This window comes from Acinetobacter modestus, assembly GCF_014636095.1.
In the GTDB taxonomy this organism is placed as follows: Bacteria; Pseudomonadota; Gammaproteobacteria; order Pseudomonadales; family Moraxellaceae; genus Acinetobacter; species Acinetobacter modestus.
In genome coordinates this window covers 57,672-115,342 of sequence record NZ_BMDV01000005.1, presented here as the reverse complement: position 1 = coordinate 115,342, position 57,671 = coordinate 57,672, and the positions used below count along the sequence as shown (strand labels likewise).

General features: G+C 40.5%; 45 protein-coding genes and 1 pseudogene (1 of these 46 only partly in view). 27 read left to right on the top strand and 19 right to left on the bottom strand.

Annotated elements, in window-relative coordinates; all coding sequences use genetic code 11:
* Positions 1–839, top strand: partial view of an electron transfer flavoprotein-ubiquinone oxidoreductase gene (locus IEV17_RS12215; RefSeq protein WP_004659191.1) — the 3' end only. It extends 874 nt beyond the left edge of the window; 839 of the gene's 1,713 nt are visible here — the last part of the coding sequence; its start codon lies off the left edge, out of view; its stop codon occupies positions 837–839.
* Between the two features lie 288 nt (positions 840–1,127).
* Here IEV17_RS12215 and IEV17_RS12210 read toward each other — a convergent pair whose 3' ends face one another.
* From IEV17_RS12210 to tusA, 3 genes are all read right to left on the bottom strand, one after another.
* Positions 1,128–1,625, bottom strand: coding sequence for a hypothetical protein (locus IEV17_RS12210; RefSeq protein WP_227505847.1), 498 nt, complete (start codon positions 1,623–1,625; stop codon positions 1,128–1,130).
* A gap of 324 nt (positions 1,626–1,949) precedes the next feature.
* Entirely contained in the window at positions 1,950–2,546 is a 597-nt protein-coding gene (locus IEV17_RS12205; protein ID WP_004659198.1) for a LysE/ArgO family amino acid transporter, read from the bottom strand.
* Positions 2,547–2,549: 3 nt separating this feature from the next.
* A complete protein-coding gene (gene tusA / locus IEV17_RS12200) occupies positions 2,550–2,807 on the bottom strand; it encodes a sulfurtransferase TusA (protein WP_004659200.1) in 258 nt (85 codons plus the stop codon).
* 175 nt (positions 2,808–2,982) lie between these two features.
* Between tusA and IEV17_RS12195 the strand changes: the two genes are divergently transcribed.
* Both IEV17_RS12195 and lnt read left to right on the top strand, forming a co-directional pair.
* Complete coding sequence (locus tag IEV17_RS12195) at positions 2,983–3,822, top strand: CorC family transporter (RefSeq protein ID WP_004659203.1); 840 nt, start codon at positions 2,983–2,985, stop codon at positions 3,820–3,822.
* On the top strand, positions 3,819–5,378 hold the full coding sequence (gene lnt, locus IEV17_RS12190; protein ID WP_004659204.1) for an apolipoprotein N-acyltransferase: 1,560 nt from the start codon (positions 3,819–3,821) through the stop codon (positions 5,376–5,378). The genes IEV17_RS12195 and lnt overlap by 4 nt, the downstream gene beginning before the upstream one ends.
* A 1-nt stretch (position 5,379) precedes the next feature.
* Here lnt and IEV17_RS17225 read toward each other — a convergent pair.
* Positions 5,380–5,679 (bottom strand): annotated as a pseudogene (locus IEV17_RS17225) (tRNA-binding protein).
* Between the two features lie 250 nt (positions 5,680–5,929).
* On the opposite strand from IEV17_RS17225, the gene IEV17_RS12185 reads away from it, so the two are divergent.
* Positions 5,930–6,193, top strand: coding sequence for a DUF2798 domain-containing protein (locus IEV17_RS12185; protein ID WP_004659206.1), 264 nt, complete (start codon positions 5,930–5,932; stop codon positions 6,191–6,193).
* Positions 6,194–6,245: 52 nt separating this feature from the next.
* Here the strand turns inward: IEV17_RS12185 and IEV17_RS12180 are convergent, their stop codons facing one another.
* The 3 genes from IEV17_RS12180 to gspF form a co-directional block, all read right to left on the bottom strand.
* The gene (locus IEV17_RS12180) at positions 6,246–6,590 is read right to left on the bottom strand and encodes a hypothetical protein (protein ID WP_004659207.1); all 345 of its coding nucleotides are present in this window, start codon (positions 6,588–6,590) and stop codon (positions 6,246–6,248) included.
* 262 nt (positions 6,591–6,852) lie between these two features.
* Positions 6,853–7,365 carry a type II secretion system major pseudopilin GspG gene (gspG, locus tag IEV17_RS12175; protein ID WP_004659208.1) on the bottom strand — a complete coding sequence of 171 codons (513 nt, stop codon included), beginning with the start codon at positions 7,363–7,365 and terminating at the stop codon, positions 6,853–6,855.
* A 23-nt stretch (positions 7,366–7,388) separates the two neighbouring features.
* Positions 7,389–8,594 (bottom strand): type II secretion system inner membrane protein GspF, encoded by a 1,206-nt coding sequence (gspF, locus tag IEV17_RS12170; protein WP_004659210.1) that lies wholly within the window; start codon positions 8,592–8,594, stop codon positions 7,389–7,391.
* A gap of 161 nt (positions 8,595–8,755) precedes the next feature.
* On the opposite strand from gspF, the gene IEV17_RS12165 reads away from it, so the two are divergent.
* The 6 genes from IEV17_RS12165 to IEV17_RS12140 all read left to right on the top strand — a co-directional run bounded on the left by IEV17_RS12165 (position 8,756) and on the right by IEV17_RS12140 (position 16,063).
* Complete coding sequence (locus IEV17_RS12165; RefSeq protein WP_486599088.1) at positions 8,756–10,981, top strand: primosomal protein N'; 2,226 nt, start codon at positions 8,756–8,758, stop codon at positions 10,979–10,981.
* Between the two features lie 121 nt (positions 10,982–11,102).
* On the top strand, positions 11,103–12,920 hold the full coding sequence (locus IEV17_RS12160; protein ID WP_004659213.1) for a cation:proton antiporter domain-containing protein: 1,818 nt from the start codon (positions 11,103–11,105) through the stop codon (positions 12,918–12,920).
* 119 nt (positions 12,921–13,039) lie between these two features.
* Positions 13,040–13,915 (top strand): Hsp33 family molecular chaperone HslO, encoded by an 876-nt coding sequence (hslO, locus tag IEV17_RS12155; RefSeq protein ID WP_004659214.1) that lies wholly within the window; start codon positions 13,040–13,042, stop codon positions 13,913–13,915.
* A gap of 112 nt (positions 13,916–14,027) precedes the next feature.
* Complete coding sequence (locus IEV17_RS12150) at positions 14,028–14,639, top strand: LysE family translocator (RefSeq protein ID WP_004659216.1); 612 nt, start codon at positions 14,028–14,030, stop codon at positions 14,637–14,639.
* Positions 14,640–14,780: 141 nt separating this feature from the next.
* The gene (locus IEV17_RS12145) at positions 14,781–15,725 is read left to right on the top strand and encodes a DnaJ C-terminal domain-containing protein (protein ID WP_004659217.1); all 945 of its coding nucleotides are present in this window, start codon (positions 14,781–14,783) and stop codon (positions 15,723–15,725) included.
* 11 nt (positions 15,726–15,736) lie between these two features.
* A complete protein-coding gene (locus tag IEV17_RS12140; RefSeq protein ID WP_004659218.1) occupies positions 15,737–16,063 on the top strand; it encodes a chaperone modulator CbpM in 327 nt (108 codons plus the stop codon).
* 29 nt (positions 16,064–16,092) lie between these two features.
* On the opposite strand, the gene IEV17_RS12135 is transcribed toward IEV17_RS12140, so the two are convergent.
* From IEV17_RS12135 to rpsO, 4 genes are all read right to left on the bottom strand, one after another.
* Complete coding sequence (locus tag IEV17_RS12135) at positions 16,093–17,316, bottom strand: magnesium transporter CorA family protein (RefSeq protein WP_004659220.1); 1,224 nt, start codon at positions 17,314–17,316, stop codon at positions 16,093–16,095.
* Between the two features lie 140 nt (positions 17,317–17,456).
* Positions 17,457–18,779: a dicarboxylate/amino acid:cation symporter gene (locus IEV17_RS12130; protein ID WP_004659222.1), complete on the bottom strand. Its 1,323-nt coding sequence runs from the start codon at positions 18,777–18,779 to the stop codon at positions 17,457–17,459.
* 256 nt (positions 18,780–19,035) lie between these two features.
* A complete protein-coding gene (gene pnp / locus IEV17_RS12125) occupies positions 19,036–21,126 on the bottom strand; it encodes a polyribonucleotide nucleotidyltransferase (RefSeq protein ID WP_171062387.1) in 2,091 nt (696 codons plus the stop codon).
* A gap of 258 nt (positions 21,127–21,384) precedes the next feature.
* Positions 21,385–21,654 (bottom strand): 30S ribosomal protein S15, encoded by a 270-nt coding sequence (gene rpsO, locus IEV17_RS12120; protein ID WP_004637724.1) that lies wholly within the window; start codon positions 21,652–21,654, stop codon positions 21,385–21,387.
* Between the two features lie 239 nt (positions 21,655–21,893).
* Between rpsO and IEV17_RS12115 the strand changes: the two genes are divergently transcribed.
* Positions 21,894–23,192, top strand: a complete 1,299-nt coding sequence (locus tag IEV17_RS12115; RefSeq protein ID WP_004659226.1) for a serine hydrolase domain-containing protein — start codon at positions 21,894–21,896, stop codon at positions 23,190–23,192.
* A gap of 703 nt (positions 23,193–23,895) precedes the next feature.
* Here IEV17_RS12115 and recD read toward each other — a convergent pair.
* From recD to IEV17_RS12100, 3 genes are all read right to left on the bottom strand, one after another.
* Complete coding sequence (gene recD / locus IEV17_RS12110; protein ID WP_188363585.1) at positions 23,896–25,647, bottom strand: exodeoxyribonuclease V subunit alpha; 1,752 nt, start codon at positions 25,645–25,647, stop codon at positions 23,896–23,898.
* A 99-nt stretch (positions 25,648–25,746) separates the two neighbouring features.
* Positions 25,747–29,460, bottom strand: a complete 3,714-nt coding sequence (locus tag IEV17_RS12105; RefSeq protein ID WP_004659230.1) for a UvrD-helicase domain-containing protein — start codon at positions 29,458–29,460, stop codon at positions 25,747–25,749.
* Positions 29,461–29,463: 3 nt separating this feature from the next.
* Positions 29,464–33,102, bottom strand: coding sequence for an exodeoxyribonuclease V subunit gamma (locus IEV17_RS12100; RefSeq protein ID WP_004659233.1), 3,639 nt, complete (start codon positions 33,100–33,102; stop codon positions 29,464–29,466).
* A 182-nt stretch (positions 33,103–33,284) separates the two neighbouring features.
* On the opposite strand from IEV17_RS12100, the gene IEV17_RS12095 reads away from it, so the two are divergent.
* Entirely contained in the window at positions 33,285–33,791 is a 507-nt protein-coding gene (locus IEV17_RS12095) for a hypothetical protein (protein ID WP_004659235.1), read from the top strand.
* Between the two features lie 25 nt (positions 33,792–33,816).
* On the opposite strand, the gene pap is transcribed toward IEV17_RS12095, so the two are convergent.
* On the bottom strand, positions 33,817–35,235 hold the full coding sequence (gene pap / locus IEV17_RS12090) for a polyphosphate:AMP phosphotransferase (protein WP_004659237.1): 1,419 nt from the start codon (positions 35,233–35,235) through the stop codon (positions 33,817–33,819).
* A gap of 204 nt (positions 35,236–35,439) precedes the next feature.
* Here pap and IEV17_RS12085 point away from each other — a divergent pair, with 204 nt between their 5' ends.
* The 15 genes from IEV17_RS12085 to IEV17_RS12015 all read left to right on the top strand — a co-directional run bounded on the left by IEV17_RS12085 (position 35,440) and on the right by IEV17_RS12015 (position 52,329).
* Positions 35,440–36,147: a DUF8198 family protein gene (locus IEV17_RS12085; RefSeq protein ID WP_188363584.1), complete on the top strand. Its 708-nt coding sequence runs from the start codon at positions 35,440–35,442 to the stop codon at positions 36,145–36,147.
* Between the two features lie 195 nt (positions 36,148–36,342).
* Positions 36,343–37,284, top strand: a complete 942-nt coding sequence (gene ubiE / locus IEV17_RS12080; RefSeq protein ID WP_004659241.1) for a bifunctional demethylmenaquinone methyltransferase/2-methoxy-6-polyprenyl-1,4-benzoquinol methylase UbiE — start codon at positions 36,343–36,345, stop codon at positions 37,282–37,284.
* A 10-nt stretch (positions 37,285–37,294) separates the two neighbouring features.
* The gene (locus IEV17_RS12075) at positions 37,295–37,975 is read left to right on the top strand and encodes a ubiquinone biosynthesis accessory factor UbiJ (protein WP_004659243.1); all 681 of its coding nucleotides are present in this window, start codon (positions 37,295–37,297) and stop codon (positions 37,973–37,975) included.
* Positions 37,976–37,987: 12 nt separating this feature from the next.
* Positions 37,988–39,607, top strand: a complete 1,620-nt coding sequence (locus IEV17_RS12070; protein ID WP_004659245.1) for an ABC1 kinase family protein — start codon at positions 37,988–37,990, stop codon at positions 39,605–39,607.
* Between the two features lie 122 nt (positions 39,608–39,729).
* Positions 39,730–41,046: an FAD-dependent oxidoreductase gene (locus tag IEV17_RS12065; RefSeq protein ID WP_004659246.1), complete on the top strand. Its 1,317-nt coding sequence runs from the start codon at positions 39,730–39,732 to the stop codon at positions 41,044–41,046.
* 26 nt (positions 41,047–41,072) lie between these two features.
* On the top strand, positions 41,073–41,456 hold the full coding sequence (locus IEV17_RS12060; protein WP_004659247.1) for a VOC family protein: 384 nt from the start codon (positions 41,073–41,075) through the stop codon (positions 41,454–41,456).
* 540 nt (positions 41,457–41,996) lie between these two features.
* Positions 41,997–42,764, top strand: a complete 768-nt coding sequence (gene hisIE, locus IEV17_RS12055) for a bifunctional phosphoribosyl-AMP cyclohydrolase/phosphoribosyl-ATP diphosphatase HisIE (RefSeq protein ID WP_004659252.1) — start codon at positions 41,997–41,999, stop codon at positions 42,762–42,764.
* 9 nt (positions 42,765–42,773) lie between these two features.
* Positions 42,774–44,276 carry a UvrD-helicase domain-containing protein gene (locus IEV17_RS12050; protein ID WP_004659254.1) on the top strand — a complete coding sequence of 501 codons (1,503 nt, stop codon included), beginning with the start codon at positions 42,774–42,776 and terminating at the stop codon, positions 44,274–44,276.
* Between the two features lie 24 nt (positions 44,277–44,300).
* Positions 44,301–45,683 carry an ATP-binding protein gene (locus tag IEV17_RS12045; RefSeq protein WP_004659256.1) on the top strand — a complete coding sequence of 461 codons (1,383 nt, stop codon included), beginning with the start codon at positions 44,301–44,303 and terminating at the stop codon, positions 45,681–45,683.
* A gap of 429 nt (positions 45,684–46,112) precedes the next feature.
* Complete coding sequence (locus IEV17_RS12040) at positions 46,113–48,956, top strand: monovalent cation/H+ antiporter subunit A (protein WP_034600711.1); 2,844 nt, start codon at positions 46,113–46,115, stop codon at positions 48,954–48,956.
* A gap of 2 nt (positions 48,957–48,958) precedes the next feature.
* Positions 48,959–49,327, top strand: a complete 369-nt coding sequence (locus tag IEV17_RS12035; RefSeq protein ID WP_004659259.1) for a Na+/H+ antiporter subunit C — start codon at positions 48,959–48,961, stop codon at positions 49,325–49,327.
* Complete coding sequence (locus IEV17_RS12030; RefSeq protein WP_004659261.1) at positions 49,327–51,138, top strand: monovalent cation/H+ antiporter subunit D; 1,812 nt, start codon at positions 49,327–49,329, stop codon at positions 51,136–51,138. Before IEV17_RS12035 ends, IEV17_RS12030 begins: the two co-directional genes overlap by 1 nt.
* Positions 51,138–51,665, top strand: a complete 528-nt coding sequence (locus IEV17_RS12025) for a Na+/H+ antiporter subunit E (protein ID WP_004659263.1) — start codon at positions 51,138–51,140, stop codon at positions 51,663–51,665. Before IEV17_RS12030 ends, IEV17_RS12025 begins: the two co-directional genes overlap by 1 nt.
* Positions 51,662–51,937, top strand: a complete 276-nt coding sequence (locus IEV17_RS12020) for a monovalent cation/H+ antiporter subunit F (RefSeq protein WP_004659265.1) — start codon at positions 51,662–51,664, stop codon at positions 51,935–51,937. The genes IEV17_RS12025 and IEV17_RS12020 overlap by 4 nt, the downstream gene beginning before the upstream one ends.
* Before the next feature lie 11 nt (positions 51,938–51,948).
* Entirely contained in the window at positions 51,949–52,329 is a 381-nt protein-coding gene (locus IEV17_RS12015) for a Na+/H+ antiporter subunit G (RefSeq protein WP_004659266.1), read from the top strand.
* Positions 52,330–52,486: 157 nt separating this feature from the next.
* On the opposite strand, the gene IEV17_RS12010 is transcribed toward IEV17_RS12015, so the two are convergent.
* From IEV17_RS12010 to rimP, 4 genes are read right to left on the bottom strand one after another with little or no spacing between them, the layout of a single operon-like run.
* The gene (locus IEV17_RS12010; RefSeq protein ID WP_004659268.1) at positions 52,487–52,888 is read right to left on the bottom strand and encodes a ribosome-binding factor A; all 402 of its coding nucleotides are present in this window, start codon (positions 52,886–52,888) and stop codon (positions 52,487–52,489) included.
* Complete coding sequence (gene infB / locus IEV17_RS12005) at positions 52,888–55,602, bottom strand: translation initiation factor IF-2 (RefSeq protein ID WP_004659269.1); 2,715 nt, start codon at positions 55,600–55,602, stop codon at positions 52,888–52,890. The genes IEV17_RS12010 and infB overlap by 1 nt, the downstream gene beginning before the upstream one ends.
* A gap of 10 nt (positions 55,603–55,612) precedes the next feature.
* Positions 55,613–57,097, bottom strand: coding sequence for a transcription termination factor NusA (nusA, locus tag IEV17_RS12000; RefSeq protein ID WP_004659272.1), 1,485 nt, complete (start codon positions 57,095–57,097; stop codon positions 55,613–55,615).
* A 37-nt stretch (positions 57,098–57,134) separates the two neighbouring features.
* A complete protein-coding gene (rimP, locus tag IEV17_RS11995) occupies positions 57,135–57,659 on the bottom strand; it encodes a ribosome maturation factor RimP (protein WP_004659273.1) in 525 nt (174 codons plus the stop codon).
* Positions 57,660–57,671: the final 12 nt, after the last annotated feature.

The following is a 57,671-nucleotide window of genomic DNA, read 5'->3' as shown; positions in this document are numbered from 1 at the left end:
CGATTAAGCAATTCCTAGAAGGTGGTAAGCGTATTTCTTACGGCGCACGTGCGGTAGTCAAGGGTGGGTTTAACTCTTTACCGAAACTTACTTTCCCAGGCGGCTGCTTGATCGGTGATGATGCTGGTTTCTTGAACTTTTCAAAAATCAAAGGCTCTCACACTGCAATGAAGTCAGGTATGTTGTGTGGTGAGGCTGTGTTTGAAGCAATCGCAGCGGGCGTCGCAAAAGGTGGTGATCTTGCAATTGCTCGCGTTCTTGAAGGCGACGATCATTTTGCTAAAGAGTTAACGACTTACACAGATAAGTACAATAACTCTTGGTTAAAAGAAGAGTTATATCAAGCACGTAACTTTGGTCCAGCGATGCACAAGTTTGGTACTTGGATTGGTGGCGCATTTAACTTTATTGATCAAAACATCCTTAAAGTGCCATTTACGTTACATGACTTAAAACAAGACTTTGCTGCACTTAAAACTGTAGATGCATCGACGTTCAAACCAAACTATCCAAAACCAGATGGTAAGTTGACCTTTGACCGTTTATCTTCAGTATTCGTATCAAATACAGTGCATGAAGAAAACCAACCTGCTCACTTAAAGCTAACCGATCCATCAATTCCAGTGAATGTAAACCTACCGAAATGGGATGAGCCTGCTCAACGCTACTGCCCTGCTGGTGTTTATGAAATCATGGAAAATGATGATGGTTCTAAGCGCTTCCAAATTAACGCAGCAAACTGTGTGCACTGTAAGACTTGTGATATTAAAGACCCTTCACAAAACATTACTTGGGTAACCCCTGAGGGTGGTGGTGGTCCAAACTATCCAAACATGTAATTGTTAGTATTAAAAAAGCCTCAATTTATTGAGGCTTTTTTAATTTCTAAATAAACAATACAGAATGGTATTTTCAAGAAATGAATTCATATTAAACCTATACAAATACAATCATTTGAAATACTTTAACAAAATTAATTTAACAAAAGAGACAAACTTCACCAAAATAAAAAATCACACTATTATTAAATGAATATTAAATATCTAAATTATTTTCAAATAAAATATTAATTATAATAAGAATAAAAAAACCAACCTTAAAGATTGGTTTTATACTAAGTAATAAACTTAAAAACTTATTTCTTCGTAAATTTTTTGTTCTTTTGTTAGATCTTTAGCTAAAGGAATTTTCTTCTCAGTATTTAACGATTTTACATATTCGTTAAATTCATTTACCCAAGGTCCTGATTTAAACACAACTGTTTTAGAGAAGGTTTTCTTATATAAAACTTCAGAGTCGTAATAGATCGAATAGGTCTTATAAGCAATCACAATAAAGACTTCACGATCTTTATACTGCCATTTGTACCTTCTTTTAAAACCGATTTTTCCACCAAGCTCATCTAGCAGAAGGATCGATGAAATCAGTTTGTTTTCTTTAGGGAATGCACCATCACTTTCTTTAAACTTTTTACGAAGCGAACTATATTTCAAATTTTCAGATTCTAAGAAAATTAAAACGCCCAAAAATAGAAGCAAGATACCAATGATTAAAAAAAAGTAATCTTTATTAAAAAATAGGAAATACCCTCCTAGTAAAAAAGAAGAGATAATGGATGACAACATTAGTCCGAACAAAGCCCAATAAAACATTTTCTTCTTTAACACAAGAGACAGATTATAAAAATTATACAAATATTACTGTTAATTACAATATAGTACGCCTGTCTACTATGCATTTATTTTCGCATACATTAATGAGACTTTTGTGGCAATATTTGTCACATCAAAGCATTATATTTAAATAAAAATCATTATAATTCCACAATCATTTAGTATCACTTACAGATGAATTATATATTTAGTATATTAAAAACATATATTTTTTTTCACCCTAAATGCAATTCACAGATATTTTAAATATAAAATTAATACACTTTTCAACAAATATTAGATTAATAAAGAAGTAGCAAGGATAAGCATAATAATGCCAATCAGCACATCAAGAATTTTCCATGCTTTAGGGTTAGCAAAAAAAGGCCGTAACAAACGAGCGCCAAAGCCCAAACTAAAAAAGAAAATAAAAGATGCTGAAACTGCCCCTATAGCAAAAGCGGTTTTATTAAGGTATTGAGCAGAAATAGAACCTAACAACACCACTGTATCCAAATAAACATGTGGGTTGAGCCAAGAAAAACTGAGGCACAAAATCAAAGTTTGTACCAAAGTTGTCGTAGGTTGATCAGAGGCAACTAGACCTGTATCAGCCTTGTACGCATTATAAAAACTACGTAGACCATAGATCAGTAAAAAAGCGGCACCAAAATATTTCATCACCTGAATCAACCAAATCTGCTGACTCAGAATTGATGCAAAACCGAATACGCCAAAACAAATTAAAACTGCATCAGATAACGCACAAACTAAGCAAACCCAAAAAACGTATTGTTTCAATAAGCCCTGCTTCAGTACAAAAGCATTTTGTGCACCAATTGCTAGAATTAAAGAGAAACCTAAAAGTAGACCTGAGAAATATGTAGAAAGCAAAACTTAGCCTTTTTGAACTAAATAACGATATTCGGTGTGACTATTTTCATCGAGACTTTCTTCTTTTAATAATAGTTCATGCCCAAGATGCATACAAAACTTAGGAATATCCCAAGATGTAGAAGGATCTGTAGCAAACACCTCGACGATATCACCTGATTTTGCTTTGCGAATCGCTTGGTGCAACATCATTACAGGCTCAGGACAACGTAAACCTCTAGTATTAAGTTGAATAGTGGGAAGTTGCGGTTGTTCGGACATCATCATACTCATATATTTTAATATTCACATTTTAACATAAAGTAAGTCGATAAAAATCATCAACAGCTTTTTGAAAAACTGTACATTTTTCGCATCGTTTTATTGATGCATATCCGCTTTTTCTTCGGTATGATGAAAATCATCTAATTGATATAGAGAGTCTTTAGGAAAGATCATGGTCGAGGAATCCAGTCCGTCGTGGGGTATGCGTGGCTTAAGAAAATGGTTAGGTACTGCACCTGAAACCCGCGATGAATTACTCAGGTTAGTTCAAGACTCACGTCGTTTTTTAGAACCAGATACTGTTGCTATGCTTGAGGGTGTTCTCGATCTACCAGCAACAAAAATCCGGGAAGTCATGACGCCTCGAACTGCAATTATCAGCTTACAAGAAGATGATCAGTTATTGGATATTTTAGATGTCCTGATTGATTCAGCACATTCGCGTTTCCCAGTGTTCTCAGCAGATCAAAGTGATAATGTTGTTGGTATTTTATTAGCAAAAGATCTTTTACCTTTTTTGACTGAGCGCAATGTCAAAGTCGATATTCGCTCTCTGATGCGCCAACCTGTGTTTGTACCTGAAAGTGCACGTTCAGACCAAGTGTTACGTATGCTAAAAAACACCCAAACACATATTGCAATTGTCATCGATGAATATGGTTCAACTTCTGGCCTAGTCACTCTTGAAGACATTCTCGAAGAGATCGTCGGTGAAATTGAAGACGAACACGATATTGCCGATGAAGAAGCGCTATATATCGTACCTGACAATGATCCAACTACAGCCAATACATGGATTGTGCAGGCACTTACACCAATTGAACATTTCAACACAATTTTAGATGCAGATTTTTCTGATGATGAAGTTGAAACTATGGGCGGTTTACTGCTGCAAGAGATTGGTTTAGTAAGCGATTTACAAGGTCAAACCATTGAGCTTGGAGATTGGCAATTTACCATTATTGAAGCAGATGCACGCACTATTCATCTGATTCGAGCTGTACGTCAATGAGAGCCTATTTTGAAAAGCTGTTAAAAACTTCTCAACCGCAAAAACAGTTACCCTTTATTTTTCCCCTTTTGATTGCACTCATTTCAGGTGCAATCTTTAGTTTAGCATTAGCACCTTATTATTTTTGGTGGCTGGCGATTCTATCACCAGCTCTGTTATATGCTGTATTACGTCAACGTAGCCCACGCCAAGCTTTTGCGCTAGGTTGGGCCTATGGTTTTGGTTTATGGTTTGTTGGCGCGTTCTGGCTCTACACCTCTATCCATACTTATGGTGATACCAATGCATTTTTAAGCATTTTGATGATTGCCTTTATGGCAGCAGCAATGGGTTTATTTACAGCTTTTCAAACATGGCTGTACCGTCGCTTTTTCCCAGAAACACCGTTAACCTTCGCTCCACTTTGGGTGCTATTTGAGTGGGCAAAAACTTGGGTATTCACAGGTTTTCCATGGCTATTTGCAGGCTATGCCTTCACTGAACGCTTACTCGATGGCTATGCCCCTTTATTTGGTGTCTATGCTGTTTCTTTTGTTGTGATTGTCTTGGCTTGTGCCTTAGTCGAGGTTTTAAATCGTCGTTGGTTCTGGGCTATTCCTTCGGCACTACTGATAATGGGTGCATGGGGTGCTGGGTTGATTCAATTTGTGCAGCCTAAAGCAGCTAAACCGCTGAGTGTTTCACTGATTCAAGGGAATATTCCACAAGACCTGAAATGGTTGACTGAGTATCAAATTAAAACTTTAGAAATTTATGCCACTTTAACCCGTGCGGAATGGGGGCGTGATCTGATCGTTTGGCCTGAATCATCTATTCCCTTATTTCAAACGGATATTCCAGACTTTTTAAAAGCAATGGATATTCAAGCAAAAAAGGCAGATAGCGCTTGGGTGACTGGAATCCCTTACTGGGATATGCCAAAGTCTCAACAAGTGGGTGAACCATTATATTACAACAGTATTATGGCGTCAGGCAGTGACTCGCATGGCTTGTATAAAAAACAACGTCTTGTTCCATTTGGCGAATATATTCCTCTTTCAGGAATGCTGAAATGGGTGCTGCCTGCGATGCAAAATGATATTAGTATGAGTGGCTTTTCACGTGGGGAAGCCAATCAAAAGCCTCTAACAATTAAAGGGCATGCACTTGCAGCAGCCATTTGTTATGAAGTCGCTTATCCTAATCTGACCCGTCGTAATGCGATGAATAGTGACTTTTTAATTACTGTTTCAAATGATGCATGGTTTACAGGTACAGCAGGTCCTTGGCAACATTTACAAATGGTACAAATGCGTGCCAAAGAAAATGGTCGTTGGTTTATTCGCGCGACTAATACGGGTGTAACTGCATTTATTGATCACAATGGGCACATTGTGAAACAAGCTCCTTTAGATCAGGAATTTGTATTACGTGGTGATTTGCCTGCTATGCAAGGGCAAACGTTATATAATCGTCTGAGTGATTATCCAATCTTGATTTTCTCACTATTATTGTTAGTGATAGGATGGATTTATCGCCCACGTAAAGTTGATATTTCGTTTAAATCCCGTCGATAAATTACAATAACTTTGTGCCTAGAGGAACATCAAACTCTAGGACACAAACCACAACATCCCTTCCAGATTATGAAAATCCGTCACCAAGCACTTTGATTGAATCGGACTAATTTTTTTTCGGGAAATTTACAGCAACAGCCAATTTTCCAACCAAATCCTCAGGCTGATATAGCTTGGTCATTTGTGCACTGGATTTTCAGATCTCCAACTCTTCGTCAAAATCAACCTGTCAGATATAAGTAGGTTTCCTAGCTTCCTTAAACACCTCTGCATGAATGATTCGCCCAGCCCGTAATTCAATCTTGGTAAAATTATTCTACTTAATCTATTCCATTTACATACGGTGTGGATCATTGAAGAAATTTAATAAAATTCTCATTTTTCTTTTAAAGTTATAGACTTCATGCTAAATTAATTTTGCTGATCATAAAGCCGTAAACGTTTACGTCAATCAACGTGCCAACATATCTCCAACAAAGCGTGGAGCTATTTGATCAAGATATTTTTATCTTTGATAAGGCACTGACGTTTGTTGGTTTACGGAGTAAAAAATGCAGAGTTCAAAATCTTCTTCTTTTAGTTTTCAAAAGATTCCAAATCGTTACGCATCTATTGTTTTACCCTTCTTCTTATCAATTATTATGACCTTTATCGTGTCTTGTATTAGTACACTCAGAAGTATGGGTTTTGAACAATTTTCTTCTGCGACGTGGATGTCAGCATGGGGGATTTCTTGGTTGATTGCATTCCCTGTGCTACTATTGGTATTACCTATTGTGCGTAAATTAACCATGCTACTGGTTCAACCGACTTAATTTGAGACAAAAAACGTAGATCTTGGTCTACGTTTTTTTGAATATATTGGGCTTAGAAATTAATCGACACTTGAACCGATAAATAAGCCACTAAACTGGATAAAAACAACATTGGAATATATCGATAGGCTTTAAACATAAGCTGCTCATATTTAGAAATGGTCTCATCCTTATTCCAGACAGTAGTTTTTAATGCGCTTAAAAAACACAGCACAAGCCATGCACTCAACATACTCAATGCAAAAAAGCCAATCATAATTTGACTACTTCCTTCCGTGGCTTGCCACAAATTTAAAGCCCCTTCTGTAATCGGTAATAACATTAAAATCAGTGAGACAGATTTAAGCATTGTCCAATGAAACTGATTCAGCTCATCCAACATAAAAAATGCTTTCATCTCATTTCTCCATACCTGATTTAAATGGTCTGAATTTATTATGCAAAGCTTTGATTTAAAGGAAAAGTCTATTTACCTACATAATTCATTGTTTCTTGTAACCATTAAGTATGGGAATAATTCTTATTATAAATCTCACATAGTTAATATTTTATTTTATATATTTTTCAAAAGCTTAAATAAACATTATTAATCAATAAACATTATCACTTCACTCTCGATTTATTTAATCAAAAAAATGAAGTGATATTTTATTCAAACATTATGGCTGGTAATAAATATCGGCATCATTGCCTTCACCGCCTTCTTTACCATCCGCACCAAACGAATATAAATCAAACGCGCGGCCTTCACGACCCGGAATCACATATTGAACATCATTTTCCCAACTATCTTTTGGATAACCACCTTTAACATAACCACCTGGCAACCAGTTTTTAGCAGCCGCAGGTTTGTTGACCAAAGCATCTAAACCACCATCTTGCATCGATGGATAACGACCATTATCGAGCTTATATTGATCCAAAGCACCAGCAACACCTTTGAGTGTAATACTAGTTGTGTCAACTTTGGCTTTTTCACTTCTCCCCATTACACTAGGAACAACTAAAGCAGCCAAAACACCTAAAATTACAATAACAACCATCACCTCAATGAGGGTAAATCCTGAGGCCCGACTCATTCGAGCAAGACTCGAACGTACCGCAGGTGTGAAAGTTACGCTTGGGGTTTGAGTATTATCCACAGCAATTTCTTTCTTTTGCATTTTATTCATATTCATCTCTTACATCTTACTCATCAGATCATATTGTTCATATTAATAATTGGCAACATTACCGCAATCACAATCACCAATACAATTGCCGCCATAAAAATCAGCATCAAAGGTTCAAGCAAGGCCAGTAATGTAGAAATAAAGGTAGTCACCTCGCGATCCTGCATCGTGGATGCACGGTCCAACATGCGATCCAGTTCACCTGACGCTTCACCACTTCGAATCATTTGTACCATCATTGGTGGGAAATAACCGCAACGCTCCAATTGTGTTGCTAAATTACCACCTTCTGTTACACGCTCCATCGCGACCTCAATCGCATCACGTATCACCCAGTTATTACTCACTTCAGCACCGATACGTAGAGCCTCAACCAAAGGCACACCTGAACGGGTTAAAATCGACAAAGTACTGGCAAAACGCGCCGCATTTATACCACGCGAAAGTTTACCAAATAGTGGCAATCTGAGTGTTAACCGATCAAATGCATAATGTCCTGCAGTCGTTCTGAGGAAACGAGTAAACAGAATCATGGCAATAAAAGCGAGAATCAGCATAGCTATCCAAGTATGCCGAATAAAAGCACTGGCTTTCATCAAGGCAACCGTAATCCATGGCAAGGCTTCTTTACTTTGTTCAAAAGTCTTGACTATTTCAGGCACGACATAAGTCATTAGACCCATGACAATTCCGAAAGACATCAACATAAGTACGATCGGATAAATCATCGCGCCCTGAATTTTCTTTTGCATAGCAAAACGATTTTCGGTGTAATCCGAAAGCTGATCTAAAATCAGATCAAGATGACCTGAACGCTCACCCGCAGCAACCGTTGCAATATACAGCTCAGGAAAACGACCTGATTGCTGCATACTTTTTGCCAGTGAATGCCCTTCAAGCACCTTGGATCTCACAGCGATCAATAAATTTTGGACATGTGATTTTTCACTTTGTTTACTGACCGCACGCAAAGCTTCTTCCAATGGAATACCTGCGGCAACTAAAACGGAAAGCTGACGGGTCATCAGGGCAAGATCATAGGCACTAAAGCTTTTTTTAAACCATGAGCGTTGTTGCTGTTTGTCTTTTTGCTCAACAGCATCAACCGCAATCGGTGTCCATGCTTTATCGCGTAACTGTTGACGAATTTGGCGTGCAGAATCCCCTTCCAGCACACCTTTATGTTGCTTTCCAGAGGCATCAAGAGCGGTAAATTGATAAGCAGGCATGGTTCTGTTCTAATTGTCCCAAAATAGTTGTTGTTACAGTTGCATCCGTGTTTGAAATGAAACCTGATACTTTCACAAGAAATTCATCGACATAACACTTCGCACTTTAGCATAATTCCATGACATGCAGTCATGCCATTTTACCCATGAATGAAGCCTATATGCCTAGCCAAAATTCTAACGCTATTTTGTACCGTATTCGAGTTGCAATACCCGTTTATGTATACGACACGTTTGACTATACGGTCAGTGCTGAACAATACGCACAAGCTCAAATCGGTGCACGCGTTGCTATTTCTTTTGGACGGCAAAATCTCGTGGGAATCATTACTGAAAAAGTTGATCCAAACGAAGCATTTATAGGACAATTCAAACTTAAGGCCATCACAGAATTACTCGATCAGGAATCAATTCTAGATCAACAAGTTTTAACTTTGTTGACATGGTCAGCACAATATTACCAATTCCCGATTGGTGAGGTGATGCAAAGCGCTCTGCCTACTTTATTAAGACAAGGGCGCGCCTTAGACATTCTGTTTCATTTATGGAAAATCATCCCATACGATGACCCGAATGCTTTATTAAAACGCTCTCAAAAACAATATGATGCCTATCAGGTGTTAAAACTTCATCCACATGGAGCCACCGAGAATATACTTAACCTGAGTGGTGTAGAAACATCAACCCTCAAAGCCCTAGAGAAAAAGAGCTTGGTTGAATGCTGTCTAGAACCGCATGATTTCACCCCTACACGTGTGCAACTGGCTCAAGTGCCTTTGACACCGAACGAAGATCAAAAGAAAGCCATTCAACAGATCCTCAAAGCACAACATCACTATCAGGCATTTTTACTCGATGGTTTGACCGGCAGTGGCAAAACTGAAGTTTATTTGCAAGTCATGCATGAGGTGTTAAAACAAGGCAAACAAGTATTGGTACTGGTGCCTGAAATTGGTCTAACCCCGCAAACGGTAGCTCGTTTTAAGTCACGTTTCCATTGCGATGTGGCTTTACTGCACTCAGGCTTAAACGACTCAAAACGTTTACAAGCATGGCAACATGCACAAACGGGCAAAGCATCGATCATTATTGGCACACGTTCAGCAATCTATACCCCACTGCCGCATCTGGGCTTAATCATTCTGGATGAGGAGCATGACCTCTCCTTTAAGCAGCAAGAAGGTTTCCGTTACCATACCCGCGATGTGGCGTTGTATCGTGGTTATTTACAGAACTGTCCTGTTATTCTCGGTTCAGCCACCCCAAGTATTGACAGTTATCACTTGGTGGAATCGGGCAAGTTACATCTGCTTGAGTTGAATCAGCGTGCAGGCCTCGCTGTACTGCCGAAAATGTATGTGGTGGATTTAAAAGTCGCAAAAAAGAAGCATGGTCTCAGCCAAACGCTCATCGAACAGATCAAACATACTTTAGAACATAAAGAACAGGTGCTGATCTTTTTAAATCGACGTGGTTATGCACCGATTCTGATGTGTGAAAGCTGTGGTTGGCAAGCCAACTGTCCACATTGTGATGCGCATTTTACTTTGCATTCACAGCCCTACCATTATTTGCATTGTCATCATTGCGGCACGATCAATCGTCTGCCTGATCATTGTCCTGCATGTCAGAAACAAAGCTTAAAAACTATTGGGGCAGGAACAGCAAAACTTGAAGAACATTTACAGGAGCTGTTCCCACATCATGAAGTGATTCGGGTCGATCGTGACAGCACCAGTCGAGTCGGTAGCTGGCAAAAAATCTATGATCGCATTCAGCAAAATAAACCGAGCATTTTGTTGGGCACACAAATGCTGGCAAAAGGCCATCATTTCCCGCATGTGACTCTCGTCGCGATTTTAGATATTGATGCAGGACTGCTCAGTGTTGACCCACGTGCACCTGAGCGAACCGCACAGCTGATTGTGCAGGTCGCTGGCCGTGCTGGTCGTGGCGAGCATAAAGGCAGTGTTTATTTGCAAAGTTTGCGTCCAGATCATCCGATGCTGACCACATTAATTGAACATGACTATCGTACTTTCGCCAAACAAATGCTAGCTGATCGCAAAATTGCCCTGCTACCACCTTATCGTTATGCAGTATTGGTTCGGGTTGAATCTAAAGATCGCGACTATAGCCAACAATTTTTAGCAGATATTGCACAACTATTACGGACAATGGCTAGAGATTTAGTTGATATTTGGGGACCAATTCCCGCACCGATGGAACGTAAAGCTGGTCGTTATCGCGCGCATATGGTGATTTTATCAACTGATCGCGCCAAGCTGCACTTTTATTTACGTCAATGGTGGCAACAAGTGGTACATTTACCACGTCAGCATTTGCTCAGACTCTCGATCGATGTTGATCCACAAGAGTTTAGTTAAAGTTGAACGTCCGTTGATTCAAATGACCAAGGACGTTTCCGAATATCATCTTTGCAGATCATATTTTTACAGGCGCTTCATTTGAGTTAGTCTAGATAAAATAGAAAAATTGAGGCATTCAATGTCTTTACTGCTCCCGATTATTTTTTTACTGGCTGCGGCTTTAATTTTTGTTCCTTTGACAAAACGCTATGCCTCCACCACTGTTTTAGGTTATCTGATTGCAGGGCTTTTACTTGGTTCTAGCATTTCTGGTTTGATTGAAGATACTAAACTGATTAATCAACTGCTGCATTTCGGTATGATTGCCGTGATGTTCTTTATTGGCTTTGCTTTTCGCCCGCTAAAACTGTGGGGAGAACGCAGAGGCATCCTAAAAAATAGTGGCCTACAATACTTCATCATCACGATCCTTCTAGTTGGAGCATGTTTCTTACTGTTTGATCAAGTGTTGCACAGTCTGATTCTCGGATGTGCTTTAGCGCTCTCCGCGTTGATTCTTCCACAACAACTACTCCAACAAAAACAACAGAGCAACCATAAATTAGAACAAGCTACTTTAGCCACCTTACAATTTCAGGCTTTTATTACCGTCATTCTGATTGCACTCTTTCCTTTGCTAGAAGACACAGCCTCTACTCGACACGGAATCGCCTATTTTGCAGCGCTCATCGCTACGATTTCAGGCCTTTTCTTAGCCAATCGTTATTTAGTTCGTCCTATATTTCGTTTCTTAGCACATAAAAAAAGTCTTCATCTCATTCCTGCGCTCAGTTTATTCATCCTGCTTTCAGTCATCCTGATTATGGATATTTTAAATCTTCATATTTTGATTGCTGCATTTTTAGCTGGACTTTTACTTGCTGAGACTGAATTTAAAGTTGAAGTTGAACGTATTCTAGAACCCTTTAAAGATGCGGCGACAGGCTTGTTTTTTCTGGCGATTGGCTTGGGTCTTTCATTGACACCTTTAAGCCAATCTCCGCTCTTGATTCTAGGTTCAATCTTTGCACTGGTCTTAATTAAAGCAGTTGTGATAGGTGTGATCAGCTATTACCAACAACGCAATGCCAAGCTCAGTACGCTGTTTGCAATCAACTTGGCACAAAGTGGTGAATTTAGTTTTATTCTGCTCAAGCTGGCTGAAAGTGAAAATTTACTTAGCGCAGAATTATTAGCACCAACATTTCTCATTATCTTGGGTTCGATGCTATTCACACCTTTACTTTACGCACTGTTTAATCGGAAAATTTTACCGATGCTGCAAAAAAATAAAGTCGCTGTGGCTGATGCTGATATCCCACAACATCCAATTCTCATTATTGGATTTGGCCGTTTTGGGCAAGTCATTGCACGTGCTTTACATGCGCAAGGCAAAAACTTTAACGTGATTGATAGCAACCAACCTGATGCTGACTTTATTGAACTATATGGACATCATTTTATTGATGCCGATGTTACACAAATCGAAAACCTACGCGCTACAGGTATTGAATACTGTAAGTTACTGATTATTGCGATTGATGATGTCGAGGACAGCATGAATCTAGCACGACATCTGCGTTTAAATTATCCAGATTTAACCATTTTGGTTCGTGCTCGAGATCGTCATCATGCACGATTACTTAATGATTTAGGTATCTCACAGATTTGGCGTGAAACCTACGCATCTGCGTTAAGTATGGCGCAGCAAGCCTTGGTTGAAACAGGTCTTTCCAAAGATGAAGCACAAAATTTTATGATGCATTTTAAACAAGAAGATGAACGGCTTATCCAGCAACATTGGAATTCTAATCAACAAGAGATCATTAAAAATCATCCAAGTGCTATTGCCGAGCTTGAGTATTTATTTGCAAATACAAAAACTTTGATTTTAGATCGTGCGAGCAATGATCAAAACACACAAAGTGATGCAAAATCACTCAATGAAACATCTTGAGTTTTGGCAAACTGACACCATTATTGACTGCATAACCATGCACCTCTTTATAAAGTCTGAAGTGCGTTACAAAGCAAAGCGTTGCTTTGCGCTCCCTCGAAGGAGCACTGGAGAAAAATATGTCTGATTTACGCCAACGCTTTTTTATCGAAGACTGCCCTGTTCGTGGTGAAGTGGTTCATTTGGAAGAAGCACTACAAACCATTTTGGCGCAACGTGAATATATGCCTGCGGTACAAAGTCTCTTGGGTGAAATGCTGAGTGCAACCGCCTTACTTGCGAGTACACTCAAGATTCGTGGTCGTATTAGTTTACAAATTCAAGCAAGTGGAACATTTAAATGGGCTATGGCCGAATGCAATCACTTAGGTGAAGTTCGTGCGCTCGCAGATTATGAAGAAGATCCGCGCTTCACAGAAGGCAAAGATAGTCGTACCGTGCTTGCTGCCCTGACCAACCCTGTGCTGTTCATCAATATTGAGCCTGAACACGGCGAACGCTACCAAGGTATCGTACCATTTGATCAACCGACATTAGCTGGTTGCTTAACGCAATATTATGATTTGTCTGCACAGATTCCAACACATATCGTACTGGCAACCAATGGTCAACGTTCAGGTGGTTTATTAATCCAACTACTCCCTCGTAATAACGAAGAAGAACAAAAGTTGGTTGATGAAGACCTGTGGCCTCGTTTGACCATGTTGACTGAAACCCTTAAACCCGAGGAATTGACGGATCTTTCAGCCAATGAAATTCTCTATCGTTTGTATAACGAAGAAGAAGTTCGTTTACCTGAAGTTGAGCAATTAAAGTTCGGTTGTACATGTTCAAAGGAACGCTGCGCCCACGCTTTGATTCAAATCGGTGTGGATGCAGTTCATGAAACACTAGAAGCACAAAATCCAATCCAGATGGATTGCCAATTCTGTAATACACGTTACGAGTTCAGTGCAGAAGAAGCTTTAGGCTTATTTGGTGAACATTTAAGTTAATTGAAAAGTAAAATAAAAAAGACGGGCTTCCGTCTTTTTTTATTTTGTATTAAGGTCTATCTGATAGAACAATTTTCAAATCTCCCAATAACATAGACCTTAATTTTGACTTATGAATTACTTTGAATATTTCTTATTTATTATTAGCGTTATTGTCTTGATTGCTACCCCAGGCCCCGTAATGATCTTAGTGGCGAGCGCTGGTCTGAAAGGGGGTTATAGAAAAGCATTAGAAACTATTTTTGGTACCAATTTCGCTTCATTAATCCTGATTTTTATTTCTGTACTCATTCTCAAAGGCTTTCTCACCATTGATGAGAACTACCTAAAAGCCATTCGTATATTAGGTTGCCTTTATATTGCCTATCTAGGCTATAGCATTATTAAAGAAGTGCTTCAGGCACCACACCCAACCACCATTCAAACCGTATCCACACAAAGCGGAGGCTTTAAAAAAGGCTTTCTGGTGGGAATTTCCAATCCAAAAGATATTATTTTCTTTTCGGCTTTTTTCCCACAGTTTATTCATCTCTCGCCGAACATCAATTTCAGTTTAAGCTTACTTACGGTCACATGGATTATTTTGGACTTCTTAACCTTGTCTTTAGTCTATCTGTTCTTCAGTCGTCTCTCTCAAAGCAGAATCTATCCAAAGATTCTAGGTCTGTGTGGTGCTCTGCTCGTGTTGATTGCACTCTATGGGCTGATTGAAATATTTATCTAAAGTGATCTTAGAAAACCGAAAGTACCGATACTTACTCTAAGCTTTTAGCTAAACAAAACAACTCTTATACAATCGAATCCATTGAAATCTCTTGGATTCGTTTCATAATGAAAGAAACATCTCATTATTATATTTAAGATCATGGCAAAAAATTATTATGAAGAGCTAGGTGTTTCAAGAGATGCCTCAGCAGATGAAATTAAAAAAGCTTATCGAAAACTAGCACGTAAATATCATCCTGATGTGAGCAAAGAAACCGATGCGGAAGCTAAAATGCAGGCGATTAATGTCGCCTATGACACCTTAAGTGACGCTACAAAAAAAACTGAATACGATCAGATGTTAGATCATCCACAAGGTTTCTCTAATTTTGGACAAGGCAATCCAAACGGGTTTGACGGCTCACAGTTCTATCGCCAAAGCTCAGGTGAAGGTGCTGACTTTAGTGGCTTTGAGGATTTATTTGGTCGATTTGGCTCAGGTTTTGGTGGCGGACAACAACGTTCGCAACGTCAACAACACAGCTATCGGGGTGAGGATCAACATGCCAGTATTCAAGTCGATTTAGATATTGCCTATCACGGTTCAACAGAGCAAATTACGCTTCAAATTCCAACCTACAATGTTTATGGTGAACCTGAAGTCCAGCGAAAAACCTTACAGGTTAAGATTCCAAAAGGAATGAAAGAAGGTCAGCAAATTCGCTTAAATGGTCAAGGACAAAGTGGTATCAATGGCGGTGAAAATGGTGATCTTTATATTGAAATCCAATATAAAGATACCGACCGCATTCGTATTGAAGGAGCTGATGTCTATCAAACTATTGATGTAACTCCGTGGGAAGCAGCTCTAGGACAAAGCATTGAAGTCAATACTCCCGCAGGGCAACTCAAGGTCAATTTACCTAAAAATGCTAAGAATGGACAACAATTACGTCTAAAAGATAAAGGAATACCAAACAAAACCGCAGGGCATTTATATCTAATTATTAATATTGTTTTACCACAAGCACACAGTGAGCAAGAGCAACAGGCTTATCAACAGTTTGCAGATGCTTTTGCTTCATTCAGACCTCGTGCCTCATAAGGAGTAAGATCATGACAACTATTCAATACAAAGAAATTCAATATGACGGTCACTGCCAAGTTGAAATTATTGATGAACAATTGGCACTTGATCTCGAACACTTTGCAGAAGCATGTGGCCAAAGTACAGATTGGGTTTTAAAACTGATTGATTATGAAATTTTACAAATCCAAGTCGATCCACAAAGTTATCAGTTTATCGGTGAAGATGTAGCCCGAGCACGTCGAGCTTATCGTTTACAACGTGACTTCGATGCTAGCTTATCAGCAGTTGCGGTGATGTTGGATCTGATTGATGAAGTACAGCAACTGCGTAAACAGCTCAAACATTTTCACTAAGGCAACATCTTTATATATGACTAAACGCTTTATTTAAGTTTAGTCATTTTCTCTACTTCTTTAAGTGTTTGCTTAATTGGTTCATAGTCTAAGAACCAAAGTAAATTTACATTTCGTTGTTTATGCTGTTGTGCCAATAAATCAATTACGCTCCGTTCACCACGCCCTACTAAATGTTGCTGGTAAAAATAGTACAACAGTACCACCGTGCTCATTAGCATGACTGCAAGCATAATCCAAAAACCAACAGGTGACTTTAACCCTGGGATAAATTCAAAATTCATCCCATAAATCCCTGTTAATAAGGTCAAAGGGGCAAATATTGCCGTAATAATTGCCAAAATACGCATATTTTCATTGGTTTGATTCGCTATAGCTGAAAAATGTAAATCAATCGCCGATTGAATCGCATTTCTTAAACGCAAGGTATGTTTTTGAACACGCTCCACATGGCTCATTAAATCATTAAGACGAACCAAGAGAATGTCTTGATTCTTATGCTTATGTTCCCCCATCACATGATGATAATTATCCACCAGTTCATCTCGGAACTCCTGCAAGGTCTCTATTTGTTCCTCACATAAATTTTCAATTTGCTGGAAAGCCATATCTTCATGAAACAATTGATGCCACTGTTTAAAACGGCGATTGCCCTGCAAAAGTTGCTGTTGCCAATATTCAACACGACGGGTCAAGGGCGTACGTAAATTCAAATAGCCATCAATCATGCTGTTCAGCAAACGCAAGCATAAATCGGCAGGTGTGCTGGCTAATTTTCTCGGCTTATTTTGTTCAGCAATCGGACGACCCATAATTACTTGAATACGTTGAATATAGCTTTCGATTGCTTTATTGCCCTGCTCCCTCACACTCACCAAAATATTCGGCGTTAGAATAAAACTCATCGGTGTGGTCGCTAGGCCAAAAATACTTTCATGAGATTCTAAAGCATTGTCACTTTCATAAATTTGATCGTCTGGACTGATCAATTTCCGAAATACTAATAGGTCATATTCTTCAACTGTATCAAAGGCACAAGGATGTTCAATATTGAGCAAATCACGCATATGAAATTCGTTAAGCACCACACCTGTATGCTCATAAATATTTTTTTGCCAAGAATCGGTATGATTAACCAAATCCTGTCTCAAACTATCAACCCACAAAAACTCAAGCGTATGTTCTGTTTGTTGTTCCACGCTAATAAAAATCGTATTTTCACTGTTATGACGATAAAAATAATAAAGCTGCATAGAGTCGAGATAAGTTTGAAAATCTATAGAAATGCTGCCATGAAGCACAATAAAAAGCTATGTTTATTCTATTATCAAAATCAAATGATATGAAAAAGCCTCGTATGCGAGGCATCGAGGCTTTTTCAAATTAAGGGGTATTAAACTTCTTTGTTTAGTACCACACCATGTTTTAAGGCTTGGTCGAGTTGCTCTTTATCTAACGCCTTATCCCATTTTGCAACAACAATTGTTGCACAAGCATTACCAACTAAATTGGTTAAAGCACGGCATTCAGACATAAAACGGTCAATACCAAGGATCAACGCCATCCCCGCGACTGGAATCGCAGGAACAACAGAAAGCGTTGCAGCCAAAGTAATAAAGCCTGCGCCCGTGATCCCTGCAGCACCTTTAGAACTAAGCATAGCCACCAATAAAATTGTCACTTGTTGAGTGAGTGTCAGTTCAATATTACATGCTTGTGCAATGAATAATGCCGCCAATGTCATGTAAATGTTGGTACCATCTAAGTTGAATGAATACCCAGTCGGAATTACTAAACCTACAACCGATTTTTCACAGCCTGCTTTTTCCATTTTCGCCATCAATGATGGGAGTGCTGCTTCTGATGAACTTGTACCAAGAACCAACCACAGTTCATCTTTGATGTAACGGATCAGGTCGATAATCGAAAAACCGTTATAACGAGCGACTGCACCCAAGATAACAATAACGAAAAGTAATGCGGTAATGTAGAAGGTTGCGATTAATAGCATCAAGTTCCCAATTGAACTAATTCCATAAGCGCCAATGGTAAATGCCATCGCACCAAATGCACCAATAGGTGCAAACTTCATCAACATACCCACTAGAGTGAATACAGGATTGGTTAATTGTTGTAAGAAGTCAGTAATTGGACGACCCAAATCGCCTGATTTAGCAAGTGCCAAACCAAATAGGACTGCGACAAACAAAACTTGAAGAATTTGACCTGATACAAATGGACTCACCAATGTATCTGGAATGATATTCATCAAGAAACCTGTAATAGTTGATTCATGTGCTTTAGCTGCATATTCATCAACTTTAGTACTGTGTAATGTACTTGGATCGATATTTAACCCATGCCCCGGTTGAATCACATTCCCAACAATTAACCCGACGACTAACGCCAATGTTGAAAAGGTTAGGAAGTAAATCATCGCTTTACCCGTGACTCGTCCAACACTGCCGAGATTTTTCATCCCAGCAATCCCTGTCACAACGGTCAAGAAAATTACGGGTGCAATAATCATTTTCACCATTTTAATGAAGGCTTCACCAAGCGGTTTTAAGCTTTCACCAAATTCAGGAAAAAAATGACCTAACAATATCCCTGCAACAATTGCAAAGATGACCTGTACGTAAAGAATTTGATAAAACTTGGGTTTCTTTGGTGGCTGCTGGTCATCTTGACCTGTGGCGGCATGATCGATATGCATGTGTAATATTCCTTCATATTGGGATAACAAATAGACTTCCGACTGTCTATCTAAAACCTTATAAACACAGGCAGGAGCGGAAATTTGGGGAATTCTACGTTAATTGTAATCCTCACAATTTAAGCATTCGACTAATGTCTAATATAAAATAATTTTATGTTTATTGTTTCGCCAATTTATATTTATAGTTTTCATCTAGTTAATAAAAAAGCGCATTGTAAAAACAATGCGCTTTTTTTAAGCAAAAGTATTGCTATTATTGAGCTTGCTCAATATCTTTCATTGTCAACTTAATACGACCACGATTATCGACATCAGCAACTTGTACTTTTAGTTCCTGACCTTCTTTTAACACGTCAGTCACATTCGCAATACGCTCATTTGAGATTTGTGAAATGTGAAGTAAACCATCCGTACCAGGCATGATATTTACGAACGCACCAAATTCAACGATACGAATCACTTTACCGTCGTAGATTTTGCCTGGCTCAACTTCAGCAGTCAGTGCTTGGATTTTTGCAATCGCAGCACGAGCAGCAGCTTTAGTTTCACCAAATACACGAACTGTACCATTGTCTTCGATATCAATCGCAGCTTTAGTCTCTTCTGTAATGGCACGAATGGTAGCACCACCTTTACCAATCACATCACGAATCTTATCTGGATTGATGTTAATCACTTCGAAAGTCGGCGCATTAGCACTAATTTCTGCACGAGCACGTGAAATGACTTTATTCATTTCATTCAGGATATGCATACGACCAGCAAAAGCTTGGTTTAATGCAACTTCCATGATCTCTTCAGTAATACCTTCGATCTTGATGTCCATTTGAAGCGCAGTAATACCGTTTGCAGAACCTGCTACTTTAAAGTCCATATCACCAAGGTGGTCTTCGTCACCTAAGATGTCAGAAAGAACTGCAAAACGCTCACCTTCTTTCACTAAGCCCATTGCAATACCTGCAACTGGTGCTTTAAGCGGAACACCTGCATCCATAAGTGCAAGAGATGCACCACAAACAGACGCCATAGAAGATGAACCGTTTGATTCAGTAATATCAGATACGATACGAAGTACGTAAGGGAAGCGATCAACAGGTGGAAGAACCGCTTGTACACCACGACGCGCTAAACGACCGTGACCAATTTCACGACGCTTAGGACCTGATTCACGACCCGTTTCACCTACTGAGTAAGCAGGGAAGTTATAATGCAACATGAAGTTGTCGGTTTTCGTACCTGCTAAGGTATCAACCATCAATGCATCACGTGTGTTACCTAAAGTTGCAGTTACAAGTGCTTGTGTTTCACCACGTGTAAATAATGCTGAACCATGAGCACGACCTAATACACCCACTTGAACGTCGATACCACGAACTGTTTTGGTGTCACGACCATCGATACGTGGCTTACCAGACAAGATGTTGTCACGTACGGTACGGTATTTAAGATCTTCGAATAAGAAATCAACTTCATCAGCGATGCCATCAACATCTTCTTCAGGAACGAATTGCGCTTTTGCTTCTGCATAAAGTGCATCTAAAGCTGCATAACGTTCTTGTTTTACCGCAATCGTATACGCTTCTGAAATTTTTGCTTCAAATGCTTCTTTTAATTTCGCACGTAATTCTTCGTTGTGTGTTGGAGCAACCCACTCAGATTCTTTCGCACCAACAGCTGCAGCAAATTCTTTGATTGCTTGTACAGCAATTTGCATTTCGTCATGACCGAAAAGTACTGCGCCTAACATTTGGTCTTCTGAAAGTTCTTTTGCTTCAGATTCAACCATTAACACTGCTGATTCTGTACCTGCAACTACAAGATCAAGATCAGATTGTGCAAGTTGTTCTAGCGTTGGGTTAAGAACATATTCACCATTGATCAAACCAACACGTGCGCCACCAATTGGGCCACGGAAAGGTGTACCCGCAATCGACAATGCAGCAGATGTACCTAACATTGCAGCAATATCAGCATCCATCGTTTTGTCAGAAGACACAACTGTTGCTGTCACTTGGATTTCGTTGAAATAGCCTTCTGGGAACAATGGACGAATTGGACGGTCAATCAAACGAGAAATTAAAGTCTCAGCTTCAGATGCACGGCCTTCGCGCTTGCCATAACCACCAGGGATACGACCCGCCGCATATTGTTTTTCTTGATAGTTAACAGTTAACGGGAAAAAGTCTTGACCCGCTTTTGCTTTTGGCTGTGCAACAACCGCAACAAGCACAGTTACACCACCCATTGTGATTAAAACTGTATTTGCTTGACGTGCAACACGACCCGTTTCTAAAACAACTTGGTGCTGACCAAATTGGAATTCTTTACGAACGATATTAAACATTGACATGTATTATATTTTCCTAGTTTTATTCTAGTGAGACCCCTAAGGTTTGGCATTCAGACTACAACTCATGTGTAGATAAATGACAAAGCTTAGAAGCCATCGCACTAGATCAAAAATTTTTACATAAAAGTTAAACACAAAGAAGGAGCGAACAAGCGCCCCTTCTAAAATCACCTAAAGTAAATCAGGTGAAACTCTCTTTTCAGCGATAAAGCATAGCAACATGCGAAATAGCGAAAACAAAGTAAAATCGAATTAACGACGTAAACCTAATGCGCCGATCAAAGCAACATAACGACCGTGATCTTTACCATTTAAATAGTCAAGTAATTTACGACGTTGGTTAACCATACGAATCAAACCACGACGGCTGTGGTGGTCATGTTTGTGTTCTTTAAAGTGACCTTGCAAATCATTGATTTGAGCAGTCAATAAAGCAACTTGTACTTCAGGTGAACCAGTGTCGTTTTCTGCACGAGCAAATTTAGCAATGATCTCTGCGCGATCTGCGTTAGTTAAAGCCATTCGATTTCTCCGAGATGCTTAAAAAATAAAATGATAATGATCAGTTGCAAGCAACTGACTGCCGTGCATCACTACAGCAAGTCGCCTATTTTAAGTGATCTATCACCATATTGCAAAAATGTTTTAACTTTGCTGGCATTTCGGCAGCTGACAGCGTTGTACAAAATAGGCACACTATCGTATATCTGTTTTCAATTTATGACAGAGACGAAAGAAAACGAAAATATTGCGAGGGAATCGTGAAAATTTTATCAACCAATACTTGTTATGTACCAAATGACTTAAATCAAGTGATTCGCTCAAAAGATGAAGTTGCAGCTGAATTGGGTGGAATGACTGAAAAGCAGATCCAAAAGATCTGGAATAGCGTTGAATGCCTGTATAAAACAGGAAACTATCCACTCGTTACATTATGTTTGCGACGTCAAGGACAAATCTTACTAAACCGCAGTATTGGTTATGCACAGGGCAACTCCCCTGATGGCTTAGCCGCGGATGCAAAAATTGGTACGCCTGATACGCCTGTATGTTTATTCTCTGCGTCAAAAATGGTTACAGCAATGCTGATCCATATGTTGGATGAGCGCGGTGATTTAAATCTGCTCGATCCGATTAGCTACTATATTCCTGAATATGGGGTCAATGGTAAACGTCGTGCGACTATTTTCCATTTGCTTTCTCACCGTGGCGGGATTCCACGCATTGATACGGAAGTCACACCAGAACTTTTATTTAACCAAGAAGAAATCTTAAAAGTACTTTGCGCAGCTAAACCTGTTTCACCATCAGGGACACATCTTGCTTATCACGCTGTTACCGCTGGTTATATCCTAGGTGAAATCGTTCAGCGTGTAACTGGACAAAGCGTACGTGAGTTTTTGGCTGAAAATATTGAAAAACCAATGGGGCTGGATTATTTCAACTATGGTTTGAAACCAGAATATCGAGATAATGTTGCACTAAATTATGCCACAGGAATTCACCCAAGCTTAGGTACAGACCATTATCTTAATCATGTACTCGGTGGTGGTTTACAACTTGCAGTGGATGTAACCAACGATACTCGTTTCATGGATACGATTTGTCCTGCTGGGAACATTTATACCAGCGCTGAACAAGTTGGTCGTTTTTTTGAAATGTTACTCAGCGGTGGTGAATATCAGGGTAAAGAGATCATGAGCGCAAAAACTGTATTTCGCTCAACCCTACCAACATCAGGAACAAGTCTAGACCGTACCCTACTCGCCCCGATGCGTTATGCGTTAGGTCCAATGCTTGGTAGTAATCCAGTCGGTTTATTTGGCCCAATGACTGGTCAGGCTTTTGGGCACATTGGTTTTTCTAATATTTTATGTTGGGCAGATCCAGAGCGTGATATTAGTGTATCGTTGCTTACCACAGGAAAATCTGTCGTTGGGACACACCTCCCTGCTCTTGCCAAAACATTATATCAAATCTCAACAAACTGCCCTAAGATTCCAAAGAATCAACGTCGTTCATTGTTTGCAACAGATCGACACGAGGCAGACATCGTCTAATTCATTTGATGAGCAAAAAAAAGAGCCCAAGTCAGACTTGGGCTTTTGCGCGTTATTCAAGGTTCTTTTCATTTTTCTATTATTATTCTTTATGTTTCTTATTAAGCTACTTTCAGACCCTCTGAACGTATTTTACACATCACTTTTTATGTTTTTGCTTTGAGTGTGTATCTTCTTTATACCGACTATTCTGTCAGAACTAATTGTGGAGAAAAATAGCATTTTTCTTATCTCTATGTAAGCAAAAACGTACAGGTCTGTATAACATTTAACTTAATAATACAGAAAAATTGTCAAACAATCATATTTTTAATTTAAACTTTTGGTTCAAAGCTTTTATAGAAAAATTAATTTTTGCTGCACACTGTTAAAGATAGATATTCTTCATTAAAATCATTTTGATTAAAATAAATACAATGACTATCATGATGTTAGTAAGATTAAGGATTAAAAATAAAAAAGCCCTGTAGTCTCTCCCAAAACTACAAGGCTTAGCGGCTGTAAGTTTCCTCTTTTATCACTTACCTCACTGTAAGTTCGCTGTCTCATTGACTTTATTATTATATTTTTGCGATTTACCTAGCTTTCCGTGCTAGGCTCTTTGTGTGTACATGATCTCAAAAACATTTATTTCACTCTAGCGACAATATCTCGAATCCTTGTAAGCTTTTACTTACAAAACAGTGAATTTTAAAGAATAATTTCACAATCCCTCTAAATTGATCTTTTGCACTAAACCACTACGACGAACGGTTCTAATAATCAATGACTGTTGTAATGCCTTCCGATCAGCCAGAATACTCACTACTTTTTTAGCACGTGTCACTGCGGTATAGATCAATTCCTGACTCAATAATTTCTCGGCATGTGCATCCAAAACAATCGCGGTATGGGTAAACTCCGAACCTTGTGATTTATGAATGGTTAAAGCAAAAGCGGTTTGTATACTGCGTGGCAGTCGGTGCGCAGCAATCCATTTATTTAAGCTCGGGAAAAACACTTCGAATTGCTGTGACTGGGTGCGATGTTTAAAACAAATGCCAATATCACCATTAGAAATCCCAAGCTGATAGTCATTATAGGTCATCATTACAGGACGTCCGATATACCAATCTCCAACAGCGATTTGTTTCAATTGCTGATTAAGCCAATGCCCCGCATAACGATTCAGTTGCTCGATTCCCAACGGGCCATGTCGAACAGCCGTTAAGATTCGATAATCATCAAAGGCTTGAATCACATGCTGGATTTGCTCGGCAGGCTCATCTGCATCTATATAATGTTTTAAAGCTTCGATATGGGCTTGGAATCCAGCCATCAATTTATTCTGATAAAGCTCAATATCAACCTGCTGTTGCTCAAGTAAATATTCCAGCTGAATCAGGTCTGGCATATCCTTGCTCAAGGAAATCGTTTGCAAAGGTGCAGCCTGAACAATTTCTGCCTCTAGTTTTGATAAGACTAAATCGGGATTGCTTAGATGTTGCTGTGCCTGAATAAATCGTGCGAATTGTCCAATCTTGGCCTCACCAGAGAAACGGCGGCTGGTCTGTAGCTGGACTCGATTTTCAGTCAATGCCTGTACTTGCTGTAAATCAGCCAAAACCGAGCCGACATCAACCGAAGCCAATTGATTGGCATCACCAAGCAAAATAAGTCGGCATTGATCTGGAACGGCTTCAAATAACAGGGTTGCCAAATTCAAATCCAGCATTGAGGCCTCATCCACCACAATCACATCATAGGGTAAAGGTTGCTTTAGATGAAAACGTGGTATTTGTCGATTGCCCATGCCCAATAAACGGTGCAAAGTCTGCGTGGTTTGATTACGCAACTCATCTGTAATTAAACCTGATTCCAATAATTTTGGATCATTAAATGAGTTCTGTAATGCTTCCTGCATACGTTGTGCAGCCTTGCCTGTCGGCGCTGCCATGGCAATACGAATATCGGGAATGGTCTGGTTAAGGGCTGCAATAATACGTGCCAAAGTATAGGTTTTCCCTGTCCCTGGCCCGCCTGTAATAATGCTCAGACCTTGTTGCAACACCATTTTCAGTGCAGCCTGCTGGTGTTCATCGCTGAGTAAGTCTTGATAATGTTCGGCATCAACAGCCTGAATCGTTTGTCGCTTTAATCGACAAATCTGCTGTGCGAGGCGTTGCTCTAGGTGCCAATATCGGTATAATGCCAAGCCCTGCTGATCATAGACACAAGGGGCAACCTGCGTGTTTGCGATTTCGCTGGAAACAGCCAAATCCGCCAATGCCGCAATCTGGCTTGGCTCAACCTCAATACAACTGTCACCTTGTAAGCTGGCTTCAACCAGTTGTTGTAGTACCTGTGCAGCGCTAACTGCTTGAGCAGATTGAGAAAATGGTGCTTGTGAGAGATAGTCACTCCACATATTTAACCATGTCATTTGCGTTGACTGATCATCAACTTGTTTGTCCACAGAGTTATCCTCAAACTTACCCACACGCTTGTCCACAAGGTTATAAACAGAGTTATTCACAAGCTAAGCTTTTGTTTAATTTAAAATCACGCACTTTATCTACACCATTTTTCCAGCTTTATCCTCAGAAAAATATCCAAGTATTGCATCTAGACGCAAGATAAACTCATCCTCAGGCTTCCAGTAGAAACAGCCTTGCTGCACCTGCCCATTCATGCCGCGTAAATACAGATAAGATGCACCACCCAAATGCTGCTGCATCTCATAATCCTGCAATTTGACTGACAGATAACGATGTAGCGCCACCAGATATAATGCCGCTTGTAACCAATAACTCGACAACGACATACTTTCTGCAATCTGAGTAGCCTGATAATCCAGTTGCTCTGCCCCTAAATAATTACTCTTATAATCGGCAATATGGTAACGCTGACCATCGAAGTAGACCAAGTCAATGGAGCCATTCAAGTAACGGGCAGATTTCGCTTCAAGTAACTCAGGCATTTCGATACTATATTCCTCAAACAACTGCTGTACACGCTGCATCGCCAGCACTCGATCCGATAAAGCCAGATAGAATGGACATTCCGACAGATATTGTCCTGCAGCTAATTGCTTTAACTGAAAGCCCTGATTCAGTGGCGTATGTAATACTTCACCAAGCCAATCAGCAATCCATTGATAGAGCTGTTGCTCGCCATTTTCTTGTTCTGGGAAATGCAGTTGATACTGTTGTAACAGCTCTAACCATAAGCCTTGATAGGTGTTTTTAAAACGACGGCGAATGTCTTCCACCCAGGTTTGGGGTTGCTGAAAATCAATCTGCTCAAAAATCTCATGCAGGAAATTACCAGCCAAAGTCCCTTTCGGGAAATATTGCTTAATCCAAGCGATTGGCTGAGCCGTGGCGATTTTTTCCGTTTCAGCAAAATTTAATTCATCTTCTGCTTGCTCAAAATCAATATCGATATTGGCCAAGCGATCAGCCCGAGTCGCTTTATGCTTTAAATGTTGTGCCAGATAGCTAAAACTGGTTTTTCCGCGTGCATAAAAACGTTGTGTCGGCAACGCTTGAGCCAACAGTGCAATTTGTTGTTGGCTTTGCTGTAACTGTAAGGCTTGTGGTCGCTCTAACATAAGCGCAGCATCGGTACTATAGGGATGTTGAAAGTAGTCACCCTGATTCTTCCAAAAAGCCAAACCTGAAAATTTATTTTTATCGCCTTTTTCTGGTTCAAACACCGCATAGACCCGATGGCTGGCACGTGTCAGCGCCACATACCACAACCGATTTTGTTCTGCTAAAGCGCGTTGCTGATGTTGATCCAGCTCAATCTGCTGTAAAAAGTTTTTATCCGCCACTGCCACGACACGTTGAGTACGCGTCTGACCTGTCTCGGGCAACTGGATTTCAGTGGTGGAAAAATTCAGTGTTTTCTGCACTTCAGTAAAGGCCTTATTCGCCCCCAGTAAAAACACGATTTTAAACTCCAAGCCCTTGGACTGATGAATCGTCATCAGTTGCACGCCCGCTTCACTGGACAGCTTGTGTTCAAGCTCCCAATCGCGATCACTTGGTGAATTTAATTGTTTTAAATACCAGTGATACAGGTTTTGCATCCCTTGTACATGTTCACTATGTTGACTTAAGAGATCAGTGAGGTGGCGTAGATTCACCACGGCACGTTCATTGTCTTTACTTTGTGTGGCAACCAGTTGTTGCCAAAGACCAAACTGATTTAAGCAACGCTGCCATGCCGATAAAAAGCCCTGATTCAGCCACATTTCGCGTATGTCATCAAATTGCTGAATATAATCACTCAAGCCTTCTGCACTTTGTTCTAAGGCCAACAGTCGAGCCAAATCAAAGCCAAATAAACGGCTGAGCAAAGCCCGTTTGAGCTTGGCTTCATCATAAGGATGAAGCAATGCCGTCAACAAGGCTCCCACATCCTGTGCAATGCTGGAATCAAATACACTACGTTTCGAAGGTCGGTTGACCCGAATTCCCATGCGTTCCAGCACATATTGCACTTCATCCAATTGGCGATGGCTACGCGAAAGAATGGCAATATCATCTTCATCAATCGCAGTTGGGACATCACCCTCTAGGTACAATTGTTTTAAATACGATTGATTAAGTAAGTGCTGAATCTGCCATGCCACCTGTGTGGCCTGCTCATTGCCCTCTTGCAAATGTAACCAACGCAACGGCATTGGATTGGGTTGGGCATTTTCAATCAAGGCGGGGTGTGGACGTGAACCCGCTTGAATCGGGTCATAGCTGACCTGCTCACCAAAATCGACCTGGCGCTGAAACAGCAGATCCACCACTTCAACCAGTTCTTTCACCGAACGGTGGTTATGAATCAACTTATACTCACGCCCCTGCTTCGCCATAATATCCTGATAGGCATTCAGGAAGGTCAGCATATCTCCACCACGGAAACCATAAATCGCCTGCTTACGGTCGCCGACCATGATCATGCAACCTTTTTGATAACGCTGTGGATGACGCCAGATACTGGCTAACATATCATCTTGGTCTTGGTTGGTATCCTGAAACTCATCGACCAGAATCAATGGGTAGCGTGACTGTACAAATACCGCGAAAGATTGTCCTTGCTCGCCTTTTAAAGCTTCAGACAAGGTCTTGATTTGTTGAGCAAAGGTAGTCTCTCCTTTTTGCTGCAACACTTGCGGCAAGCGCTTTTTGACCTCAACACACAAATAGGCTTTTAAATAGACCTGTAACTGCTCAAATTCTTGCTGAGTCTGCTGTACAGCTTGAAACAGCTTTTGCAATTGCAACACACTTGGATGTTGATAGAAGCCTTCGGCAATTTCCGCAGGACATTTCTTAAAAATTTTTTGTGCTTCGAGTTTGTCTAAGAACTTAAATACCGCATCACGTGCATCGGCAAAATAGACATCAAAGATCTGTATATTCTCAGGACTGTTGAGTGCAGTTAATAATGGTGGCAAGGATTCTGTAAACAGTTTATGAAAGGCGTTGTTGCGGAAAGAAGCACCATTAATATGCCCATAATAGGCACCCTCTAACTGGAAGTATTCCGCCAAGCTGCTCAAGTCAGTCTGCTGTGCTTGCTGTTGCCACTGCTGCAACTGAGCTAACTCAATTTCAGGCATGGCAGGCAGTTTAAATTGTGCCGAACTAAAATTCAGCGAGCTTTCCACCATCCCGACAAAATGATCGACACTTTTCAGCCCCCCCACACTATATAGCGCATTGATCACTTGCTGCGGTTGAGTCTGAATCCATTCCCGCAACACATCATGAATTAATTGACGGGTATAGCTTTTGGCATCCTCTGTGATTTCAGCGCGTTCGATTTTGCCACTTTCAAAGGCAAACTCACGCAATAGCTTTTGACTAAAACTATCCAAGGTTCCAACAAACAATTCATCCAATTGATCGATGACCAATTTGAGCCGTTCACTGGCATAGGCAATCCGTGGAGCAAAGTTTTGTAAGACTTGCTGTTTTAATGGATCAGACTCTTGTAATGCCTTGGCTTGAATATCTTGTTCCAATACATCACGAAAAGGTTCTAAAAACTCAAGGATTTCAACCAGACGTAGACGGATACGCGTTTTGAGTTCTGCGGCTGCAGCACGGGTAAAGGTGGTGGCAATCACCTGATTGGGTAGATATTTTTCTAAGAAAACCCGCACCATCAAACTGGATAGCGTATAGGTTTTCCCCGTTCCTGCTGAGGCTTCAATCAGATGCAAGCCTTCAAATTGAATATCGCCAATCGGCTGATAAGACACTGGATACTTTGAGTTCATGTCTTACTCCACCCGTAAAAATTCAAAAATCGGTTGATACAACGCATAGGAATAATGATCACAGGCATACTGTAATAAAGCGGTTGCATCTTGCTCTTGCAAAATGAACTGCCAATCGCGGTGCAATTTACAGGCTTCATTCTGGGTCATATCAAAACCCGAGAAATCCCCCGTATCATTCCAGTCCTTCAATACTTGCTTTTGACTGTCTTCAGTTAACACCTGAGTTGAATCCTGCTCAATCCACTCATATTGCTTGCCCTTTTCTAAAGGCTTTAACATTAAGGCTGCAGGCAAGACCACAGGCTGCTGCTGTGCATCGTGCCAAAGCCGTAACCATGCATTTAAATAATGCTGTGCCTGCTGTGAACTTAAGCCTTCACAAATCACGGTCTGATCACTAAATACCACAATTCGACGCTTCGCTGTGGCAGCATCACTCTTGATTACCGCCAGCCAAAGCAGATATTCCAGCCAGACTTTGGCAAAGCGCTTGGCACGGGCATTGGAAGCATCCAAACTGACCCAATCTTGGGTCTGCTGTTTCGGGGTCACACAGGCGATTTGTAATTGTTTCGAGACCCGCCAAATCCGTTGCGTGGTTTCAGTCGGCGCTGGGGCGTATTGCTGCAAGCGCTCCAACAAGCGTTGCAGCTCTAAGCGACTTTGCTGCCAAGCACTCTGCTGAACTTTCCCAACGGGCAACTGATCTTGCAACAGACTCGGAGAGAGCTGGTCATCCTGCTGCTGTAAAAAATGCCGAATGGCATATTTACCGAGACCATCGAGTAATAATGGTTCAGCTTGATCAAGCAATGCTTGTGCGCTTAAATTTTCCACACCTAAGGTCTTTAAATACAGCCGCGCTGGGAAACTGATATCCTGAATCCATTGCTGACTCTCCAAAATAATCATTTCATTCTGTTCAACGGGATAGGCTGTATTGGCCCACGCCTGTCGCTCACCTTTGACTTGCTGAATCTGTGACGCGACTTTAAACCATTGGTCTTGAAAGCGCACAGGTCGATCCGAAACAAAGCCGAGTGGATCGAATGGTTGTAGACGATGTAAATGATACAGCGGGTAAAGCTGTGGCGGGATTTGTAATGCCTCCAATCCAGCTAAATCCACTTCTGATAAAGGAAGCCTATCTTCGCTGCTAGTCGGTTTTACAATCAAAGCCAAATGCTCGCGGAAGCCCTGCAATACACTGGATGGCTCTCTAACTTCGCCATCATTGAGATCAAAGCCATTATAAAACAGCCAAACCTGTTCTTGTGCCAACAGGATGGCATCCAAAAATGCCCCTTGATCATCCTCCAAACGAGAACGATCACCCAATTGCTGACGTAGTGCATCCATCAAGTCAAACGGAATATGACTGTCCCGATTTGGAAATTTACCTGTATCCAAGTTCAACATCACGATCAAGCGATAAGGAATCGGGCGAATTTGTCCAATCTGACTAAAGGTAATTTGTCCTGTCGGTTCAACTTGCGCAGACTGACTTTCCAATGTGCGCTGAATTTCTTCAATAATATAAGGCAAAGGTAAAGTAATTTGGCGCAACTGCATTTCTGCATCGTCATAATAGCTGGCCAGAGTCAGCATCCGCTCTTGCTTCTGAATAATTTCACGGATTGCTTTTAATGCCACCACATCGGCTTGTTCAAACTCTTGTACATCCTGTTTGATCCGTTGCAACCAGACCTCAACAGGCAAACGCTGTCCTTGCTCATGTGCCACCAGCCAATCTCGTCGCGCTGCTAAATCTTGATAGATCTGAATCAGAATACCAATAAGTTCAAAATCACTTGGCTGCACCAAGGCATAACTGAGCATATCCTGCACCATCACATGCGCAGGCACGGCAATCCCAAGCGCCAAACGATCGAGAGCAAATTTAAAACTATAACGATAGTCTTGATCATCATCACTGAGCGTTTGTTTTAAATTTTCAGCATCCAAACCACGCTTAAAGCCAGCATCATCGAGTAAACTTAGAATCCGTTGTGCCTGCGTATAATCCAATCCATAACGTTGTTGCGTCGCGGAAAGATTGAGCCAATCAGCAAAGTCATCCTGCGTAAAACGCCCTTGGGTCAATTGCAAGCGTCCAAGTACAGCACGCCATGCGTTTAAGGCATCTAATTGGGCAACGCCAGCAATTTTTACAGGTAAGAACACCTCATGCTCATGGGCCAGCGCAGGAAAAACACTACGAATCAAGGGCTCAAGTTCAGCTAGGTTCGGAGTCAGAATCAACACATCACTCGGACGACGTGGATTGCTATCTGCTTGAGACAGCCAATGCAGCAACTGTTCTTTTAAAACTTCGAGTTGCCGCACACTGGAGTGGCAAACATGGATCTGAATCGATTCATCCTCAGGTGCAAGTTCATATTGCTGGGGCTGAGGTTCTGCCAAATAGAAAATGTCCGACTGAATTTTACCGAGTAACGTTTCAGGGAAATAATCCTCAAAAGCATCCACCCATTTACCCTCTTCTCCTGTTGCCAGTTGCGACAACAGCGAAAAGTGGTCCCGCGCTTGCTTACCTAACCGTGTCAGTAAGGGATGCCGAGATTCTCGATTTAAGGCATTAAAACCCAGACTAAAACTGTCAAAAAATGCGGCAATTTCTGCATCACTGGCATGGGGATGTTTCGCAATATAGCGCTCTTTCACGCCGAGGTCATAACGCTTTTTCCAGAGGGGATCAACACTGTCGGCCCAATATTCCTGCGATGGGTTATAGTGCAGAATCACCACATCTAGATACTGCCCCAAACGACGTAAAAATTGCAGTTGGCTCGGTGGTAAATCTAGAATCGTAAATACAATCACCTGATTCGGTAGTTGTGCCAAAGCTCGGGATCGTGTCTGCTGATTGTCTAAAAGTTGCCAGAAATCAGCATCAATACTTTGTATTTCAACAAAATCATCGTGAAAATAGTGTTGCCACAACCAACGCTGCCATGCTTCCAACTGTTCGGTTTGCTGTAAGCTAAAGGCTGAAGTTTGTTGATCCGTATGCGCAATCAGTTGTTCGATATTTAAGGCTTTATTCTGTCCCCACGTCGATAGCCAATTCCCCGCACAAGTACAATTGCTTTGGCAGCCGCGTTGACAATGACCGCGATAAATCATGTAGTTATTAAACAGTTGTGAAACCTGTTCCGCCACCCAATACAACATACTTTGTTTTTTAAGTTGTTTTTCCATGCCTTGCTGCAACTGATCGGCACTGGCATAAATCCGTTGCACAATCGAATATAAAGGGTGCTCTTGTGCAAGGCTATTCTGTTCAGATTGAATAAAAGGCTGTAAGGCTTGATGAATACGCCACTTTAAAATCAAACGCGGAATATTGGCTTTACGCACTTGTTCTTTATTGTCTAATACTTGTTGGTAGGCATACCACTGAAAACCACGAATGCGCTGATGAAATTGATAGTTGGCGGTCATGCCTTGTTGTTCAGCAATTTTTTGTGTGAGCCATTGTTCTTGGGCAGGACTGGGAACAATAAAATGCTGGGTTTTAAACACCTGAAAGGGTGTCGTACTCGGTTGGGTGATTGATGCCATCACACCTTGTAATAACACTTCAAGGCGTTGACTTTGAATAACATGAATACCCATCTACGAATATGACCTCATCAGGAATGCTTATTGTATTGCACGAAAACGTACATATTTATCACTATACAACTTCATGTAACTATGTCACGTTAAACACACAAGGAAATAAATAAATTGTTTTGAAATTCACCACTCAATACGATTGAATGTACTATCGAGGGATAGACTTTAGGTATAACTTTATGAAAATTGAAAAAATTCCTGATTCGATTGATCCAAGTTTAAATTTGGAGCAAATTCGCGAAGAGTGTTTGACACTTACCAAAAATCGTGCATATTGGTCTGCAGGTGCAGCGATTGTACCCATCCCATTTTTTGATGTGGTCGTTGATTTGGGGATGCTCACTCAGATTATTCCTTATATTAATGCGCGTTTTGGTTTAGCACCTGAACATATTAGTGTCTATGATCCTGAAACCAAAAAAGTGCATTGGGATGAGCTACGTAAACGTGGTTTCGAATTTTCAGGTTTTGTGGTGGCGCGCACTGCAATGAAAAAATCTTTTAATGGCTTTTTCACGAAAATTGCCACCAAGCAAGTGACCAAGTTTATTCCTTTAGGTGGACAATTGGTTGCTGCAAGCCTTGGTTATTTCATGATGCGTAAAATTACTGAAGCACATATTCAAGATTGCTATAACCTTGCTAAACGAATTCAACAAAAAAGTCGCAGTACTATTGTGGCTTAATAATATTTGATGACGACAAGGCGGTTTAATCCGCCTTGAGTTGTTTTAAAATTGCCTTTAAAACTTCAATTCGTGCTGTATTTTTATCATCCGTAGCGATTACATACCATGGTGCATAATCTGTGTTGGTTCGTTCGAACATATCTGCAGCAGCTTTTAAATAATCGTCCCATTTATCACGATTACGCCAATCTTCTTCAGTAATCTTGAAACGCTTATGTGGGGTTTGTTCACGATCTTTAAATCGAACTTCTTGTTCATCCTTACTGATTGCAAGCCAAATTTTTACAATCACGGTTTGACTATCAACCAAATTTTCCTCAAACCGATTAATTTCATTATAAGCACGTTGCCATTCAACGACTGAAGCAAAACCTTCGATCCGCTCAACCAAAACACGACCATACCATGTACGATCAAAAATGGTAATTTTCCCGCCATCATTCAGTTTATTCCAAAAACGCCACAAATAAGGACGGCGTAATTCATAACGTTCAGGTGCAGCAATACTATGAATTTCATATTCACGTGGATCTAATTTTTTAACAATTCTTTTTATCGCTCCCCCTTTACCTGCAGCATCCATACCTTCAAAAGCAACAATCACTTTTCGTTCGTCGTAACGTAATGCATCAGCAACTTTTTTGGTTAATTTGTTCAATTCCTCTTTGTAGTCATCTTTATCTAAGCTTTGTTTTGAAGGTTCTAACAGTGCTGTGGGAATCTGTGCTTGTTGCCATTTTTCCGTGACTTTAGTTTGATGGTCAGGCAACTCTTGTAAAGTTTGTAATATGTATTGAGCAAAACATTGATCACGCAGAGCTTCGTCTTCACCGTCAATCACAAACCAATCATCGGTAAATCTTTGGCTTAACTCCTGCAAAGTATCGTATTGTTTTTTATTGCGCCAATCTAAACCATGTAATTTATGCCAATGTTGTTCGGACGCATCGATTTGGTCTAAGCGTTTTTGTAAAGACTTCCAAGATAAGTCAAACCAAACTTTGACCACATGTACATTATTATGTTGTAAGTCATGTTCGAATGAACGCATTTGATCAATATAGGCATCAAACAATGTTTCATCCAATGGTTTTGACACATGCATGGCGGTTGACAGCAAATCACTATACCAATTCCCAAACATCACCACGATCTGACCTTCGGCAGGAATAAAGCGCGTATAAGACTGCCAAAAGGTTTGATAGGTCGTTAATAACCGTGGTGCATCTGCTTTAACTCTTAAATAGCGTGGATCTAACCATTCACGTAATTGCTTAACCGCCTCGCCTTTCCCTGCTAATTCAATGCCACTTACTAAAATCAGAACACTTTTTGCATTTTTTTTATCTTGGCTATCTTTTAAGGCATATTGTGCTTCAATCAAATCTAAAGAAAGCTCATCTTCATCGCGCAATTCAAATTTTGGTTGTTGTACACTCATGTTCTGCTCTAAATGACTCATTATTAAGAATAAGTATAGTGAAATCTATTTCACTGAATGCAAAACCCTTGTACAGTTTCTGTAGAGTAAAATCAGTGTATAAACATACTGACCGATTGTTAGACATTTAGGGTTTAAGCTGTCATGGTTCTTCGTTATGATGCAGCCTATGATTTTCTTGTTTTATTTTCTTTGAGTTCGAATATGTCAAAACTCGCAGCATTTGATCATCTTTTATTACAATACCAAACTCTGAATTACCACCAAAATCCAGCACTTAAGCAACGTCTGCATGAAGTACAAGCGTGGATGAAAGCACGCATCGCAGAAACCCATAAAGAATTTTTTGCTCTGCCTGAAAATCAACTGATGGCACAGTATTTTCTCAATCGCTTGTACGGTGGTCCTGATTTTGATGCAATTGCACAGCAAATCGAACGCCTGTTGAAATATGCACATAAAGCAGAAAGCTTACTCCCTGAAAATGCAATTAAAACAGGAACAAAATCGGTCAGTCTTGCTGTACTTGCCACTCAACTCGATGAACAAGTCGCAGAACAACTACTCAAAGATTATCCTTTAGAAACACCATTAACTGATGAAATCATGCGCCAGACCTTAGTCAAACTCGATCAAGGCGATGTACGTTATGAACAATTACAATTACTTGACGAGCTTGGTCTCACATTAGATAAGTATATGCGCTCTACGATGATGTATGCAGCTTTTAAAATGTGTAAAGGCATTGCAACCAAATATCAATTTGAACGTATGTACGAGTTTATCCAAGAAGGTTTTGCTGCAATGAAACCAATGAAATCTGCTGCAACGTTTATCAAAACATTTACGGCAAAAGAACGTGAAATCATCGAAAAAGTCCACGCTGGTCACCCAAACCCATTTCGTGACTAAATTGAATTGATAGCCATCCCTCTTCGTGTTAGGAGGGATTATTGAATTCCAAAACAAAAATTAAAAATGCTTTTGAGCGTGTGACTTTCTGTATATTATTCATAACAATGATATGCTAAACCCTGTAAAAAAATACAAAATCTGTCATCATGCTTGCTGATTCGTGCCGCTAGAGCGAAAGTTTAGGAGAAAACAATGTCTAACGAAAACCAACAGCCTACCCCAGAAGTTGAGCAAAACCCAAGTTCAGACAAAGTCAGTCCTTTCCTCAGTTCTCCACTTCCTCAAGGAGCACCTCAAGGTCAACAGCAATCGTTACAACAAGGTTCAACATCAACACCGAATACATCAGTACCAAAATATAATTTACCACGTGGTGCCAATACAGGAAATGTTGGAGCAACCACTCACTTTGGCTATCAAACTGTAAGCAGTGATGATAAGGCACAAAAAGTTGCTGAAGTTTTTCATTCGGTTGCAAGTAAATACGACATTATGAATGACCTGATGTCATTCGGTATCCATCGTATTTGGAAACGTTTTGCGATTAATATGTCAGGTGTTCGCCGTGGTCAACATGTACTTGATATTGCTGGTGGTACAGGTGACTTAGCAAAAGTATTTAGCCGTGAAGTCGGTCCACAAGGTCATGTGGTTCTTTCAGATATTAATGAATCAATGTTGAATGTGGGTCGTGATCGTCTGATTGATGCTGGCTGTACTAACGTTGATTTCGTACTTGCCAATGCTGAAACTTTAGAACCCTTTGCCGATAACAGTTTTGATTTAGTGACCATCAGTTTTGGTTTACGTAACGTGACGGATAAAGATGCCGCACTACAAGCGATGTATCGCGTACTTAAACCAGGTGGTCGTTTATTGGTTCTCGAATTCTCTAAACCGGTGTTCGAACCATTCTCTAAGCTTTACGATCTTTATTCATTCACTGCATTACCAATCATGGGTAAACTCGTTGCAAATGACTCTGAAAGTTACAAGTATCTTGCAGAATCTATTCGTATGCATCCAGACCAACGTACCCTCAAAGGCATGATGGAAAATGCAGGCTTCCAAAGCTGTGACTACCATAACCTCACTGGTGGTATTGTTGCAGTTCACCGCGGATTCAAACTTTAAGGCTTAAGATATGTGGTCGATTTTAGCACTCGGTGCAGTCGAACGTATCATTCATCATGTGATTGATTTGGATGCGATCACTCGTATTCAAATCAATCAACTGCAAGGGCAATTATTACGTGTCGTGATTGATAGCCCACAACTCTCAGTTGATGTTTTTTTTGATGAAAATAAAGTTCGTCTAGAGCCCACCGTAACGGGACATAGTCAAAAGTCTTCTATTTTTGAACAGCGTCCATTTGATCCTCAATACAAAATCACCGATGCAACTGCGACATTACAAGTTGAAAATGTTGTTGAGTTAATTAAATTATTGCTGAGTGATATGGATCAGATTGGTAATATTCCCCTACAAGGCGATTACCATCTATTACAAGATATTCAAAGAATTATGCAGCAAGCAGAGCCTGATCTCGCTGCGCATTTATCGCCTTGGATTGGTCCGCAACTGGCACATGAATTGGGTAAGATTCAACTTGCACCCAAACAACTCAAGCGTTCATTACAAAGCCATTTGTTCTTTATTGAAGATACTTTAAAAGAAGATAGTGGTTTATTTGCACCACGTTGGCAAATGGATGATCTTCATCGCGAGACACGTCAACTCAATCAAGAATTAGATCGTTTAGAAGCAAAGTTGCAACAGTTAAACACTTCATTTAATTCAGCAAAACATTCCTCACAAGACTAGGTAAGATTTTATATGATTCCGCATGTTACACGGTTACTCGAACTCTGGCGTATTGCAGCACATTATCGCCTTGACACCTTGTTCCCTGCGGAAGAATTACCAGTTAAAGCCCGCCATGCCCTAAATATTATCAAAACCCATCCTGCGGCATGGTCAAGTCGAGAGAAAAAAAATCCACTCAAGCTTAAAGAAGCTTTAGAGGATATGGGTCCGTTAGCGATTAAGTTGGGACAATTACTGTCTACACGTCGTGACTTGATTCCACCAGAAGTATTATCACAATTAGTGTTGTTACAAGACCGTGTCAAACCGTATGACACCCAATTGGCCAAACAACGCATCCAAGAATCGCTCAAAGCAGACGTATCCACTCTATTCTCTCGCTTTGATGAGCAACCCCTCGCTGCGGCATCGATTGCACAAGTTCACACTGCGGCTCTGCATGATGGTCGTGAAGTGGTGGTGAAAGTCACTCGCCCTGATATTCGTAATCAAATTCTGCAAGATTTTGAAATCTTAGCTTGGCTGGGTGATTGGCTTGAAAATCGTTTAGAGGCTGCTCGCGCCTTACATCTGACTGAAATCATTCAAGACTATCGTCAAATTATCTTGAATGAGCTTGATCTGAGTCTAGAAGCGGACAATACCCGCCGAATGCGTCATTATTTTACGGGCTCAAGCATGATGTACGTGCCTGAAGTCTATATGGACAGTAAAGATGTGATGGTAGCTGAACGCATCACGGGTGTGCCTATTTCAGATATCGCAACCTTTGATCGTTTGGGTATGGATCGTGCGGACTTGGCTGAAAAAGGTTTAACCATCTTCTTTACCCAAGTATTTCGAGACAACTTTTTCCATGCCGACATGCATCCCGGTAATGTGTTTGTTGAAACCATTAACCCAAGTAATCCGCGCTTTATTGCTCTAGATTGCGCCATCATGGGTGAACTGTCCAAACATGACCAGATGACAGTTGCCCGTATGTTGCTTGCAGTAATGAATAGCAACTTTATGCAACTGATTCAGATCGTACATCAAGCAGGTTGGATTCCACCGGGCACAGATCAAGATGCCTTGTCACGTGAGATGCGCCGTACCGTTGGCCCAATGGTATCAAAACCAATGGATCAATTGGATTTCGCAGGAATTTTGATTCAGGTGATGGATATTGCTCGTCGTTTCCATTTGGAAATTCCGCCGCAATTAATGCTATTACTCAAAACATTGGTACACGTTGAAGGTTTAGGTACTGATCTTTACCCACAACTCGATATTTGGAAGCTGGCTAAACCGATTTTGACCGAATGGGTCAAAGCCAATATGAATCCGGTCAAAAATATCAAAGAACTTGGACAACAAATCCCGGATCTATTATTAGGTGCTCAAGATATCCCAAGCTTACTGATTGATAGCTTGAATGGTTTGAAAAATCAATCTGCTTGGCAAGATAAGCAACTCCGTGAAATTCAGCAAATGCGTTTACAAATGCAACAACAGCAACGCCGTAGTTGGATGTTTGGTAGCACCATGCTGATTATGCTCACCATTGCGATTATTAGTCCTTGGTTTGTCTCCATCATTTTAATCGTATTGAGTGCACTGATTGCAGTTTGGCGAATTATGAAATAAGTTCAAAAATCCCTTGCTCTGACAAGGGATTTTTTATGGTTAAGATTTCTTTTCAAAAATCGTTTAGTTTCAATTAAGATCATAACTCAACAAATTTATAGATCCTTAAAAAAGAATAAATAATGAAAACTCCACACTTTGCCATTATTGGTACAGGTACAGCAGGACTTGCAACAGCGATTCTTCTTGCGCGAGAAGGTCATCACGTTACGATTTTTGAACAAGTTGACAGACTATCTCCTGTTGGTGCTGGCTTATTGCTACAACCTGCGGGTTTGGCTGTTTTTGAACATTTAGGCGTACTCGATCAGGCGTTAAAACTCGGTGCGAAAGTCACAGGTTTAGAAGGGCAACTTCCCAATAAACGTCTCTTGGTGAATAGCCACTATCATCAGGCTGGCAATAACCTTTATGGTCTTGGTATTCATCGTGCGACCTTATGTCATGTCTTAACTGAAAAATTGGCGGAATATGCAAGTCATGTCACTTGGCGAATGAGTCATAACATTGAGAAAATTGAAGAACAGCCGAATGAAATTCGATTATTTGGCACTCACCAACAACATAACTTTGATGATTGTTTCGATGCGGTATTGATTGCCAATGGTACGCGCAGTCAACTCCGCCCCAAAGCTTGGGTCAAGGTTGATCAAGCTTATCCGTGGGGAGCTGCATGGACAATCGTGCCTGAATGCTTAAATTTAAATCCTGAGATCCTACACCAGTTTTATGATCGCTCTAAAATCATGATGGGCGTTCTGCCAACAGGTGCTATCCCAACTGCTCCTCAGCAAAGGCTTTCCAGTGTATTTTGGAGTTTGCCGACTTCGCAACTGCAATCATTCTTAAAAACTGACGAATCAAAACAGGATTGGTTACAGCAAATTTCTAAGCGTTGGCCCGAAGTCGCAGAATGGCTTAAACAGCTTTTATTGGATGAACAAAATCAACCACAATGGCTCTCGGCACAATATCGTGATGTGGTCATGTCAAAATTTGGACAAGGTCGAATCGGTGTGATTGGTGATGCTGCACATGCCATGAGTCCACAATTGGGACAAGGTGCGAATATGGCGCTTTTAGATGCGTGGGCTTTTTCCCAATCATTACAAGCTACTCAGAAAAATCAGCAAATTGACTGGTCGATATTATGGCAACACTATCACCAACAGCGTGGCTCCTCGACTCAATTCTATCAGTTCCTTAGTCGTTTACTGACCCCACTTTATCAATCTGATCATTGGTGGGCGGGTAGCATACGTGATCTTACTTTTCCGTGGATGTATCAAATCCCCTATTTCCGTAAAGAAATGGCGATTACCATTTCAGGCTTAAAAACGGGCATGTTCGAACAAATGAGCTATCAACAGATTGCGACATACCAACACAATCAAAATGTCTTGATTCAAAACAATCAATCACTACCTGAATATGATTAAGCGCAAAAATAGGATTTGAATTAAAAATGAAAATAAGTCATTTAGATCATTTGGTTTTGACAGTCGCTGATATTGAAATCAGTTGTCAGTTTTATCAATCTGCCCTGAATTTTGAAGTGATTACTTTTGGTGAAAACCGCAAAGCACTGCAATTTGGTCATCAAAAAATCCATTTGCATCAAGTTGGAAAAGAGTTTGAACCTAAAGCACTTCGCCCGACAGCAGGTTCTGCTGATTTATGTTTTATTGCAGAAACGCCATTAGAAGAGGTAATTAATCTACAACAGCTTAATATTAAGATTGTTGAAGGGCCAATACAGAGAACAGGTGCTGTTGATATAATTGTCTCAGTTTATCTTCGTGATCCAGATCAGAACTTGATTGAAATTTCGAATTATCTCAACACTTAAAAAATTAAAATTCATCAATAAAAATAAGGTTAGACATGAAATATAGTTTTCTATGGGCTTTGTATCGGCAGAAAAAGTCTAGCGTCATTCTTTATATTGCGCTGTTTTTGTTACCGAGCTTATTCGATATCTTAAGCTTTTTTGATAAGAAGTACGCATTTCCTTTTTGGTATACACACCCTCAATCTACTGTTGGGCGTATGATTGAAAGTTCAGGTTTTTGGTGGATGATCCTATTTAACCTAATCCCACTCTTTCTACTACTTTTTATCCATCAAAGATACTTGATTAGAATGCTGATTATTTGGGCTTGCTTATCAGGTGTCTATTATATAATTAACCACTGGTTTATTGCTGACTATGCAAGTTCATCCGCATCTATCATTATGTTTGTACTGATATTCCTACGTACAAAAAATAGTGAATTAATGGGATCATCTATCCAACCCAGCACCTAAATCATTTTTTCCTCAACAAGCATAGCCAACCCAAGTCACAACCGCTACACTAACGGCTTTCCACTCAATGGATTTTTCACTCATGTCAAACTGGTTAGATGAAGTTAAATTTGATTCCAATGGTCTTGTTCCTGCCATTGCACAACATCATCAAACTGGTCGAGTGTTAATGGTTGCATGGATGAATCGTGATGCATTACAAGTCACGGCTGAAAAAAATCAAGCCGTGTATTACTCACGTTCACGTCAAAAATTGTGGCACAAAGGCGAAGAATCAGGGCACTTCCAAACAGTGCATGAAATTCGTTTGGATTGCGATGCCGATGTGATTATTCTGCAAATTGAACAGCATGGTGGAATTGCTTGCCATACAGGTCGGGAGTCTTGTTTTTATCGTAAACTCACGCCACAAGGCTGGGAAATTGTTGATGCTCAACTGAAAGATCCGACTACAATTTACGGTGCATCTGCGAAAGTCGAAGCACACGATCATACTCAGGCTGAACAAGTTGACGTACTCAGTCACTTAGGTCGTTTGATGCAAGAACGCAAAAAAGCTGAAGCAGATAGTTCTTATGTTGCCAGCCTATACAAAAAAGGCATCAATAAAATTTTAGAAAAAGTCGGCGAAGAAAGCGTCGAAAGTATTATTGCAGCCAAAGATTATGCAGCACATGCTTCTTTAGAAAATAAGCATGATCTGATTTATGAAGTTGCAGATTTATGGTTTCATAGTATTGTAATGCTCGGCTACTTCGACCTTGATCCACAAGAAGTCCTTGATGAACTTGCTCGTCGCCAAGGTCTATCTGGCTTGGTTGAAAAAGCCAATCGTAGTCAAGAAGCGTAAACCTCGCCTGTGTCGAATATCGAGAAACCCAAAGCTACCTATGAGCAAGCGATTGCAATAGATAACGCTCGTTTAGGTCAGTCCTTTAAAGTGATTGCCTATGCAGGCACAGGTAAAACGACAACTTTACAAATGATCAGTGACGCCATGCCCGAACGGCGTGGTATGTATTTGGCTTTTAACAAAGCGATTGCATCTGAAGCACAGAGTAAATTTCACGGCAATGTAAATTGTCGTACCTTTCACTCTCTTGCCTTTCGTAGCGTACCGCGTGGCGTGACTGATAAATTACGACTACCTCGCTTAAGCCCAAGTTTTATCGCTAAAGAATATCGTTTAGAACCAATCACACTTCGTCGGCTCATGGGCGGACGTTATGAAAAATATGTACTGATGCCAAGTCGTCTTGCGAGTTTGGTTGCCAATGCTGTCAGCTATTTCTGCTCGACCAGCTCACAATATCCTGCCCCTCGCCATATTCAAGCGCCAAGCTGGTTGCACCAAGATGATATTGAATCGTTACAACAACACTTATATCCAGCTGTTGAACGCCGTTGGTTAGAGTCAATTGATCAAAACCATCAAGCAGGGATTGGTCACGATATTTACCTCAAACTTTGGGCATTATCAGAACCTAATATTCCAACAGATTATGTTCTGTTTGATGAAGCACAAGATGCTGACCCACTCATGTTGGGTATTTTACTACGTCAAAAAAGCACACAAGTGATTTATGTCGGTGATGCACATCAGCAGATTTATGCGTGGCGTGGTGCAGTCAATGCAATGCAACAGATGCCTTTACATGAAAGTCGCTTAACGACTTCATTCCGTTTTGGTGATGCGATTGCTGATGTTGCCAATAGTCTGCTTGGCGCATTAAACGAAACTGTTCCACTATTGGGCAATCCAAATGTTAAATCAAGTGTGGTGAATAAACCCCATACCAAAATGCGCGATGCAATTTTGTGTCGTACCAATGCGCGTGCAATGGAACTACTACTTTCTGGTTTAGTGCATGGTGACAAAGTCAGCCTACAAGCTGATCATCAGAAACTCAGTCGTTTTGTGGATGCTGCCAGTTTACTTAAACAAGGCAAACGGATCACCGATGTACCCGAATTGGCTTGGTTCAACTCTTGGCATGATGTACATGAATATTGCGAAACCAATGATGGTAGTGATATTAAGCCCTTAGTTAAACTGGTTGATGATCATGGTACTGAGCCACTCAAGAAAGCACTTGCCAAAATCACGCCGATTGAGCAAGCAGATTATGTCATTTCAACTGCACACAAAGCCAAAGGCTTGGAATGGAATCGTGTGCATATTGAAGATGATTACCAATTTAAAATAAATGGCCTAGAACATAAAATTACAGATGAGGAATTAAGACTACTTTATGTTGCCTGTACTCGTGCTAAAGTAAGTTTAAATATTCATCATCTTTACGATTTAATACAACAATTAAAACGGGGCGCTCCCTCAAGTCTTCGCCAGTCCGTAGGTTAAAGCGCTTATGTTCAGGGAGAGCTTATGCAACTTGAATCAGTGCTATTTAAACATGTTGGCATGTTTCGCGACTTAACTATTGAATTTCAACCGACTCAACGTCCAATTACACTTATTTTAGGTGAGCAAGCTACAGGCAAAACTACAATTTTAAAAAATATCTATCAAGCCTTAACGTGGTTTTCCGCACGTTATAAAGATATTCGCACCGCAGGTGTGGTGATTGCTGATCAAGATATTTTGTTGACACGCTTACAAGCCAAAGTTCAAGTCCAAGTTAGAATGAGTAGCGAATTAAATCATCATCTACCAGAAAGTAGCTCTGCACAAACGACTGACACTCAGAACTGTAGTTGGAAGTTATTTAAAACATTTAACAGTCAAGGCGTTGGAATTAGCCAAGTTGAAACGCAGCAACTTGATCAAATGGTATCGCTATACCAAAAAACTAGTCTTCAAGATCCATTATTTGGATTACCGTTAATTGCGTATTATCCTGCCGAACGTTTTGTACAAGAAGTTAATTTACAAAGCAAGAATGCGCCAGGAACACTACAAGATATTGCTGCCTACGATTTAACAGCGATTCCATACACAACTTTTGCGCGTTTCTTTGAGTGGCTACGGGAAATCAGTGATGTTGAAAATGCTCACTCTGCCCATATCGTCAGACGTCTTATTGGCAACGATTTCGGTCAGCAGAATCAATCAGAGGTTTTGCAGCAGTTACAACAAGAACTGATGAATCATCCTAAACAACTTTCAGCACCTAATTTATATGCGCTGAAAAAAAGCTTACATACCATCTTTCCAGAATTGCATGATATCTATATTCAATATATTCCTAAACTTCAATTAATGGTGCGTTACAAAGATCAGACCATTCCCTTTCAGCAATTATCGGCCTCTCTTAAATCATGGATTGCATTGGTAGGTGATATTACACGTCGTTTATGCTTGCTTAATCCACATTGTTTCGACCCATGTTTAGAAGGTGAAGGCATATTATTAATTGATCAAATTGAGCATCAATTAGATCAAAATATGAGTGCTGAAATTTTAGAGCGTTTGCATCAAGCATTTCCAAGACTGCAAATTATTGCTTCAGGCAATCGCGATGAATTATTAGAACATGCTTTAGAATATCAATGCTTAAGGTTAGGTGATAAAGAAATTTATGAGATTAATCTTGAGAAATCTCAACAACAACTTTCACAACTCTATAATGAGTTAAGCCAATCAGAAAGCATTCCCTTGCAGCAGAATCAAAACTTATTAGAATCAGAAAATTTGGTCAGTAAAGTTGATGAACTCTTTCATCAAATCCAAGCGCTTGATGAGCAAGAAAAGAGTAATTTGCTTCATCTACTTAAAATTGATGATACCCCTCAAGAGACATCACTTTAAGATTGGGCTTTAAGATTGATTGCATCATTAATCCTTATAAACTAGAGGTCAATTTTTTCTTTTGAATAGGTCTTATATACCTGAACACTAGATTGTAGGGATACGCATTTGATCCAAGACCAGATCTCCATCCCTCTTATGTATACAGATAATCGAATGGAAAATATTCAATTAAATAGCGAACAAAAAACATTGATAGACAAGTTTTAGCGACAAAGATGTTGTTAGTTTCATGTAATAACATCAGATTTTTGTTGATTTTTTATAGTAAAATAAAATTCATTTTTTACTTTCAAGTTGTGCAATACAACTTGCTCTTTCCGTTAACTTGATTGGGTTTCGAGACTTGAAACTTTGGCTTTCTCTTTGAACGCCTTAAGTCTTGGAAGAAAATCCACCATTAGGTCTCTCTCGACCTAAATCATCGACATGGATACCAGTGTGCTACCGATTATTATTTTATTACCACTCATACTTGGCACAACCCTTGTCTCACAATTGCAACGTATTTCACGGGGTATGACGGCAATTGGAGCAATTAGCATTAGCCTGAGTTGTTTTATTTTACTGCTTAGCCAAGCTGAAACGGTTTTACAGGGTAATGCCCTGCAACAGAGTTGGGAATGGCTTCCACAACTGGGCATCAATCTTAGTTTTCGCCTTGATGCATTAGGATTATTGTTCGGTTTACTCATTAGTGGGATCGGCACACTGATTTATATTTATGCCTATTATTATCTCAGCCCCAAAAACTCACTCAGTAAACTGTATCAGTTGCTCATGCTATTCATGGCGGCTATGCTTGGAATTTCACTCTCCAACAATTTGATTATCTTACTGGTGTTTTGGGAACTGACCAGTATTTCTTCATTCTTGCTCGTGGGCTATTGGAGTCAATATGATGCCGCCCAACGTGGCGCGCGTATGGCACTCACGATCACAGGGATGGGCGGTTTGGCGATGCTAGGGGGCTTTGTCCTCTTAGGACAGATGACAGGTACTTACCAGATTGACCAATTGGTGTTAATGAAAGAGTCTATTCAGCAGCATCAATTATTCGTTCCCACTCTACTGCTCATTTTACTAGGTGCATTTACCAAAAGTGCGCAATTCCCATTTCACTTTTGGTTGCCAAATGCAATGGCAGCACCTACGCCTGTTTCAGCCTACCTCCATTCAGCAACAATGGTGAAAGCAGGTATATTTTTATTAGCCCGCTTAGCTCCGCTCTTTATTGGGGCAGCGTTGTACCACAATATCGTAACCTTCGTCGGTTTATTCACTTTATGTATGGCAGCGGGTTTCGCCATATTTAAAGAAGATCTCAAAGGGCTTTTAGCTTATTCAACCATCAGCCATTTAGGTTTGATTGTTTGTTTACTCGGCATCGGTTCACCACTCGCTGTTGCAGCAGCAATCTTTCATATCATTAATCATGCAACATTCAAAGCTGCTCTTTTCATGATTGCAGGCATTATTGATCATGAAACAGGAACACGTGATTTACGTAAGCTCAGTGGTATCTGGCAACTCCTTCCGTTCACAGGTACCCTAACCATGATCACCGCTGCTTCGATGGCTGGTGTACCGCTGACCAATGGCTTTATTTCCAAAGAGATGTTCTTTACGGAATTACTGGCAAACCTATCAGGCCCAGTAATGATAATTGCAGCGATCGTTGCAACTTTATCCGGTATTTTTGCTGTTACTTATTCTATTCGCTTGGTACATGGTGTGTTCTTTGATGGTGGGATTGGTAAACACGTTCCTAATAAAGATGCGCACGAACCACCACTCGGAATGCGCTTACCAGCGATTATATTAGCTACATTATGTATTCTGGTCGGCATTCTGCCTGCACTATTGGCTGGAACAGTCGTGAATAGTGTAACGCGTGCGAGTTTGGCTCAACCTGAATTTGAGGGTGTTCATTTAGCGATTTGGCACGGTATTAATGCACCTTTAATCATGAGTCTGGTTGCATTGATGGGTGGTGGTTTATTTTACTTTAGCCTCATTAAAAATGAGCGTTTGCGTAAAATTGACTTAGATCCTTATTTAGGTAAATTCCAAGGCAAACTTTTATTTGAATCATTCCTGAAGCATCTTTTACTTACCAGTCGAAAAATCAAACAAAAGACTGAAACAGGTTCTCTACAAAGCTATCTTCTTTGGATTGTTTTCTTTAGCATCATTATGGTGGGTTTACCTTTATTTAATCAGGGTTTAACAACTGGCACACGTGAGCTTACCCATGCCCCATGGATTGCTGTGGTCTTATGGCTCACATTATTCTCTGGCTGTTGGATGATGTTGTGGTTCCACCACGAACGGATTAAAGCTGTTTTAATTAGTGGTGCTGTTGGACTTGTCGTCACCATGGTGTTTGTCACTCTATCTGCACCAGATCTTGCACTCACGCAGATTACTGTTGATGTTGTTACCACCGTTTTATTGTTGATGAGCTTATCGTTATTACCGCAGTTAACCCCTTACGAATCGAGCCGTCCACGCCGCTGGCGAGATGCAAGCTTAGCAATCGCAGGTGGTATCGGTATTGGTTGGATTACATGGCTAATATTAACGCGAGAACATAATTCAATCTCATGGTTCTTCTTACAGCAATCTCTCCCATTAGGCGGTGGTTCAAACGTCGTCAATGTCATTCTAGTTGATTTCCGTGGTTTTGATACCTTCGGTGAAATTACAGTATTGGGTATTGCGGCAATAGGAGCACTGTGTCTCATGGATGGTATGCGTGCACATGGCACCACCATGACACAAGGTTTATCTTATCGTTTTAACCCTTCACCATTGATGTTACGTATTTCAGCCTCATGGGTACTTCCCCTCGCCCTTGTCGTCAGTATCTACATTTTCATGCGTGGTCATAACTATCCAGGGGGTGGCTTCATTGCAGGTCTGATTACGGCAATGGCACTCATCATTCAATATATTGTTTTAGGTCAAGATAGAACTGAACAACTGATCAAAGCAAAATCTGGTCGTTTATATGAAATTTGGATTGGCTCAGGTTTAGCAATTGCAGGTTTAACGGGTATTGCAGCTTGGTTTTGGGCACGCCCATTCTTAACAACAGCACATATTTATATAGAACCGCCATTATTTGGAAAAATGCATTTAGCTTCGGCTGTGTCATTTGATCTCGGGGTTTATATGACCGTTGTTGGCGCGACAATGCTGCTAATTTCAGTCTTAGGTGATTCGCGTCACTCAAGTATGTCTGGACCTGTTCCAAGTGGAGATAAATAAAAATGGTTAGTATTGAATTTTTGCTCGCTTCGGGAATTGGTCTGCTAACAGCAACAGGCATCTATTTAATTTTACGTGCCAGAACCTTTCCTGTCGTACTCGGTCTGGCCATGATCGGTTATGCCGTAAATTTATTTTTATTTGCAGTCGGTCGTATTCAAATTAATGCACCTGCAATCATTACAGAAACAACTAAAGTAACAGATCCGTTACCGCAAGCGTTGGTACTCACTGCGATTGTGATTGGTTTTGCAACAACCGCTTTTATTGTACAGCTTGCTTTACGCAGTCGCTATGAATCTGGAACAGATCATGTTGACTCCAAAGAAGAACCAACTGTGACTTATGACCCACGTAAGGATGAGCCATAATGTTTGATTTCAATAATTTTTGGCATGCTCATACTCCAATTTTAAGTATTTTGATTCCAGCATTTACGAGTTTTTTATTACTTTTATTAGGCAATCCTGGTTCCGGTTCCCTAAAACAGGATTGGCGCCAACCTTGGCGACGTGGCATTAGTTTAGGTTCTGCACTTCTAGGCTTAATCACAGCAATCAGTTATTTGATGATCGCCAATACAGGTCAAGTTACCGTTTATCAACTTGGTGAATGGTCAGCTCCTTTTGGAATTGTTTTAGTTCTAGATCGCCTCGCTGCATTCATGTTGGTGCTCACTTATGCACTTGCAGTGCCAGTCATTTGGTATGCAAGTGATAACTGGGATACACGTGGGCGCTATTTCCACACCATGTTCCATTTTTTGTTAATGGGTATAACGGGTGCATTCCTGACAGGTGACTTATTTAACTTATTCGTGTTTTTTGAAATCCTGTTAATGGCATCTTATGTATTGCTATTACATGGTCAAGGGCGACCACGTTTCCAGCTAGGTATACATTACGTCACGATTAACTTACTCGCATCAGCGCTATTTTTGATTGGTTTAGGGATGATCTACGGCAGTGTTGGTAGTTTAAATATGGCTGATGTGAGTCGCCTTATCCCAACCTTAGACAGTGATCAACATAAACTTGCAATCGCTGGTGGCTTGTTACTCTTTGTGGTATTTGGGATCAAAGCAGCAATGTTACCTGTCGGCTTTTGGCTACCAAAAACCTATGCAGTCGCGAGCACACCCGTTGCTGCAATTTTTACTATTATGACCAAAGTTGGTATTTATGCCATTCTACGTGTCAATGGTACTGTTTTTGATGATGCAATGGCACAGAGTATTTTCAAAAACTGCTTATTAATGATTGGTTTGATTACTTCATTCTATGGTGTAATCGGTGCAATTGCTGCTGAACGCTTACGCCGTTTTGTTGGCTTTATGGTGTTGTCATCGATTGGAACATTACTCATCGCTATTGCCATGTTTAATACCCAAGCATGGTCAGCAGCATTGTATTATTTAGTCCACAGTACCCTAATTGCGGCTGCATTCTATTTATTTTGTGGTTGGATGACTGCGCAACGTGGTTCATTCAAAGATCATTTAAAAGTTGCACCGAAAATCAAACAGGAAAAAGCGGCTGCTTTTACTTATTTTACCATTGCATTAATGATGGCAGGTTTACCCCCTTTCAGCGGTTTCTTAGGTAAAGTTTTTATCTTACAGGCTACTGCTGAAACGCCTTATCAAGGTTGGATTATTGCTGTTATTTTGATTGTTAGCTTACTTAGCATTATCGCATTCACACGTGTTGGTTTTATCCTTTTTTGGCGTGCTAGCCCACCCGAAGAAAATTCTAAAGAACCAGCATATACCGCTTATCAAGCACTACCTGATACAGCTCCTAATCGGAATGACAAAGCAATCTATGTACTACTGATTGCTTTGATGAGTTATGTTGTATTTGCAGCACCAATTCAGAGTTATACAACTTCAACTGCACAACAAATTCAAAATCATGCGCTTTATCAACAAGCGATTCTAAAACATGATAGTCAAGGTCGTGCCATTAGCGTGCAGCCATTTGATGCAGCATATTTGCCTGAAACTAAATATGGCGGTGAGGTTGAAGATCATAATGCGGTATTAATTCCAGATGTTATCTCAAAACCGACGCTACAAGGTGAGCATATTTCGGAGTATAAACAACGTCAAATTGCAGAACAAACTTTGTCGAATCCAACTATTCCAAATGCTACACAATTAAAACCGATGGAGGAACACTAATGCAAAAACGTGCTTTGCTTGATCGTTGGTTTCCCCACCCCTTTGTATCATTTTTAATTTTTGTGACTTGGCTCATGCTGTCACATAGTTTAGACATCACAGATATTTTTATCGCAATTCTATTAGGTATCTTTGTTTCACGTTTGGTAAGCCCTTTTATTGCACGTACACCACATATTCATTGGTTTCCTGCAATCAAACTTTTTTTTGTGGTGTTATGGGATATTGTGATTTCAAACTTTCGTGTAGCTAAAATGGTGCTTGGACCAATGGATGAGTTGCATCCAAAATGGTATCGCGTGCCATTAGAAACTGAGCATGAGCAAGTAAATACTCTACTCGCAATGATCATTACAACGACACCAGGTACAGTATCCGCAGGGATTGATCAAGAGCGAGGAGATATTTTAGTTCATGCACTCAGTACCGATAATGCTGAATTAGATATTCAAGACATCAAAAATCGTTATGAGCTACCTTTGCTCGAAATCTTTGATGTAAAGATTGCAGAAGGAGCAGCGAAATGACCATTTTACCTTATGCACTTGCGATTAGTTTAGTGGCGATCACGATCTCCATGTTTCTTTGTCTCATCCGCATGATCATTGGGCCATCTGTTGTTGATCGCTTGTTAGCACTCGATACTCTTTTTCTTAATGCAACATGCTTGATTGTGGTGTTAGGTATCTATTGGGCAAGTACCAATGTATTTGAAGGTGCTTTATTGGTGGCGATGCTCGGTTTCGTTTCAACTGTTGCACTGGCTCGCTATTTTACCACTGGACATGTGATTGATTAAGGAGAGTGGTTATGCAAATAATTTTTGAGATTATCATTTCGTTCTTTTTGATCTTTGGTGCATTTTTCATGCTCGTAGGTTCAATCGGAATGATTCGCCTACCCGACTTATTCATGCGCCTACATGCACCGACTAAATCAAGTACGCTAGGCTTAGGGAGCTTTTTAATTGCGGCTATGATATTTGGAGCGACTCAAGGTCGTTTCGGTTTTGCTGAATTATTGATTACTTTATTTGCCTTTATTACTGCCCCAGTATCTGCAAATTTGATGGCACAAGCTGCAATTCATTTACGTTTGCGTTCAACCAGTGGTGATGTTCCAGAAGCTTTAAATCGTCCGCTACCGTGGCAACGTTATCGTCGTAATACAGAAAAGAAAGATCAACTTTAAGTTGGTCTTTTTATTGAGTTCAATGTATTTTTTAATTTTTAGAAAGCCTAAACTAATTAACTAGCTCAAAGATATAATTTTAATAGAAAAAATCATATCAATCACAATGATCTATAGCACAAAAGAAAGCCACCCGAAGGTGGCTTCCTTTTAAAACTTATTCTTTATCGTCTTGCCCTTGTTCAGGCAGATCCTTCACAGCTTCCGCGATCAGACCAAACATATAGTTACCATAAGCATTGGTTTTATCGTAATGGAAACGCAATCTTGGCGTAATACGTGTCTTGATACGACGGCTCAATTCATGACGCAAGAAACCAGAAGCTTTATTCAATACATCTAAAGTTTCTTTATTTGCGACTTCACTTTGCTCATCACCAAGTTCACGTCCCATCACAGTGACATAAACTTCAGCATAACCCATGTCTGCACTGACTTTCACCGCAGAGATGGTCACTAGACCACCTAAGCGAGGATCTTTAAGCTCTTGACGGATCAGCTCAGACAACTCACGTTGTACTGAATCCGCCATGCGCTTTAAGCGTTGGCTACCCGCCATTAAAGACTCCGTTTAATCAATTGAACATCATAGACTTCGATCTTGTCTTTAACTTTGATGTCTTTATAGCCTTTGACCGCAAGACCACATTCCATACCAGCACGAACTTCTTCAACAACTTCTTTATAACGACGAAGAGATTCAAGTTCGCCTTGGAATACAACCACATCATCACGTAATACGCGAATCGGTTTATTACGATGCAATGTACCTTCAAGTACCATACAGCCAGCTGCTGCACCAAACTTACTTGAGTGGAAGACTTCACGTACTTCTGCAACACCCAAGATCGTTTCACGATGTTCAGGTGCAAGCTTACCGCTCATTGCAGCTTTTACATCATCAATTAAATGATAGATGACGCTGTAATAACGAATATCGATGCCATCTTGATCAGATTTTTGACGAGCAGTGTTATCTGCACGGACGTTGAACCCTAACAATACTGCTTCTGAAGATTCAGCTAAAGTCACATCTGACTCAGTGATCGCACCAACACCGGAACCGATAATACGGACTTTCACTTCATCTGTAGAAAGCTCATCAAGCGCAACATGTAATGCCTCTAAAGTACCACGCACATCAGTTTTGAGTACGACATTCACATAAGGAATATCTTTTTTACCCATAGATGCCATGATGTTTTCAAGACGCATTGCGCTTGCGCGCTCTAGACGTTTATGACGTTCACGATCTGAACGAGCATCTGCAACTTCACGTGCTTTCTTCTCATCATTCACGACAAGAACTTCATCACCAGCCATTGGTGCATCAGGTAAACCTAAAATTTCAACTGGAATTGAAGGACCCGCTGAAGTGATACGTTGACCATTTTCATCAACCATCGCACGTACACGACCATAAGATGAACCTGCAAGAACCAAATCACCAATATTCAAAGTACCGTTTTGTACCAGAATAGAAGTCACTGCACCGCGACCTTTGTCAACACGTGCTTCAATCACTACACCTTGTGCCGCGCCTTCTGCTGAAGCTTTAAGCTCCATCAATTCAGCTTGGATCAAGATGAGATCAAGTAACTCATCGATACCCGCACCAGAGTGTGCTGAAACTTTAGCGATAGGTGTATCCCCACCCCATTCTTCAGGCACGATTTCTTTATGTGCTAATTCATTTAATACACGATCGACATCAGCAGATTCTTTATCCATCTTATTGATGGCAACAATAATCGGTGTACCCGCAGCACGCGCATGGTCAATTGCTTCAGCAGTTTGTGGCATTACACCATCATCAGCTGCAACAACAAGAACTACGATATCCGTTGCTTTCGCACCACGTGCACGCATCGATGTAAACGCAGCATGTCCTGGTGTATCTAAGAAAGTAATAATGCCTTTCTCAGTTTCAACATGGTATGCACCGATATGCTGGGTAATACCACCCGCTTCGCCTGCTGCCACTTTAGAACGACGAATGCGATCAAGTAACGATGTCTTACCATGGTCAACGTGACCCATGATTGTTACTACTGGAGGACGAGTGGTTTGTTCACCACGCGCTTCTTCAGCTGCAACTAATAAGTTGTCTTCTGCTTGTGTATCAGAAACTAAAACTGGATTGTGACCCAATTCTTCAACTACCAATACTGCTGTATCTTGATCAATCGCTTGGTTTTGAGTAACAAGCTCACCCATTTTCATAAGTGTTTTAATTACTTCACGAACCTTAACCGCCATTTTCTGCGCAAGATCAGCAACAATAATTTTTTCGCCGATCTCAACATCATAAATTTGCTTCTTCACAGGTTTTTCAAAACCATGTTTATTCGCTTGGCTGGTTTTTAAACCACGCTTATGATGGCTTTTGCTGAAGCTTTGCTCTGCCTGAGCATCACCACCACGACCGCCTTTTTTACCAGCGCGTGGGTTTGCTGTCGCACCACCGCGTTTAATTTCGCGGTCTTCCTTATTAAAGGAATCTTCATATGCTTGTCCAACAAGACCAGCAGCTAAAGGTGAATCATCAATTACACGAATGGTTGTAGTCGCATCATCACTCGAATATTTTGATGCCATTTTACGCATTTGCTCAAGCGTACGCTGTTGCGCTTCTTCAGCAGCCTTACGACGCACTGCTTCTTCAGTTGCTTTCAACTGTGCTGCTTGTGCTTCACGTGCTTTCTTTTGTTCAGGTGTTTCTGTAGGGCGAACAACAGGCGCTTTCAAAATCTTATCGCTGTTACGCTTTTTCACTACAACTGCTGCTTTCGCAGTTGTTTGACCTGCATTATCAGAAGTATGTGCTGCACGCATTGCTTCTAACGTTGCATTGGCTTTTTGTTCAGCTACATCACGTGCATTTTGAACAGCTACATCACGTGCATTTTGCTCTGCGCGTACTTTAGCATCTGCTTCTGCACGTGCTTTCGCTTCTGCTGCAAGTAATTCTGGATTCGGTTTAGCAAAAACTTGTTTCTTGCGAACTTCAACATTAATGTTTTTTGCTTTACCCGAAGTACTTGTTACTTTAGCAGTACTGGTTGTTTTACGTTTCAACGCAATTTTTCCTGTGTTACCACTGTCCTGACCATGTACTTTTTTCAAGTGATTGATCAAAGTATCTTGCTGTTCAGCGGTAATAATGTCATCTGCTTTACGCTGTGGTAGACCTGCTTCGCGAACCTGCTCTAGGAGTTTCTCTACAGGACGTTCTACGCTGAGCGCTAACTCTTGAATCGACTTGTCCGTCATCTATTATCTCCTAGTTAAACCATGATTCACGTGCTTTCATGATCAATTGACCTGCTTTGTCATGACCTAAACCTTCGATATCTGAAATATCATCAGTCGCTTGATCAGCCAAATCATCAATTGTAATCACACCACGCGCCGCCAATGCATAAGCAATCTCAGTGGTCATACCATCCATACCGAGAAGTTCTGCGCTTGGCTCTTGAATATTTTCTTGCTGTTTCAGTGCATCAGTTAAAGCAGCTTCTTTAGCACGGCTTTGAAGCAATTCAACTAAATCTGCATCTAGTTCAATTTCATCAAATGTTTCAGCTGGAACATAAGCAATCTCTTCTAATGAAGTAAAGCCCATTTCCACCAATGCTATTGCTAAATCTTCTTCAATATCGAGACGTGTAACAAACATATCTAAATACTGTTGTGCTTCATTTTGCTGACGAGCACGATACTCTTCTTCTAACATCATGTCGAGTTTATAACCCGTCAATTCCGATGCTAAACGAACATTTTGCCCTTGCGAACCAATTGCACGTGCTAACTGATCATTGGTTGCGAAGATAATATCTGCACTGCGTGCATCTTCATCTAGCACAATACCTGATACATCAGCTGGCTCTAATGCGCTTGCAATATATTGTGCTGGATCATCAGACCACACTACTACATCAATACGCTCACCGTTCAACTCTTGTTGTACTGCTTGAATACGCGTACCACGCATACCAATACATGCACCTACAGGGTCAATACGATGGTCATTGGTTTTCACTGCAATTTTAGCACGAACACCCGGTTGACGAGCAGCTGCTTTAATTTCAATGATTTCTTCAGAAATTTCTGGAATTTCTTTTTTCATCAATGCAATTAGCATCTCAGGACGGGCACGAGACAATAATAATTGTGCGCCACGACCTTCGCGGTTTACGCTGTATAAAATGGCATTTATACGTTGCTTAGGACGCAAAATTTCTTTATGAATGGTTTCTTCACGCGCCAAGTAAGCTTCAGCGTTATCACCTAGATCAATGATGAAACCATCTTTGGTTTGTTTTTTGACTTCGCCGTAAATCAACTCACCCACTTTAGATTCATAGGCATCTGCAACCAAAGCACGCTCAGCTTCACGAATCTTTTGTACAATGACTTGTTTCGCAATTTGAGCAGCAATACGACCAAACTCAATTGACTCAACTTCTAGCTCACGCACATCACCGATTGACCATTTTGATGGATCAACATCTGAGATTGCATCTTGGCAAGCTGGCATTTCATGATCTTCATCCGCCACAACTGTCCACTGACGGAAGGTGCGATAATCACCTGTTTTACGATCAATCTCAATACGAAGCTGTGCTTCTTCTGAATGTGTTCCTTCGTAAAACTTTTTCTTCGTTGCTGCAACAAGTGCTTGCTCTAATGCTTGGAAGATCGCCTCACGACTAACACCTTTTTCATTACTAACCGTTTCTGCAACGGTAAGAATTTCGCGGCCCATAAGTCACCTACCGATTTCTTATAAAATTAAGTTAATATTAGTCTTGATAGATTAAATTTGCTTTATCAATATTATTACTATCAATTTCAAGCACATGTTTACCTTCCACTTCGACTTGAATGATTTCATTTTCTAAGTCTACAGAAAGTAATTTTGCTTGAAACTTACGACGATTCTCGACGGCAGCAATTAATCGTAAAGCCACTTGTTGCCCAATATAAGCAGGCAATTGATTGAGTTGGAAAAATGGACGATCCCAGCCCGGTGAAGAGACTTCTAAAGCATATTCACCTGAAATTGGGTCATGAACATCAAGCATTGCACCCACTTGTTGTGTCACTAAAACACAATCTTGAACGCCAATACCACGCCCTTGTTCAACTTCGCCATCTTCATTCAAGATAGGTTCAACATTCTCATCAACTACTTTATCAATATAAATACGTAATAAAGAACGTTTACCTTGTGGTAGGAATTCAATCCCCCATAGATCTACACCACACGCAGCTACTGCTGGCGCGATTAGATCATGCAATGCTTGAGATTTATTTGATAATTTCATTTACTCTCGTCG

Bases quoted from the DNA above. Each gene is read 5' to 3' on its own strand.
- IEV17_RS12010 (WP_004659268.1), bottom strand. From the start codon at position 52,888: ATGGCGGGTAGCCAACGCTTAAAGCGCATGGCGGATTCAGTACAACGT.
- IEV17_RS12075 (WP_004659243.1), top strand. From the start codon at position 37,295: ATGTGGTCGATTTTAGCACTCGGTGCAGTCGAACGTATCATTCATCAT.
- IEV17_RS12045 (WP_004659256.1), top strand. From the start codon at position 44,301: ATGCAACTTGAATCAGTGCTATTTAAACATGTTGGCATGTTTCGCGAC.
- rimP (WP_004659273.1), bottom strand. From the start codon at position 57,659: ATGAAATTATCAAATAAATCTCAAGCATTGCATGATCTAATCGCGCCA.
- hslO (WP_004659214.1), top strand. From the start codon at position 13,040: ATGTCTGATTTACGCCAACGCTTTTTTATCGAAGACTGCCCTGTTCGT.
- IEV17_RS12025 (WP_004659263.1), top strand. From the start codon at position 51,138: ATGCAAAAACGTGCTTTGCTTGATCGTTGGTTTCCCCACCCCTTTGTA.
- tusA (WP_004659200.1), bottom strand. From the start codon at position 2,807: ATGTCCGAACAACCGCAACTTCCCACTATTCAACTTAATACTAGAGGT.
- IEV17_RS12135 (WP_004659220.1), bottom strand. From the start codon at position 17,316: ATGCAGCTTTATTATTTTTATCGTCATAACAGTGAAAATACGATTTTT.
- IEV17_RS12185 (WP_004659206.1), top strand. From the start codon at position 5,930: ATGCAGAGTTCAAAATCTTCTTCTTTTAGTTTTCAAAAGATTCCAAAT.
- IEV17_RS12070 (WP_004659245.1), top strand. From the start codon at position 37,988: ATGATTCCGCATGTTACACGGTTACTCGAACTCTGGCGTATTGCAGCA.
- rpsO (WP_004637724.1), bottom strand. From the start codon at position 21,654: ATGGCTTTAACTAACGCAGATCGCGCAGAGATCATTGCTAAATTTGCT.
- IEV17_RS12105 (WP_004659230.1), bottom strand. From the start codon at position 29,460: ATGAACTCAAAGTATCCAGTGTCTTATCAGCCGATTGGCGATATTCAA.
- IEV17_RS12020 (WP_004659265.1), top strand. From the start codon at position 51,662: ATGACCATTTTACCTTATGCACTTGCGATTAGTTTAGTGGCGATCACG.
- IEV17_RS12065 (WP_004659246.1), top strand. From the start codon at position 39,730: ATGAAAACTCCACACTTTGCCATTATTGGTACAGGTACAGCAGGACTT.
- lnt (WP_004659204.1), top strand. From the start codon at position 3,819: ATGAGAGCCTATTTTGAAAAGCTGTTAAAAACTTCTCAACCGCAAAAA.
- nusA (WP_004659272.1), bottom strand. From the start codon at position 57,097: ATGGGCCGCGAAATTCTTACCGTTGCAGAAACGGTTAGTAATGAAAAA.
- IEV17_RS12145 (WP_004659217.1), top strand. From the start codon at position 14,781: ATGGCAAAAAATTATTATGAAGAGCTAGGTGTTTCAAGAGATGCCTCA.
- pnp (WP_171062387.1), bottom strand. From the start codon at position 21,126: ATGTTTAATATCGTTCGTAAAGAATTCCAATTTGGTCAGCACCAAGTT.
- IEV17_RS12195 (WP_004659203.1), top strand. From the start codon at position 2,983: ATGGTCGAGGAATCCAGTCCGTCGTGGGGTATGCGTGGCTTAAGAAAA.
- infB (WP_004659269.1), bottom strand. From the start codon at position 55,602: ATGACGGACAAGTCGATTCAAGAGTTAGCGCTCAGCGTAGAACGTCCT.
- hisIE (WP_004659252.1), top strand. From the start codon at position 41,997: ATGTCAAACTGGTTAGATGAAGTTAAATTTGATTCCAATGGTCTTGTT.
- IEV17_RS12140 (WP_004659218.1), top strand. From the start codon at position 15,737: ATGACAACTATTCAATACAAAGAAATTCAATATGACGGTCACTGCCAA.
- pap (WP_004659237.1), bottom strand. From the start codon at position 35,235: ATGAGTGTACAACAACCAAAATTTGAATTGCGCGATGAAGATGAGCTT.
- IEV17_RS12160 (WP_004659213.1), top strand. From the start codon at position 11,103: ATGTCTTTACTGCTCCCGATTATTTTTTTACTGGCTGCGGCTTTAATT.
- IEV17_RS12130 (WP_004659222.1), bottom strand. From the start codon at position 18,779: ATGCATATCGATCATGCCGCCACAGGTCAAGATGACCAGCAGCCACCA.
- IEV17_RS12030 (WP_004659261.1), top strand. From the start codon at position 49,327: ATGTTTGATTTCAATAATTTTTGGCATGCTCATACTCCAATTTTAAGT.
- IEV17_RS12060 (WP_004659247.1), top strand. From the start codon at position 41,073: ATGAAAATAAGTCATTTAGATCATTTGGTTTTGACAGTCGCTGATATT.
- IEV17_RS12165 (WP_486599088.1), top strand. From the start codon at position 8,756: ATGCCTAGCCAAAATTCTAACGCTATTTTGTACCGTATTCGAGTTGCA.
- IEV17_RS12180 (WP_004659207.1), bottom strand. From the start codon at position 6,590: ATGAAAGCATTTTTTATGTTGGATGAGCTGAATCAGTTTCATTGGACA.
- gspG (WP_004659208.1), bottom strand. From the start codon at position 7,365: ATGAATAAAATGCAAAAGAAAGAAATTGCTGTGGATAATACTCAAACC.
- IEV17_RS12035 (WP_004659259.1), top strand. From the start codon at position 48,959: ATGGTTAGTATTGAATTTTTGCTCGCTTCGGGAATTGGTCTGCTAACA.
- IEV17_RS12085 (WP_188363584.1), top strand. From the start codon at position 35,440: ATGTCAAAACTCGCAGCATTTGATCATCTTTTATTACAATACCAAACT.
- IEV17_RS12015 (WP_004659266.1), top strand. From the start codon at position 51,949: ATGCAAATAATTTTTGAGATTATCATTTCGTTCTTTTTGATCTTTGGT.
- ubiE (WP_004659241.1), top strand. From the start codon at position 36,343: ATGTCTAACGAAAACCAACAGCCTACCCCAGAAGTTGAGCAAAACCCA.
- IEV17_RS12100 (WP_004659233.1), bottom strand. From the start codon at position 33,102: ATGGGTATTCATGTTATTCAAAGTCAACGCCTTGAAGTGTTATTACAA.
- IEV17_RS12095 (WP_004659235.1), top strand. From the start codon at position 33,285: ATGAAAATTGAAAAAATTCCTGATTCGATTGATCCAAGTTTAAATTTG.
- IEV17_RS12040 (WP_034600711.1), top strand. From the start codon at position 46,113: ATGGATACCAGTGTGCTACCGATTATTATTTTATTACCACTCATACTT.
- IEV17_RS12210 (WP_227505847.1), bottom strand. From the start codon at position 1,625: ATGTTGTCATCCATTATCTCTTCTTTTTTACTAGGAGGGTATTTCCTA.
- IEV17_RS12150 (WP_004659216.1), top strand. From the start codon at position 14,028: ATGAATTACTTTGAATATTTCTTATTTATTATTAGCGTTATTGTCTTG.
- gspF (WP_004659210.1), bottom strand. From the start codon at position 8,594: ATGCCTGCTTATCAATTTACCGCTCTTGATGCCTCTGGAAAGCAACAT.